General features: G+C 31.7%; 51 protein-coding genes, 9 pseudogenes and 4 riboswitches (1 of these 64 only partly in view). Of the genes and pseudogenes, 29 read left to right on the forward strand and 31 right to left on the reverse strand.

Going from position 1 to position 57,671, the window contains the following annotated elements; all coding sequences use genetic code 11:
* Positions 1 to 630 precede the first annotated feature (630 nt).
* Positions 631 to 692: riboswitch (Fluoride riboswitch) on the forward strand.
* A 365-nt stretch (positions 693 to 1,057) separates the two neighbouring features.
* On the reverse strand, positions 1,058 to 1,210 hold the full coding sequence (locus tag MKY00_RS27915) for a hypothetical protein (protein ID WP_001068485.1): 153 nt from the start codon (positions 1,208 to 1,210) through the stop codon (positions 1,058 to 1,060).
* Positions 1,211 to 1,271: 61 nt separating this feature from the next.
* Positions 1,272 to 1,331, reverse strand: a riboswitch (Fluoride riboswitch).
* Positions 1,332 to 1,600: 269 nt separating this feature from the next.
* A riboswitch (Fluoride riboswitch) is annotated at positions 1,601 to 1,663 on the forward strand.
* 94 nt (positions 1,664 to 1,757) lie between these two features.
* On the opposite strand from MKY00_RS27915, the gene eno reads away from it, so the two are divergent.
* Together eno and MKY00_RS27925 are read left to right on the forward strand one after the other, a co-directional pair.
* Complete coding sequence (gene eno, locus MKY00_RS27920; protein WP_000805121.1) at positions 1,758 to 3,023, forward strand: phosphopyruvate hydratase; 1,266 nt, start codon at positions 1,758 to 1,760, stop codon at positions 3,021 to 3,023.
* Between the two features lie 55 nt (positions 3,024 to 3,078).
* Positions 3,079 to 3,471 (forward strand): hypothetical protein, encoded by a 393-nt coding sequence (locus MKY00_RS27925; protein ID WP_000592587.1) that lies wholly within the window; start codon positions 3,079 to 3,081, stop codon positions 3,469 to 3,471.
* Positions 3,472 to 3,519: 48 nt separating this feature from the next.
* Here MKY00_RS27925 and crcB (MKY00_RS27930) read toward each other — a convergent pair whose 3' ends face one another.
* From crcB (MKY00_RS27930) to MKY00_RS27940, 3 genes are all read right to left on the reverse strand, one after another.
* Positions 3,520 to 3,882 carry a fluoride efflux transporter CrcB gene (gene crcB, locus MKY00_RS27930; RefSeq protein ID WP_000141444.1) on the reverse strand — a complete coding sequence of 121 codons (363 nt, stop codon included), beginning with the start codon at positions 3,880 to 3,882 and terminating at the stop codon, positions 3,520 to 3,522.
* On the reverse strand, positions 3,879 to 4,307 hold the full coding sequence (gene crcB, locus MKY00_RS27935; protein ID WP_000323413.1) for a fluoride efflux transporter CrcB: 429 nt from the start codon (positions 4,305 to 4,307) through the stop codon (positions 3,879 to 3,881). The genes crcB (MKY00_RS27930) and crcB (MKY00_RS27935) overlap by 4 nt, the downstream gene beginning before the upstream one ends.
* A 67-nt stretch (positions 4,308 to 4,374) precedes the next feature.
* Positions 4,375 to 4,438: riboswitch (Fluoride riboswitch) on the reverse strand.
* A 241-nt stretch (positions 4,439 to 4,679) separates the two neighbouring features.
* Positions 4,680 to 4,781: a gamma-type small acid-soluble spore protein gene (locus tag MKY00_RS27940; RefSeq protein ID WP_210737662.1), complete on the reverse strand. Its 102-nt coding sequence runs from the start codon at positions 4,779 to 4,781 to the stop codon at positions 4,680 to 4,682.
* Positions 4,782 to 4,802: 21 nt separating this feature from the next.
* Here MKY00_RS27940 and MKY00_RS27945 point away from each other — a divergent pair.
* Positions 4,803 to 4,943 (forward strand): annotated as a pseudogene (locus MKY00_RS27945) (chitooligosaccharide deacetylase); the annotation flags it as partial.
* A gap of 131 nt (positions 4,944 to 5,074) precedes the next feature.
* Here MKY00_RS27945 and MKY00_RS27950 read toward each other — a convergent pair.
* Both MKY00_RS27950 and MKY00_RS27955 read right to left on the reverse strand, forming a co-directional pair.
* Complete coding sequence (locus MKY00_RS27950) at positions 5,075 to 5,440, reverse strand: hypothetical protein (RefSeq protein ID WP_000505645.1); 366 nt, start codon at positions 5,438 to 5,440, stop codon at positions 5,075 to 5,077.
* Between the two features lie 1,153 nt (positions 5,441 to 6,593).
* A complete protein-coding gene (locus tag MKY00_RS27955) occupies positions 6,594 to 6,980 on the reverse strand; it encodes a hypothetical protein (protein WP_073519109.1) in 387 nt (128 codons plus the stop codon).
* Between the two features lie 991 nt (positions 6,981 to 7,971).
* Here MKY00_RS27955 and MKY00_RS27960 point away from each other — a divergent pair.
* Both MKY00_RS27960 and MKY00_RS27965 read left to right on the forward strand, forming a co-directional pair.
* On the forward strand, positions 7,972 to 8,205 hold the full coding sequence (locus MKY00_RS27960) for a hemolysin XhlA family protein (RefSeq protein ID WP_048519243.1): 234 nt from the start codon (positions 7,972 to 7,974) through the stop codon (positions 8,203 to 8,205).
* A 925-nt stretch (positions 8,206 to 9,130) separates the two neighbouring features.
* Positions 9,131 to 10,485, forward strand: a protein-coding gene (locus MKY00_RS27965; protein WP_088083120.1) for an IS3 family transposase whose coding sequence is annotated in 2 segments (ribosomal slippage) — positions 9,131 to 9,584 and positions 9,584 to 10,485 — 1,356 coding nt in all. Because the reading frame shifts where the segments join, the coding sequence is not laid out codon by codon here.
* A gap of 413 nt (positions 10,486 to 10,898) precedes the next feature.
* Here the strand turns inward: MKY00_RS27965 and MKY00_RS27970 are convergent.
* Positions 10,899 to 11,273 (reverse strand): hypothetical protein, encoded by a 375-nt coding sequence (locus tag MKY00_RS27970; protein ID WP_048548621.1) that lies wholly within the window; start codon positions 11,271 to 11,273, stop codon positions 10,899 to 10,901.
* A gap of 734 nt (positions 11,274 to 12,007) precedes the next feature.
* Between MKY00_RS27970 and MKY00_RS27975 the strand changes: the two genes are divergently transcribed.
* From MKY00_RS27975 to MKY00_RS27985, 3 genes and pseudogenes are all read left to right on the forward strand, one after another.
* Positions 12,008 to 13,444, forward strand: coding sequence for an IS4 family transposase (locus MKY00_RS27975; protein ID WP_001053964.1), 1,437 nt, complete (start codon positions 12,008 to 12,010; stop codon positions 13,442 to 13,444).
* A gap of 142 nt (positions 13,445 to 13,586) precedes the next feature.
* Positions 13,587 to 13,718: pseudogene (locus tag MKY00_RS27980) on the forward strand (DUF4352 domain-containing protein); the annotation flags it as partial.
* A gap of 643 nt (positions 13,719 to 14,361) precedes the next feature.
* Positions 14,362 to 14,928: a hypothetical protein gene (locus MKY00_RS27985; RefSeq protein ID WP_161484854.1), complete on the forward strand. Its 567-nt coding sequence runs from the start codon at positions 14,362 to 14,364 to the stop codon at positions 14,926 to 14,928.
* A gap of 227 nt (positions 14,929 to 15,155) precedes the next feature.
* On the opposite strand, the gene MKY00_RS27990 is transcribed toward MKY00_RS27985, so the two are convergent.
* A complete protein-coding gene (locus MKY00_RS27990) occupies positions 15,156 to 15,314 on the reverse strand; it encodes a hypothetical protein (RefSeq protein WP_000394434.1) in 159 nt (52 codons plus the stop codon).
* A gap of 118 nt (positions 15,315 to 15,432) precedes the next feature.
* Positions 15,433 to 15,960 (reverse strand): hypothetical protein, encoded by a 528-nt coding sequence (locus MKY00_RS27995; RefSeq protein WP_001209763.1) that lies wholly within the window; start codon positions 15,958 to 15,960, stop codon positions 15,433 to 15,435.
* Positions 15,961 to 16,287: 327 nt separating this feature from the next.
* Between MKY00_RS27995 and MKY00_RS28000 the strand changes: the two genes are divergently transcribed.
* The 3 genes and pseudogenes from MKY00_RS28000 to MKY00_RS28010 all read left to right on the forward strand — a co-directional run bounded on the left by MKY00_RS28000 (position 16,288) and on the right by MKY00_RS28010 (position 17,982).
* Positions 16,288 to 16,692 (forward strand): DUF3221 domain-containing protein, encoded by a 405-nt coding sequence (locus MKY00_RS28000; protein ID WP_000494395.1) that lies wholly within the window; start codon positions 16,288 to 16,290, stop codon positions 16,690 to 16,692.
* Positions 16,693 to 17,091: 399 nt separating this feature from the next.
* Positions 17,092 to 17,506: pseudogene (locus MKY00_RS28005) on the forward strand (hypothetical protein).
* A gap of 287 nt (positions 17,507 to 17,793) precedes the next feature.
* Complete coding sequence (locus MKY00_RS28010; protein WP_000626885.1) at positions 17,794 to 17,982, forward strand: hypothetical protein; 189 nt, start codon at positions 17,794 to 17,796, stop codon at positions 17,980 to 17,982.
* Positions 17,983 to 18,196: 214 nt separating this feature from the next.
* Here the strand turns inward: MKY00_RS28010 and MKY00_RS28015 are convergent, their stop codons facing one another.
* Positions 18,197 to 18,493, reverse strand: coding sequence for an ArsR/SmtB family transcription factor (locus tag MKY00_RS28015; protein WP_000097540.1), 297 nt, complete (start codon positions 18,491 to 18,493; stop codon positions 18,197 to 18,199).
* Positions 18,494 to 19,023: 530 nt separating this feature from the next.
* Between MKY00_RS28015 and MKY00_RS28020 the strand changes: the two are divergent.
* The 9 genes and pseudogenes from MKY00_RS28020 to MKY00_RS28060 form a co-directional block, all read left to right on the forward strand.
* Positions 19,024 to 19,164, forward strand: a pseudogene (locus tag MKY00_RS28020) (leukocidin family pore-forming toxin); the annotation flags it as partial.
* Positions 19,165 to 20,305: 1,141 nt separating this feature from the next.
* Positions 20,306 to 20,434 (forward strand): annotated as a pseudogene (locus tag MKY00_RS28025) (RNA chaperone Hfq); the annotation flags it as partial.
* 551 nt (positions 20,435 to 20,985) lie between these two features.
* Entirely contained in the window at positions 20,986 to 21,210 is a 225-nt protein-coding gene (locus tag MKY00_RS28030; RefSeq protein ID WP_000349979.1) for a DUF2187 family protein, read from the forward strand.
* Between the two features lie 321 nt (positions 21,211 to 21,531).
* Complete coding sequence (locus MKY00_RS28035) at positions 21,532 to 21,888, forward strand: hypothetical protein (protein ID WP_000163293.1); 357 nt, start codon at positions 21,532 to 21,534, stop codon at positions 21,886 to 21,888.
* A gap of 350 nt (positions 21,889 to 22,238) precedes the next feature.
* Complete coding sequence (locus MKY00_RS28040) at positions 22,239 to 22,745, forward strand: hypothetical protein (RefSeq protein WP_001097209.1); 507 nt, start codon at positions 22,239 to 22,241, stop codon at positions 22,743 to 22,745.
* 249 nt (positions 22,746 to 22,994) lie between these two features.
* Entirely contained in the window at positions 22,995 to 24,152 is a 1,158-nt protein-coding gene (locus MKY00_RS28045; protein WP_000409395.1) for a sensor histidine kinase, read from the forward strand.
* Positions 24,149 to 24,814 carry a response regulator gene (locus MKY00_RS28050; RefSeq protein ID WP_000136653.1) on the forward strand — a complete coding sequence of 222 codons (666 nt, stop codon included), beginning with the start codon at positions 24,149 to 24,151 and terminating at the stop codon, positions 24,812 to 24,814. Before MKY00_RS28045 ends, MKY00_RS28050 begins: the two co-directional genes overlap by 4 nt.
* Positions 24,815 to 24,911: 97 nt before the next feature.
* Positions 24,912 to 25,391 (forward strand): leucine-rich repeat domain-containing protein, encoded by a 480-nt coding sequence (locus MKY00_RS28055; protein WP_002198378.1) that lies wholly within the window; start codon positions 24,912 to 24,914, stop codon positions 25,389 to 25,391.
* Between the two features lie 2 nt (positions 25,392 to 25,393).
* Entirely contained in the window at positions 25,394 to 26,269 is an 876-nt protein-coding gene (locus MKY00_RS28060) for an S-layer homology domain-containing protein (protein ID WP_000937291.1), read from the forward strand.
* Positions 26,270 to 26,581: 312 nt separating this feature from the next.
* Here MKY00_RS28060 and MKY00_RS28065 read toward each other — a convergent pair whose 3' ends face one another.
* Positions 26,582 to 26,740 carry a DUF1540 domain-containing protein gene (locus MKY00_RS28065; protein ID WP_000090307.1) on the reverse strand — a complete coding sequence of 53 codons (159 nt, stop codon included), beginning with the start codon at positions 26,738 to 26,740 and terminating at the stop codon, positions 26,582 to 26,584.
* Positions 26,741 to 26,972: 232 nt separating this feature from the next.
* Between MKY00_RS28065 and MKY00_RS28070 the strand changes: the two genes are divergently transcribed.
* Positions 26,973 to 28,139: an FAD-dependent monooxygenase gene (locus MKY00_RS28070; RefSeq protein WP_000866095.1), complete on the forward strand. Its 1,167-nt coding sequence runs from the start codon at positions 26,973 to 26,975 to the stop codon at positions 28,137 to 28,139.
* 68 nt (positions 28,140 to 28,207) lie between these two features.
* On the opposite strand, the pseudogene MKY00_RS28075 reads toward MKY00_RS28070, so the two are convergent.
* A pseudogene (locus tag MKY00_RS28075) lies at positions 28,208 to 28,416 on the reverse strand (hypothetical protein); the annotation flags it as partial.
* Positions 28,417 to 30,881: 2,465 nt separating this feature from the next.
* Between MKY00_RS28075 and MKY00_RS28080 the strand changes: the two are divergent.
* The 3 genes from MKY00_RS28080 to MKY00_RS28090 all read left to right on the forward strand — a co-directional run bounded on the left by MKY00_RS28080 (position 30,882) and on the right by MKY00_RS28090 (position 33,645).
* Positions 30,882 to 31,067, forward strand: a complete 186-nt coding sequence (locus tag MKY00_RS28080) for a hypothetical protein (RefSeq protein WP_002198374.1) — start codon at positions 30,882 to 30,884, stop codon at positions 31,065 to 31,067.
* 520 nt (positions 31,068 to 31,587) lie between these two features.
* Positions 31,588 to 31,752 (forward strand): hypothetical protein, encoded by a 165-nt coding sequence (locus tag MKY00_RS28085; protein ID WP_000368107.1) that lies wholly within the window; start codon positions 31,588 to 31,590, stop codon positions 31,750 to 31,752.
* A 591-nt stretch (positions 31,753 to 32,343) separates the two neighbouring features.
* The gene (locus MKY00_RS28090; RefSeq protein WP_000287803.1) at positions 32,344 to 33,645 is read left to right on the forward strand and encodes a hypothetical protein; all 1,302 of its coding nucleotides are present in this window, start codon (positions 32,344 to 32,346) and stop codon (positions 33,643 to 33,645) included.
* Positions 33,646 to 33,956: 311 nt separating this feature from the next.
* Here the strand turns inward: MKY00_RS28090 and MKY00_RS28095 are convergent.
* The 6 genes and pseudogenes from MKY00_RS28095 to MKY00_RS28120 form a co-directional block, all read right to left on the reverse strand.
* A pseudogene (locus MKY00_RS28095) lies at positions 33,957 to 34,332 on the reverse strand (M15 family metallopeptidase); the annotation flags it as partial.
* A gap of 101 nt (positions 34,333 to 34,433) precedes the next feature.
* Positions 34,434 to 34,757 carry a hypothetical protein gene (locus MKY00_RS28100; RefSeq protein ID WP_033693727.1) on the reverse strand — a complete coding sequence of 108 codons (324 nt, stop codon included), beginning with the start codon at positions 34,755 to 34,757 and terminating at the stop codon, positions 34,434 to 34,436.
* A gap of 41 nt (positions 34,758 to 34,798) precedes the next feature.
* Positions 34,799 to 34,957 (reverse strand): hypothetical protein, encoded by a 159-nt coding sequence (locus tag MKY00_RS28105; RefSeq protein WP_227255898.1) that lies wholly within the window; start codon positions 34,955 to 34,957, stop codon positions 34,799 to 34,801.
* A 338-nt stretch (positions 34,958 to 35,295) separates the two neighbouring features.
* Positions 35,296 to 35,457, reverse strand: coding sequence for a hypothetical protein (locus tag MKY00_RS28110; RefSeq protein ID WP_154231620.1), 162 nt, complete (start codon positions 35,455 to 35,457; stop codon positions 35,296 to 35,298).
* A 2-nt stretch (positions 35,458 to 35,459) separates the two neighbouring features.
* Complete coding sequence (locus MKY00_RS28115; RefSeq protein WP_227572116.1) at positions 35,460 to 36,110, reverse strand: thermonuclease family protein; 651 nt, start codon at positions 36,108 to 36,110, stop codon at positions 35,460 to 35,462.
* A 271-nt stretch (positions 36,111 to 36,381) separates the two neighbouring features.
* Positions 36,382 to 36,786, reverse strand: a complete 405-nt coding sequence (locus tag MKY00_RS28120) for a PH domain-containing protein (protein WP_033693725.1) — start codon at positions 36,784 to 36,786, stop codon at positions 36,382 to 36,384.
* Between the two features lie 176 nt (positions 36,787 to 36,962).
* Here MKY00_RS28120 and MKY00_RS28125 point away from each other — a divergent pair, with 176 nt between their 5' ends.
* Positions 36,963 to 37,841, forward strand: coding sequence for a 3'-5' exonuclease (locus MKY00_RS28125; RefSeq protein ID WP_048548422.1), 879 nt, complete (start codon positions 36,963 to 36,965; stop codon positions 37,839 to 37,841).
* 278 nt (positions 37,842 to 38,119) lie between these two features.
* Here MKY00_RS28125 and MKY00_RS28130 read toward each other — a convergent pair.
* The 4 genes and pseudogenes from MKY00_RS28130 to MKY00_RS28145 all read right to left on the reverse strand — a co-directional run bounded on the left by MKY00_RS28130 (position 38,120) and on the right by MKY00_RS28145 (position 43,839).
* Positions 38,120 to 41,401, reverse strand: a pseudogene (locus tag MKY00_RS28130) (VaFE repeat-containing surface-anchored protein).
* A gap of 421 nt (positions 41,402 to 41,822) precedes the next feature.
* Positions 41,823 to 42,758: a DUF7018 domain-containing (lipo)protein gene (locus tag MKY00_RS28135; RefSeq protein WP_033693723.1), complete on the reverse strand. Its 936-nt coding sequence runs from the start codon at positions 42,756 to 42,758 to the stop codon at positions 41,823 to 41,825.
* Positions 42,759 to 42,939: 181 nt separating this feature from the next.
* Positions 42,940 to 43,416: a metal-dependent hydrolase gene (locus tag MKY00_RS28140; RefSeq protein ID WP_033693721.1), complete on the reverse strand. Its 477-nt coding sequence runs from the start codon at positions 43,414 to 43,416 to the stop codon at positions 42,940 to 42,942.
* A gap of 33 nt (positions 43,417 to 43,449) precedes the next feature.
* Positions 43,450 to 43,839 (reverse strand): hypothetical protein, encoded by a 390-nt coding sequence (locus MKY00_RS28145; RefSeq protein WP_033693719.1) that lies wholly within the window; start codon positions 43,837 to 43,839, stop codon positions 43,450 to 43,452.
* Between the two features lie 811 nt (positions 43,840 to 44,650).
* Here MKY00_RS28145 and MKY00_RS28150 point away from each other — a divergent pair.
* The 3 genes from MKY00_RS28150 to MKY00_RS28160 all read left to right on the forward strand — a co-directional run bounded on the left by MKY00_RS28150 (position 44,651) and on the right by MKY00_RS28160 (position 46,770).
* Positions 44,651 to 45,745, forward strand: a complete 1,095-nt coding sequence (locus tag MKY00_RS28150) for a Rap family tetratricopeptide repeat protein (RefSeq protein ID WP_033693717.1) — start codon at positions 44,651 to 44,653, stop codon at positions 45,743 to 45,745.
* The gene (locus MKY00_RS28155; RefSeq protein ID WP_000755959.1) at positions 45,745 to 45,918 is read left to right on the forward strand and encodes a hypothetical protein; all 174 of its coding nucleotides are present in this window, start codon (positions 45,745 to 45,747) and stop codon (positions 45,916 to 45,918) included. Before MKY00_RS28150 ends, MKY00_RS28155 begins: the two co-directional genes overlap by 1 nt.
* A 219-nt stretch (positions 45,919 to 46,137) precedes the next feature.
* Positions 46,138 to 46,770, forward strand: a complete 633-nt coding sequence (locus MKY00_RS28160) for a hypothetical protein (protein ID WP_000958314.1) — start codon at positions 46,138 to 46,140, stop codon at positions 46,768 to 46,770.
* A 104-nt stretch (positions 46,771 to 46,874) separates the two neighbouring features.
* Here MKY00_RS28160 and MKY00_RS28165 read toward each other — a convergent pair whose 3' ends face one another.
* From MKY00_RS28165 to MKY00_RS28185, 5 genes and pseudogenes are all read right to left on the reverse strand, one after another.
* Positions 46,875 to 47,453, reverse strand: a complete 579-nt coding sequence (locus MKY00_RS28165) for a hypothetical protein (protein ID WP_155005265.1) — start codon at positions 47,451 to 47,453, stop codon at positions 46,875 to 46,877.
* A gap of 114 nt (positions 47,454 to 47,567) precedes the next feature.
* Positions 47,568 to 48,928, reverse strand: a protein-coding gene (locus MKY00_RS28170) for an IS3-like element ISBce15 family transposase (protein WP_085962607.1) whose coding sequence is annotated in 2 segments (ribosomal slippage) — positions 47,568 to 48,472 and positions 48,472 to 48,928 — 1,362 coding nt in all. Because the reading frame shifts where the segments join, the coding sequence is not laid out codon by codon here.
* Positions 48,929 to 49,033: 105 nt separating this feature from the next.
* Positions 49,034 to 49,510, reverse strand: coding sequence for a DUF5680 domain-containing protein (locus MKY00_RS28175; protein ID WP_000062333.1), 477 nt, complete (start codon positions 49,508 to 49,510; stop codon positions 49,034 to 49,036).
* A 70-nt stretch (positions 49,511 to 49,580) separates the two neighbouring features.
* Positions 49,581 to 50,369, reverse strand: a pseudogene (locus MKY00_RS28180) (IS1595-like element ISBsp8 family transposase); the annotation flags it as partial.
* Between the two features lie 110 nt (positions 50,370 to 50,479).
* A complete protein-coding gene (locus MKY00_RS28185) occupies positions 50,480 to 51,298 on the reverse strand; it encodes a hypothetical protein (protein ID WP_001228679.1) in 819 nt (272 codons plus the stop codon).
* 813 nt (positions 51,299 to 52,111) lie between these two features.
* Here MKY00_RS28185 and MKY00_RS28190 point away from each other — a divergent pair.
* Complete coding sequence (locus MKY00_RS28190; RefSeq protein WP_000609759.1) at positions 52,112 to 52,642, forward strand: SMI1/KNR4 family protein; 531 nt, start codon at positions 52,112 to 52,114, stop codon at positions 52,640 to 52,642.
* 207 nt (positions 52,643 to 52,849) lie between these two features.
* Here MKY00_RS28190 and MKY00_RS28195 read toward each other — a convergent pair whose 3' ends face one another.
* The 4 genes from MKY00_RS28195 to MKY00_RS28210 all read right to left on the reverse strand — a co-directional run.
* Positions 52,850 to 53,128, reverse strand: coding sequence for an AbrB/MazE/SpoVT family DNA-binding domain-containing protein (locus MKY00_RS28195; protein WP_000648287.1), 279 nt, complete (start codon positions 53,126 to 53,128; stop codon positions 52,850 to 52,852).
* Between the two features lie 53 nt (positions 53,129 to 53,181).
* Complete coding sequence (locus tag MKY00_RS28200; RefSeq protein WP_000520403.1) at positions 53,182 to 54,540, reverse strand: VWA domain-containing protein; 1,359 nt, start codon at positions 54,538 to 54,540, stop codon at positions 53,182 to 53,184.
* A gap of 44 nt (positions 54,541 to 54,584) precedes the next feature.
* Entirely contained in the window at positions 54,585 to 56,864 is a 2,280-nt protein-coding gene (locus MKY00_RS28205; protein WP_341035503.1) for a type IA DNA topoisomerase, read from the reverse strand.
* A 193-nt stretch (positions 56,865 to 57,057) separates the two neighbouring features.
* A protein-coding gene (locus tag MKY00_RS28210) for a phosphoadenosine phosphosulfate reductase domain-containing protein (protein ID WP_033674515.1) crosses the window boundary here: on the reverse strand, positions 57,058 to 57,671 show its 3' portion. 1,120 nt of this gene lie beyond the right edge of the window; only the last 614 of its 1,734 coding nucleotides appear in the window; the start codon falls outside the window, past its right edge — the gene reads right to left on this strand; it ends in the stop codon at positions 57,058 to 57,060.

Genomic DNA, 57,671 nt, shown 5'->3' on the forward strand with positions numbered 1-57,671 from the left:
CATTTAGGAGAAACAGAGCCTTTTTTTAATAGCTTTTCCTATTTAGTTGAACATGAAGGGCACCTTAGGTGGAGATACAGCAGTCAAAGTTACAATTGTTATTGTTGGGTACGGATGAGTGTTGAATTAGCATTAGAACGAATTAAATTGTGGAAAACAAACAACATAGGCCGTGAACTACCTGAATGGTTGACAGAATTTTATCTAATAGAAGATCAATTGGGACTTATCTATCCACTTTCATTATGGGATAGATTCATTTTACATATAAAAAATTTCAAAATATTCATTGCAAGAAAATAGCATTTGTATGTCGGTCTAAAATTAATAATGCACTATTATTAACTTTAGAAGGCCCTGACTAGGGGAGCAGGACCTTCTAATAGGGAATGTTATATAGTTGATCAACAATGTTAGTTATAAATTTACATGTATATTACCATAATTAGGGTTAGAATTCCATAAATGGGGGTTGATAAATAAAAAACAATTTTTTATTTACATATTTATCGATATTCTGTAAAGTGTATTTAAAATCTATTCATTCTAACAGAAATAACCATATTTTACGAAAATTAATTATATGTAGAATAACATTTGAATAGGAATACATATAGTAAATGTACTTTTTTCATAATAGGCGATGGAGTTCGCCGTAATCGCTATATATAGCTAATGACTCCTACTGATAAACGAGGCTTTTTCATGTTTATCAGTAGGAGTCATTTTTTTGTATATCACACATAATTACATAAATAAGGAGTGAATATTTTAATGGAATTTAAAAAGAAAAAAACAACGTTCGGTAGATTTTTATATAAACATAAGATAGAGGAAGAATGGCTTATAAAAAAAACAGGAATCGGCAAGAAGATACTGGACGATTTAATAAGTAACCCGCACAAATGTCCCTCAAGAAATAATAAACGCAAGATCTTAAAGGTGTTACATAAATTCAATCCTCTAATTAAATTTAATGATTTTTGGAATTGATAAAAAGGGAAACTATATCGGAATGTACTTTATTTATTCTAAATAAGCTTATGCTTGCTAAAGCTTATTCCTGCAACTCCTTGTTACTTAATCGTTTATAAGTTTTATATGCCGCTCCCGCAGCTATGAAAAAACCAATCACAAAAAATGTTGAACCTCCTAGTGTAAACAAATTACCTATATAATTCTCGTGAGCTTCTTTTACTTTAGGATTCACCAGAAATCTACTCCTTTCTCCATTTTTCTTGACAAAAAAACAGACTCCTACCAGTAAATTTTTACTGGTAGGAGTCATTAGCTAAGTAGCGGTTATGGCGAACTCCATCGCCTATTCAATTAGGGATTCTTCATACATATAGCTAACTTACTATGTGCTAATTTGCACCCTATCATATATTTTGAAACCTTACAGCAGCATTCTCCCCTGGTATATACATATTCTGTATGTAAGTCCCATGTGCCCATTTTTTCATTTTGATAATTATTAAACACTTTAATATGTCAAATTAGACTTGTAAAATACAATCCTTAACATATTAGGTGGATAAAAAATTTGTATAAGCCTTTATCTTTTGTTATACTCTATCCATGTAAGACAATCCATATTTTTATAATAGGCGATGGAGTTCGCCATAATCGCTATTATATAGCTAATGACTCCTACCCATAGACAGGAATATTTCTGTCTATGGGTAGGAGTCATTTTTTTGTACATAAAAACATATACAAAATTGGACTTCACTTTATATGTAGGAGGAATTTCTATGAAACCAACGATTGAAACATTTATAGCTCGTGAAATATTTGATTCCAGAGGCAACCCCACTGTAGAAGTCGATTGTATCTTATCGAATGGAGTAATCGGCAGGGCAACTGTACCTTCAGGAGCTTCTACTGGAGAAAAAGAAGCAGTTGAACTAAGAGATCGAGACATAAAACGGCTAAATGGAAATGGGGTGTTAAATGCGTTAAAAAATGTTCAACATGTCATAGCCCCTAAACTCCGGGGAATGACTCCTACTCGTCAAAGAGAAATTGACGAATTGATGATTGAATTAGATGGTACAACAAATAAAAGTAAGTTAGGTGCTAATGCGATGTTAGGAGTTTCTATGGCGGTTTCTCGTGCCGCTGCTGCTTCTGAACAAGTTCCGCTATACCGTTATATTGGAGGGATGGATATTGGTGTACCATTACCATTCTTTAATGTGATTAATGGCGGAAGGCATGCGGATTCTGGTATTGATATTCAGGAGTTTATGATTACGCCCATAGGAGCGCCGACATTTAGATTAGGAATGGAATCTATTGTAAACGTTTATCATAAACTAAAAGAGCTTTTATCTAAAGAGGGCTATGTAACCTCTGTAGGAGATGAAGGTGGATTTGCTCCAAGACTATCTTCTAGTGAAGAAGCAATTGAATTTTTAATACGGGCTATGAACGACGCGGGGTATCAATCTGGAAAAGATATTGCAATTGCTTTAGATCCGGCCGCTAGTGAATTTTATAGAGAAGGGAAATATCACTTTGAGGGTAAGACTTTATCTAGTGTTGAGATGGTTTCTTATTATGAACAGCTCGTACAAAAATATCCTATCATTTCAATTGAAGATGGCCTGTCAGAAAACGATTGGGACTCCTGGAATGAACTCACAACAAAATTAGGATATACAATTCAAATCGTGGGGGACGATATTTTTGTAACAAATTCATCAATATTCAAACAAGGAATTGAAAAGAATATTGGTAATGCTATTCTCATTAAATTGAATCAAATTGGTACTGTTACGGAAACGATACAAACCATTCAAATAGCGAGAAAAGCTGGGTATCAAACTATGATTTCACATCGATCAGGCGAAACAGAAGATACATTTATTTCAGATTTCGCAGTGGGGATGATGGTAGGTCAAATTAAAACAGGAGCTGTTGCACGTACAGAACGTGTTTCTAAATATAATCAATTTTTACGTATTGAGGAAGAATTGGGATTAAACCATTTTCAACACCCTTTTCAAAATAAATAAAGAGAAATTTCTTTCAATGAAAGCCATGTACTTTGATTGAAGGAGAAGATGAAGCATGATAAAAAAACAAGTGTGTATTTTCGCTCTGGCGATATTGAGTATCTTTATAGCATGCACAGTAAGTATTGCAAAGAGTTCCTATGATTGGCATACAGGTGTAGACATCCCATTTACATACATTCCTAATATTTCAGTAGAAAATCAAGGAATTGGTATCAAAGGTTCTCAATCGCTTTATTCTGAAAAACATACAATTAAGTATGAACTAGTAAAAAAGAAGTTTTTATCCGATGAAGTATTTGATTCAGTTGAAGTAAAGGGGAGCCATAATCCGAATGAAAGCTTTTTTATAAAATTACGAGCACCTAAAGGAGAGGGCTATCACATACGAATATCAGGTTCTGGACATGGAAATATTGGTATCATACCTTATGAAGTCAAAAACTGAATTATAAATAAAACCAGCTGATTTTATCAGCTGGTTTTATTTATAGGTTTATAATTTTCCTACATACATTCCTACAAAAGCAAAAAATAGACCTATAGTATAAGTGGCTCCCAAATAGAGAACGAAATGAAACCACTTTTTATTTGTACCAAGCTGAATAGCTTCCAGCTTGAATGTAGAAAAAGTTGTATAGGCCCCCATAAATCCTGTCCCCACCAACAGTTGCCAACTTTTATCCAAACCTGTTCCTACTATATATCCTAATAAAAAAGCCCCTGTTATATTAATGATAAATGTAGCCATTGGAAAGGAGGTTTTATTTCTTTTCTTAAACCAATTGCTGATACCAAAACGAGTAATTGCTCCACAAAACCCACCAATGGCAACCAATAAAGCATGATACTCTGTCATGACTCTGTTCCTCCTTTGGCTTGTAAAACGTTTTGTTTCATCTCATACCTCATAAATTGAATTTCTCCTAGTTTATAGCCCATTCCAGACATAAGTAAACCACCTAACATACTGATGCATACATACAGCAGCGCTTGAATCCACTCCGAATGATTGACTAACTTTATCGTTTCTACGCTAAATGTAGAAAAAGTTGTGAATGCCCCTAAAAATCCTGTTCCAATGCCAGTAACAATCTCTTTTCTTAGAATTTTCAAACGGGAAATATAGGTTGTAAGCCATCCCAATAAACAACATCCAATCAAGTTAATTAATAATGTGGCTAAAGGGAATGATTGATGCCAATACCTATCAATTATTAAACCAAATTGATAGCGAGAGAGCGCACCTAATATTCCAAAAATCCCAACGATAATATATGCCATTTTTTCACCTCTTTTTATATTTTGTCCAAAAAAATAGACTCCTACCAATAGACAAGAGTGATCTTGTTCATTGGTAGGAGTCATTAGCTAATTAAATAGCGGTTATGGCGAACTCCATCGCCTTAGTCATACAATCGTAATTATACTAAATATTTTTCACATCGCCAATATAATTATTTAGTATTACACACAAAAAACAATTCCTCTATAAAGGAATCGTTTTCGTGTGTAATAATTGCATATTAACTTTTGCAAGGAGTTGTGTCTCTTTACATATAATGTTAACCCACAAAGAATAAAAACTCGAAATATTCAAACTGTATTGATTTGCATCTAAAAACACTTCTCTAATCATAAAGAAGTGTTTTTAAATTAATGTTGATTATTAGATCGGTTTAATTTATGAGCTGTAGATTGAGCATTTGCTTTTTTCACCGCGTTAACATCTGTTTCTGATGCGAATTCTGTACCCAAATCAGTAAATACATGAAAGGGGCTGTTCTTTTTAGACCACCTGGTGGTTATGTAAATGAAACTGTATTAACTCTGGCCAAGAAAAGTAAGTATTAAATTGTACTTTGGTCTTTGACACAAGATCCACGTGATTGGTCTAGTCCTGGAACACATGTAATTGTTAAATTAGCAACGTTAGTACCAATTTAAATGGAATGGAAAAGAAAAACACCTATTTTCATTAATAGGTGTTTTCTTACAAAAGTATCTTATAAATTAAAAGAAAGGTATTTCATTATTTTAATTTTATTCTTCTAAACTTCATAATCATGATCACAGTCTCTACAGTGTTTACGTTTGCAACAGAAATTATTACAATCAGGAGAATTTACAGAGACTACGTTAATTTTATTGATGGCAATACGTGCTAATCCAGGGAAACAATCAAAATCTGAAAGGATTATTACATTGTTACCTTGGAACCCTTGGAATGTTGCACTTGTAGGCGGCTGACAATCGTACTGAATAACAAGACAAGTTCCAGGAGTTAATGCTCTTAAAAATTGTAACAATTCTGGGTTACCGTTGTTGTTATTATTTTGATTTTCTTCTCTTCTAGGCTGATCTCTATGACTATTACATCTGTTAAAGTCACAACCTCCACCAAAACCAAACCCCATAATATGACCCCCTTTCGTTCGTTAATATATCCTATGCTCGTCTGAAAGGGATTGTGAGGGGATATAAGTCTAGTTTTATATGAATTTTTTATGTAGATCAAAAATTGGTCTAATATATTATATTTTTATTAATTCTAATGTGATTCCTCCTTGTCTCATAACTTTTGACCAGGGAAGGGAATAGATGAATGAATCGTAGAATGAAAAATACAGCATAAATAGTATTAAGAAAGAGAGGGATGTTTTTTAGGTTCTCTATTAATTAATTTTTGTAATGTATGAAACAGCTTGTATATTTTAAACATTAGTTCTGTTTTTTTATGTAAAAGGGGCCAAGAAATAGCTTGTAGTTTTATTTCTTGGCATGGGTGTTTGGAACATTTGGATGCTGTTCCTTACAGTATTATATGTTTGTACGAAGAAAAGGTTTGTTATTATTGTTTATTTTAATAAAGAAAAACACCTATTTTTAATCAATAAATAAATTTATAAATTTGTATTTTCTATTTTTTATGTTTATGGGAATGTGATCAAATTTCTCTTTTTATGGTAAATAAAAAAGAGCACACTTATTAGTGTGCTTTTAAATAGAAAGGTAGATTCCTATGAGCGGGGAATCTCCATACAATACTATATGCTTGTATAATTTAAAGGTGAATTTTTTGAAGTTAAAAAAATAAATGAATATTAATTAAGGTATGTTGTATGTAATTCAAGATTTCTCTGTCAGTCAAATGTATGAAGAAATAAAAAAGAAACAGACTGCTAAAATACAATTTGAAACAATATTTATAAAGAAGGATTGATAACATATCAAAAAATATATTTAGAGGTTACATGAAAGTAAATTATAGGTGTAGCTATTATCTTATGAATAGTTTGTAAATAAGCTTGTACAATTTGAAAAAATTATTTTAATTTTATATAAAAAGTGCCAAGAGATAGTTCGTAGTTTTATCTCTTGGCACGGGTGTTTGGAACGCTTGGATGCTGTCCCTTACATTATTGTATGTTTTAATTAATAATTGGTTTGTTATTATTGTTTATTTTAATAAAAAATACAAATGAAAAACACCTATTTTTATTAATAGGTGTTTTTCTTGCAAAAGTAAGCTTATAAATTAAAAGAATTTGTTTTCTGATTTTTTAATTTTTAGAATTCATATTCATCATCACAAAGACTGTGGTGATGATCGCAATCTCTACATTTTTTGCGTTTACAGCAGAAACGGCTGCAATCAGGAGAATTTACAGAAACTACGTTAATTTTATTGATGGCAATACGTGCTAATCCAGGGAAACAATCAAAATCTGAAAGGATTATTACATTGTTACCTTGGAACCCTTGGAATGTTGCACTTGTAGGCGGCTGACAATCGTACTGAATAACAAGACAAGTTCCAGGAGTTAATGTTCTTAAAAATTGTAATAATTCTGGGCTACCGTTATTGTTGTTATTTCGATTTTCTTCTCTTCTAGGCTGATCTCTATGACTATTACATCTGTTAAAGTCGCAGCCTCCACCAAAACCAAACCCCATAATATGACCCCCTTTCGTTCGTTAGTACATCTTATGCTCGTCTAGAAAGGATGGTGTGAGTATATGAGTCTAGTTTAGCGTGGATTTTTTATTCAAATTAAATAATATAAAATATAGGTTCTGACGAATGTGAAAACTCCCTTATTAAAATTAATAAGATTTTGAAAATGTTGATAAATAATTATTTTTGTTTTTAGGTATTAAAATGTATATTTAATGAAACAATGTTGTTTGTAAAAAATAAGGAGCCTATGAGGACTCCTTATTTTTTATTTACATCCAAAACCTTTATGTACATAACTTGGAATGTATATTTTATTATATAAAATGAGGATATAAAGGGGGGCAAACTAAAAATAATCTCCTATACAAAAATTTACTGTATAAGTTATAATTTGCCCCCTTCGGCTAAAACTACAAACTGACTAACATCAGTGGGATTCTTACTAATAAAGGCAAAGTCTATTTCTAGTATCATTGATGTGTAAAAATGCGGTGTACCATCATCACTCTGTATCCAGTGCATATAGCAGATATGGCACATGTTCTATTACCAAACAAGTCAGATTATGAGTTCTCAAATGTGTTTTAGCATCTTGTGCTTGACGGCTCAATACATTTTACGAAGTAGAAGAATTTGTTACACCAACCTTATATTCTGTTTTCAGAGAAAAAGGTTGTTTTAGGAAGTTTACTTGTCTATTATGAAAATTAAATCATTTCAAATGTTCGACATACAGAACATACCTTCTGTGTTTTAGTTGTATATCGCATTTGACCTCACTCCCGCCTTAAAGGGAGTGAGTGGGCTTTCCCATTCGGAAAATCTGTAAATCAAATATCCAATGCCTATGAGCATTAAAAATATAGTTTTGATTAAAAGTGGAAAGTAAGAAGAAAATCTATACTCAATAATTTAAGCAGCATATAAATATTAAGTAACTTTTTATTTACAGTGATATAAGACAAGCTTAGAGAAGGGGGACTATGTATAGAAGAACTTCGTGAATTAAATGATAAGATACAACAATTAAAATTAGATCAAAAAGAGATACAACATGATATAAGAGTTTTAGAATCAAGGGTATTGGTAAATGAAAAGGAGATTTTAACTATCAATAAACAACTAGAAAAAATAAGTGCTAATACTACGTGGGTGTTGCGTTTAATCATAGGTGGATTGTTAACTGTATTACTTAGTATATTAATGAAAAGCTTTTTATAAAATTAGATTAGTATTTAAATTTTGGTTCTGTCTGAAGGTAATAACCGTTTCTTACATGATCTGTCCAATTATTAAAGAATTGTTTCCATGAGACACTGTTAAAAATTGAATCTATGGATTGAGTTTCAGAATTCCAATTTAAAATTAAGAATGGAGCATTTCCTAATTGCCAAATACCTCTGTTATTATCAGTTCCTATCTCTCGTATCAATAATAAGGGAAGTCCATATTGATAACCCCTGGAAGGTTCGATTTGTGAAAAAGTAGTTCCTTCCCAAAATAGTTCTACAGGTTGAAATGCTCCTACGTTTGTTTTAACTCCTTGGACGAAAAATCTTTGGAAGTTTATTGCTATTAAACCATAGCTGGATAATATCATTTGTCGTATACTTATCAATGGGGATTCCGGGTATTGATCACTTCGTGGTATAGTACGAGGGAATAAAAGAGCTTGTTCAATTTCTAAGATGATCCGATCCAAAAATTGTTGTTGTAATTGATTTAAAGTATTTACTGTGCTTAAAAATACAGGTATTCAAAAAGTCTGATCAATAGCTTCTTGTAATTATATAGAATTAAATACTCCTTCGTTAGTATTTACATAAGATTTACCATTGGTAGTTTCCATTAGCATAACTCCTTTGTAACATTAAATGATTTTACCAATAATATATGCAAGTTTAGAACAAGCGATTGGATAAATATTCTATTCATTGTATATAAATATCGAGATTATATAAAAAATGGATCTAAAGGAGAAGTAAGAAATATATGTAGCTAGATTTATTTTGCTCTTAATATTGAGAGGAAGAATTATAGAAATTTTAAATTTAGAAAATTATAATATGAAAGTAAAACAGAGTGATATATTGAACTGCACCCCAATTGTTAGACACAATCTAACAATTGGAGGTGCAGTTTTTCTATGGCTAAATTTACAGCTGATGAAAAAATACAAATCGTTCTACGTTATTTGAACGGAAATGAAAGTTATCGAGAAGTGGGTAGATCGCTCGGTATAAGTGACACAATCATTTTGAATTGGGTAAACCAATATAAACAGAATGGTCTGGAAGCTTTTCTAAAACGATGTACAAATTACACACAACAATTTAAACTAGACGTACTAAACTTTATGATTGAAAACGGTATGTCCTTATTTGAGACGGCAGCTATCTTTAATATTCCTGCCCCTTCAACGATTTCTGTTTGGAAAAAACAGCTCGAAACACAAGGAATTGATGCCCTTCAATCTAAGAAAAAGGGGCGTCCATCCATGAAAAAAGATTCAAATAAACAAGTAAAACAACCTTTAGCTGAAGGATCTGTCGAAGCACTTGAAGCACGCATTAAACAGCTTGAGATGGAAAATGAGTACTTAAAAAAGTTAAATGCCTTAGTTCAAAACAAGGAAAAATCACAAAACAAGACAAAGCGCAAGTAGTCTATGAATTAAGGCATAAATATTCGGTGAAGGCACTCGTGGAGCTAGCTACTATTCCTCGAAGCACGTATTATGATTTAGTAAAGAAAATGAATCGTCCAGATGTAGATGCCGATTTAAAAGCTGAGATTAAAGCGATTTATGAGGAAAATGAAGGTCGTTATGGTTACCGTCGCATTCGTGATGAATTAACGAATCGTGGCCAGAAAGTGAACCACAAGAAGGTACAGCGCATTATGAAAGTGCTTGGGTTAAAGTGTGTTGTGCGTATGAAGAAATATAAATCCTATAAAGGAAAAGTCGGCAAAATTGCACCTAATATTTTAGAGCGTAATTTTCATACAGATGCACCGAATCAAAAGTGGGTAACAGACATCACAGAGTTTAAATTATTTGGAGAAAAACTGTATGTATCACCTGTATTAGATTTGTATAATGGTGAAATTATTACCTATACAATTGGTTCTAGACCGACGTATTCGCTTGTTTCAGACATGTTAGAGAAAGCATTGGAACGTTTACCTGAAACCCACCAGCTACTGATGTATTCGGATCAAGGATGGCATTATCAAATGAGACAGTACGTCCGGACACTTGAATCAAGAGCTATCGTCCAGAGTATGTCTCGAAAAGGCAACTGTTACGACAACGCAGTAATAGAAAATTTCTTTGGGATTATGAAGTCGGAGTTCCTCTACATAAAAGAATTTGAAAATGTAGAGCACTTTAAAATAGAATTAGAAAAATATATAGATTATTATAATACGAAACGGATTAAGGCAAAATTAAAAATGAGCCCGGTACAATACCGGACTCACTTTTATCAAGCTGCCTAATGAAATAACCGTGTCTAACTTTTAGGGGTCACTTCATATATCACTCTGTTTTACTTTCATGCCGCGGGTAAATTATAGGTGTAGCTATTGGTGGAGTTTAAGGATTAATAAATCCTTAATATTATCTTATGAATAGTGCGTAAATAAGCTTGTACATTTTGGAAAAAATTCATTTTATTTTTATGTAAAAGGGGCCAAGAAATAGTTTGTAGTTTTATTTCTTGGCATGGGTGTTTGGAACGCTTGGATGCTGTCCCTTACATTATTGTATGTTTTAATTAATAATTGGTTTGTTATTATTGTTTATTTTAATAAAAAATACAAATGAAAAACACCTATTTTTATTAATAGGTGTTTTTCTTGCAAAAGTAAGCTTATAAATTAAAAGAATTTGTTTTCTGATTTATTAACTTTTAGATTTCATATTCATCACAAGAACTGTGATGATGATCGCATTTTTTACGTTTACAGCAGAAACGGCTGCAATCAGGAGAATTTACAGAAACTACGTTAATTTTATTGATGGCAATACGTGCTAATCCAGGGAAACAATCAAAATCTGAAAGGATTATTACATTGTTACCTTGGAACCCTTGGAATGTTGCACTTGTAGGCGGCTGACAATCGTACTGAATAACAAGACAAGTTCCAGGAGTTAATGTTCTTAAAAATTGTAATAATTCTGGGCTACCGTTATTGTTGTTATTTCGATTTTCTTCTCTTCTAGGCTGTTCTCTATGACTATTACATCTGTTAAAGTCGCAGCCTCCACCAAAACCAAACCCCATAATATGGACCCCCTTTCGTTCGTTAGTACATCTTATGCTCGTCTAGAAAGGATGGTGTGAGTATATGAGTCTAGTTTAGCGTGGATTTTTTTATTAAAATTCACCGGAAATGGTATTATTTTTGATAATAAGACGAATTTTACGCTCTATACCACTTATACTTAATAAAGGTTTTAAATTAGAGGAAGGCACCTTAGGGTGTCTTTTTTATTCTGAGGTTCTATCTCTAATAATAAAAGAATCTATTTCTAGGGTTATTTGATATCATTAATTTTTATATAACATAAGGGTTTATTTATAAGAGGTCACCATATCAAAAAAAGAAAATTGTACGTTATGTCACAATTTAGACACATTTAAGGCGTTTTCTGTACGCTAAGACTATTTTTCAGTTAAATAAGGACTATTTGGCACTGGAAATTCGATGTTTTCTAAAATGTCAACTGGAATATTACTTTCACTAATGGGAAAAGTTCTCGTAGTTTGTAAAGGTATACCTTTAAGGACGAAACTTTAATCCTTATGAAATCAAGGCTTGTCATGTTTATAAACATGTAACGAAATATTTATAAACGTTTATAAAGTATCAACGACCTTTATAAATCTCTTAGCGTACAATTTTCTTAAAATGATATGGTGACCCCATGCCCATCAACTTAAGAATTTTCACTACCCCCAAGTGACAAAAAACGTTATTCTTTCTAAAAAGCTAGCTAGAAAGGGTGACATTTTTTATGAATCTTTCGATTCAAGATGAATTACAACTATTTTCTGAAGAACTGTATCGTCATTTAACCCCTTCTCTTTTGGAAGAACTCGCAAAAGAATTAGGTTTTGTAAAAAGAAAACGAAAGTTTTCTGGAAATGAATTAGCTACCATATGTATTTGGGTAAGTCAACGTACAGCGAGTGACTCGCTTGTTCGACTATGCAGTCAATTACATGCGGCCACAGGCACTCTTATGAGTCCAGAAGGACTCAATAAACGCTTTGATAAAAAAGCGGTTGAATTTTTGAAATATATTTTTTCGGCATTATGGAAAAGTAAAATCTGTGAAACATCGGCCATTTCAAGCGCGGCGCTCACGTATTTTCAACGAATTCGTATTTTAGATGCGACGATTTTCCAAGTACCAAAACATTTAGCCCATGTATATCCTGGATCAGGTGGTTGTGCACAAACAGCGGGTATCAAGATTCAATTAGAATATGACTTACATAGCGGACAGTTTCTAAACTTTCAGATAGGTCCAGGAAAAAATAATGATAAGACCTTTGGAACAGAATGCTTAGACACATTACGTCCAAGCGATTTATGTATCCGTGATTTAGGTTATTTTTCATTAGAAGACTTAGATCAAATGGATCAACGAGGTGCTTATTATATATCCAGATTAAAATTAAACCATACCGTGTATGTAAAAAATCCGTTTCCAGAATACTTTCGAAACGGAACCGTAAAAAAGCAATCACAGTATATCCAAGTTGATTTAGAACATATTATGAACAATTTAAAACCCGGTCAAACATACGAAATAAAAGAAGCTTACATTGGAAAGAATCAAAAACTATTCACACGTGTAATTATCTATCGTTTAACAGACAAACAGATACAGGAACGTAGAAAAAAACAAAGTTACACTGAAAGTAAAAAGGGTATTACATTTTCAGAAAAGAGTAAACGATTAACGGGTATCAACATATATGTCTCAAATACGCCTGAAGGAGTTGTTCCGATGGAACAAATACATGACTTTTACTCCCTTCGCTGGCAAATAGAAATTATTTTTAAAACGTGGAAATCCTTATTTCAAATTCATCATTGGCAAACTATCAAAAAAGAGCGATTAGAATGTCATGTGTATGGAAGACTTATTGCCATCTTTATCTGTTCTTCTACGATGTTTAAGATGCGTAAACTTCTTTTGCAAAAGAACAAAAGAGAATTAAGTGAATATAAAGCCATTGGGATGATTCAAGATCATGTATCGCTGTTATATCAAGCGATACAGAGAAACACCCAAAATCTAACAAAGATTTTAATCCGTTTGTTCGACCTCCTACAGAAGAATGGACGGAAATCTCATCGATATGAGAAGAAAACTATCTTTGATATTATGGGTGTTGTCTATGAGTATAATGGGTTTGGAAAACAAAAGAAAGCTGCATAATTTTTAAAATGAAACTCGTTAGAGTTTATTTGGTGTGTGTACTTTTCAATACCAAAAGTACATTACGTGTTTTTTAGTTTGTTTGAACGAAAGTTCATTTTGTTTTCGTTCTTAAGTTGATGGGCATGTATGGTGACCCCTATTAGAAAAATTAAATCCTGGTTTATCTCAAACTGGTAAAATAATATTCGATGTACCAAAAGACGTTCAAGGATTAGTGTTAAAAGCTCGTGGTGGCATGACAGGGAAAGAAATCACTTTGAAGCTGGAATAGTAATTGAGCACTCGAAAGAGTGCTTTTATTTTGTTGAATTTACTGAAAAATATGATAAAATTACATATGAAAGATTAAAGATATATTTGTGGTTTTAAAAGTGATGTTATTAAAATTAAAGTGGTTCAAGTCGAAGGAAGGCACCTTAGGGTGTCTTTTCTTTATTTTTTTGTTAACCAGGCTCACTATCCAATTTATTCACATAATGTTATAAATGGCTGTTTTTAGAGCCTTATATAAAAAAACGCTCGCTATCTATACGTTATTTTGCCCACACTTAAATAGTGGGCTTTTTGTGTTTTATTTGCCTATTTTTATATTAAATTAGCCTAAAATCAGTAGTACAAAACTACATTTCGATATTTTTTGATTAATATGCTCTTGACGTATAGTAAAAAAAGGGAGTGTTTACATGTCTAATAATTTAGAAATATAAAATATTCAAGAACAATACAGTCAAGAAAATGATGTAATTTCAACTAATGATGCTAGAGGGTGCTGTAATATAAATCCCACATTTTATCCTCAGTATGGAAATAATGCAAATTCACCATATAAAGAGAATAATGCTCCAGTAAGCAACCTTAATGGATGCCAAATAACCCTTCCCAAAAACCTATCTACACAAACTACAAATGACCCTATACAGTTTTGCTGCGATTTGAAACTACCTAAAAATTCAACAATTAACCCATCTACTTTAAAGTTCGTATATGACACTTCTTGCCTACATGTTGTCGCTAGTACACAAACTATCTGTTGTAACTCTGACTGCGGACCGGTTGATATAACATTAAACTCAATAAAAATTGTTGGGTGTATTCCCTATTACCTATCAGCAGAAATCACACCACATAAAGACAATTCTTTATGTGGTGGTAAAGTAGACTTAAAAGATAATACATGTGATGCATGCATAGAAATTGAAGATAAAATAGTAGCGGTATGCTGCCAAGGGAATCTTTGTGTAGATCATACAATAGGATGCAGCACACAACCTTTTGAATCCAAAGACATCCCTAATCTTAAAAAATGCGGTATCATTACATTAAGTAGCATGGGAGCTACTAAAAAAACTGTTATGGCAAACAATATAAACAACGGAAAAACATGTGAACCTCAAAGAGATTGTGATATTTATACAATTATAGGGACTCTACAAATTAAAAATGAATTTTCTAAAAAAAATTGTCCACCAAACTCAAATTAACCAACTAAAAAATAGATTTAAAACAAATAATTTAAGTCGGGGCCAAATTACTTTAGATGTCTTTTCTTTTGTCCATTATATCCATTACGTACGCATTGATTTTTTATGTGCATTTGATATAATTACTGTATTAGTATTAAAGTAATACAGTATGTATATAATAAAAGAAGAGATGCGCTAACATCTCTTCAAGTAACTGCTACCGCGAAGATGGTTAGTTAGTTAGATTAATTTTTCTTTTTAAAAATCCACCCAATCAACTTCCCACGGTCGAGGGTGGATTTTTCATTGTCTTCATTCAAAAATTGTTTCTTAAACAAATGTGCCGATATTTCACGCACAATTGCTTTTGCAATTTCCTTCAAAAGTTCTACAATGAATTCCATGGCTATCACCTCCTCCCATTCAAAAATGGAAAGAAGCTAATAACCAACCACCCTCACAATATACAGTTAACTATATTCTACCATACTAGTACAAACTCACCAATATAAATTAAGATGCTTATTTCCTTAGATGAATCTTCTCAAATTCTTCAACATCATGAAAACCTAAATCAAACGAATACAACATTTCTAATGTTTCTGGAGCTCCTATATATTTCAAAATACTCTCAATATCTTTGTATGATTGAAAATATAATGTTTTCGCTTTTGATATTTTCTTGTCAGTCTGTAACTTCTTCTTTTTTATCCCTAGTTCCTCAAACAAAAACTCATTTAAATGTTCCAAGATATCTGTAGATCCATGAATACGTAAACGAGGTCTAACATAAATCTTGTTGTTTTTTCGTTTCTCTTTCATTGTTCCAAGATCATGCCTCATTAAAATATAAGTCTTCACAAATATTTCTTTATTAAATTCGCCGTTAGGGAAAGGTCTGGATTTTTCTTTAATCGGATTCCAACCAAGTTCCTTAATTTTCAATACAAAATCATGATCACTTCTAAAAATACAGTACCATTCTGTATACCCTTTTTCCTTACGATATCTTGATCTCGTTTGCACACCAAAGAAACTAGCAAATCTCATAACAATATCTTTAGATTTATGTGTAAAGTAAAAATAGCCTAATTGGGGTCACCATATCAAAAAAAGAAGAGGGATATCTTCCCTCTTTACCAATAAAATCAAACATATTTACAATTAAGGAAGGGCATACATTCATCAAGTGATGAATGGAACAATAATAGTTCACCTAGTGAATTATAGCATAAAATAACTTCTGTTAATAGGTAATATTACCATTAATAGCAATATTGTTACAACTTTGTTAAATATCTCAATATTAAAAGACTTTATTTATATGTAAATAGAATGTGGGGAGTGTAGGGATAAAATAAAAGGGGGATTTATATTATGTTTACCAAAAAACAAAGATTAGTAACGAGTGTAACAGCTTTAACTTTAGGATGTGGATTTACTTTCGGATTATCACCAGTTTTTGCAGATTCTAATCAGAATTATGTAAGTAGCAAACCTGTTCATTCTATTCAAAAACAAGAACAAGAGCTTTTTACTGGATATGTTATCTCGCTAGACAACAATTATTTGGTAGTTGCTGCCACTTCTACAAAAGATGAAGCACTCGCTTACCAAAATGATTGGTGGGAGTTAGTTTCTCACAATAAGATCTTAAGAGTTCCTATTTCCAATGCCGAACAATACAAATTAGGTGAAAAATTAAATGTATATGCAGTTGGTTGGACTGCATCATTACCACCAATTGCTGTTATGCCTACAATTGAAAAATTAGCTGATTAGATAATTATAGAAAACAAAGGCGTATTTACCTTGAATCTTTTATTGATCCAAGGTTTGTATTACATTGAAAGTTGGTCGATGTATATTGAGTGCGGAATATTCTGTGTTTAAACCAGAAATTTACTATAGTTTACAATTATGTGAAGAAAGAACCGATTTAGTTTTTCTTTAAAACTCACAGCTAATAAAAATTTAAAGAGCGTTTTGTTGTAGCTGTTAACAAGAAGAAAGCCAATATTTAATCTAATTGGCTTCTTTTAAATCTATACTCTTTTTCATTTATTATTTTATCATATCATTAACATTTGTACAGAATTGAAAACAGAAAATTCTGTACAAATAACACAGAGGAATTCAAATACTGGTAGAATTCATTAAACGAAATGAGGTGAGATCAGCATGAGAGAAATTGCGAAAAAAGTACAAATGGTACGTTTACAGGAGGAGCGTTGTGAGCTTCAAGTAGAAGTAGAACAGTATAGTGCCGAACGGTGTAAAATAGAAAGACAGTATATCAAATCAGAAAAAAATATAGCTAAAAAACAAACTCAACAGTTTCAAACGACAGAAACAACATGGGATATAAAATGTAAAAAGGCAGTGCAATTATTTAATCAAGGAGAAGAATATCCAACTATTGCAAAAAAAACTGAGGTGCAATGTGAGTAGTTTGTATAGAGAGCTCAAGAAACGTGACGTATTGCAAATGCCAAAGCAAGTAGCAGCATCTAAATCATTAAAATCATCCGCAATATCAACACAAACCAAAAAATCGAATTTCGAACGATATAAAGAATTTTATATGTACAAATAGGAGAATCCATAGCTAGAATTCTATATCTGATTTTTTAGTATTAACAAGGTCAGATTATAAAGGGAACAATGAAAGCTTTTTTGTTATAGAAGATGAGGATTTTTGGAACATATATAAAACACTTCCTGAACATATTTTAACGGTTTAATGTTGGATTAGCCATATGATACACAGTGTTTTAATTAAGATTGTTCAGGTTGAAGCAAGACTGTCTTTTCTTTTTATAAACTCATTTCTCACACTTGTCTCTATTGTTTTTCATAGGATAATTTAGAGGAGGATTATACATGATTACAGCTGCTAAATTAGTAAATTGGAGAGAACATAGAGATATGATCATTCTAGAGTGTGAATTAAATGGGGAACACTTTGACATATCGACATATAAAGAACGTTTATACAATGTTCATCTTTTAAAAATGGAAGTATATGTTCGTTTAGATGTACACGGTAAATTAATTGGAATAAGTATTTAAACTAATAAATAAGAAAATAATTCATAATATCTAATCAATAATATGAATAGAACGGATTTACCGAAATAATTCTTCTTGCTCAACCGTATGAAGGTTGCAGTAAGAAAATAGAGTGTGAAAACTAAGCCATTCGGTCCCTGCGTACAAGATTACCCTTGCCAAAAGAGCTTCTCAGTGTTCCACTGCAAACTTTTTTAAAGCTCTCTAGTAAAAACTAACGGGATATTAGTAATAAGTTGATGATATCAATAACTTTTTGATCCCCTATTCTACAATAAATCCGTGTACCTTTACGTTCACTAGTGATAACCTTACCCTTAGTAAGTTTTTGCACGTGTTGTAAAATTTCATTTTCTGAAATATGTATTGCAGCACTTAAATGAGAAATTGTCAAAGTGCCACTTATAATCAATTCACCCACAATTAATAAACGAATGGAACTACTCAATAATTCTAAGATTTCAACACTCCTTTCGTAATAATTATAGTTCATATTGAAATTACTAGACATAACACGTAACCTCTTAAGACTCTTATAAATATGGGTTAAAACACCTTAACGTAAATACAAGTGGTACATTCCTAAAAATCCCTACAAAAATACAATAAATTAAAAATATAAGAACAAACTTAATGTATATTTACTTTTTATCAATATCACTTATGTATAAATATGTTAAAATGATATATAAAAGATTAAAGATATATTTGTGATGTTTAAAAGCGATATTATTAAAAGTATGGTGGTTCAAGTCGGAGAAAGGCACCCTAGAGTGCCTTTTCTTTATATAAGAAGCATGGAGAGAAATAATTCATAATATATATTTGCTAGTGTGGATTTGACATAAAGTTACGATACATATAAAAAAGATGAGCTGTTTAAAATAAAATCGAGATATTTCTAAAAAAGTTATGATTTTATCCCTTTAGATTTGTTCCTCCAAAGGGATATTTTTTATTCTAGGGCGTTTATTATTTTTAAAAGAACCATCTCAATTAATTCTTAAAAACATAAGGAAAAGAGAATACCTTAAATCAAATGATGCAAGTATCACAGGTATCTTTGCTTGAAAAGGAAGTGTGTCTTATGATTAAGCAAGGTATAATACCGTCTTAGAGATACTTACGGACAAAAAATTAAATTGGAAAGTAGGATTCCAATCCTTTATCTATCCAAGATGGGTATCTACAATCAAAATGCCCGTGCACTATATGATAGAGAGTCGATACAATTTAGGAAACATTGCAAAACTATGAGTCAAAAGGAACGCCAATAACAGTGCGATATTAAAAAGGTTCTTGACGTTTTCCATCACAGCAGGGCAAAAGCATTTTCAGAGAAGTTATTTTGTAAGCATAAAAATTGGAGTGCTTAACCAGAGCACTTCATATCTCTAATAAGAATACCTTTAAAAGTATATTAGACCTTTGGGTAAATATGTTTTAAAAATAATATCCGTATTCAAATAGTAAAGATAGCCTGGGAAAGCGATCTTTGACCAAAACGCATAGTAAAAAGTGAGTATCTGGTAGCAATATATCGTATGTATATTTGTAGTGCGTGTGCAATTCCAATATGAATTTTTATTATATATGCGAAAAAAGCATACACAATTTTTGTGCATGCATAATAAAAAGCTATGTCTTGTCTATGTAAATATATGCTTATTTTCTATAAAATGTGCATAGTATTTAACGATAAATATGTAGAGCGCCTTGAGAGGAAGACGCTCTACAGGTGAATCTACAGTAACGACTACTCACTTTAATATATGTAAATTATGACGAATTAGGAACAACTTACATACAATGGCTAGTTTCATGAAAAAGGGTAGTACCCGTAAAAAAATAAAGAGCCCCCCGAAGGGTGCCCTTTGGCTAATACTGAGGTGACTATAACTATTGTATGTATCTTAGCAGATAAAGTGAATAAAAGGAGCACTTCTTTTTAAGTACTCCTGAAAAACGAGATTACTCTTGCTGGTAAAGAGTACATTACATTATATGTAAGCTACTTGAGATACGAAACATGTTCTAAAAACTCATTTTAAAAAGGGCCTGTTGCGAGGGTAGGCCCTTTTAGGAAAAAATTAATAGTAAAGTTTACGTTGAGGTTACTTATATAATACTAAATGCAATTCATTAGTTCTATATGTTAGACGTTGAAAAAAATATAAGTACTAAAAGAGCACCATACACAAGTGCCCTTTTTAGGGAGGGTTATATGAGTGGAAAAGCTTTCACATACTTATTATATGTTTATACTTCTATTTGGTGACAAGCTAATGGAAAGGAAAAATGGGGGACTGTACCATCTGTTTAAATCCTTACAACAGATAAATTTACGGTTCTTATGATGGTTCAGGGTAAGCAACAACGGATTTACAAAACAGCGATTCCCACAATTAGTTGGGAAACCTTTTTCTTTTTTCGAGGACGAGAGACAAAATAAAAAAAAGAAGATTGAGATCAATCTTCTTTAAAAAAGGAATAGATGACAGAATACTACTCAGCTCGTAATCAATTATAATGAAGTATACAAAGATATTCAATTTGTTTTGAATTTTCTCAATATGAATTGTCTCATTACCAAATTATAATATAAGTAATTCTTTTTATTATTATATGTTTGTTCTTTCCTGTTGCAGCATCCTTGTTATAGGGATGCTCTTTTTTGTATAACAAATCCAAAATAAAAAAGATAAGACCGTAGAGGCTCTTATCTTTTTCATAAGGAGAAAAAGTCAAAGACTTTCTTAAGATTTATAATATTATATTTCTTCCTTAACTTCTATATAAAACCCATATTTACCATCTGTTTCTATATTGAGAAACAAATAAATTATAAAATATGTTATAAATTATTTGAAAATCCAATGCTGTAACAGGAGCTAGGAAAAATAAGATTAAGTGTTCTTTATTTTATATACTTGCCAACCAGTATGAAGAATTAAAATAGGGGGACACTATGGAATACGAAACGATAATTTAGGGGGACACAAAATGGATCATAACACAAAAGTAAAACTTGGAGATTACGTTCAATTCTTATATCGTAAAAATTCTAATTTACAATTAACAGGATTTGTAGTCAATATTCTGCAAAACACAATTGTTGTAGATATTACAGAAATGGTGGATATTGAAGTAGATGATGTTAGGCAAGTTGTAAAGCATGGTTATTATAATAAAGTGGTTCCTACGCAGATTAAAAATAATGCTTCATAAAAAGTTCTCCTAAAGTTATTTAGGAGAACTTTTTATGATAGAACTAATTTTCACTATACTTTCATGTCTCGGTAACAAGACATGAAAGTATAAACTACAACTTCTCTCTTTGGGTTAAATTTTACAATTGATAAATATAATAATCGTAAACATTTTGATTTTTCACATTTTAAGAAAGTGATTCTACACACCGGAAAATTGTTAGTATCTACTGCAGATAAATAAAAACCTACTTACTTATTACGGATTCTGTTACACTAATTAAATTGGAACTAGATTAACTATTTAGTTTGAAGAATCTTAGAAAGTAGGTATTTTGAAATGACAAAGAAAGTTGGACATGCACTAGAGTTAACAGGTGGAATAATGGGGATGGTTTTGGGAGGAATATTTGCTATCATGGGCCTTTTTTCTGGATATGGACCTGCATTATTTACAGGTATAATACTTCTAGCTCAAATAGGAACGATGGCTCTGATATTAAATAAATCTAAAATAAATAATAAGGTATTTGGAACATCTATAGTTTTTCTTGGGACAATTTCGCTTTTAATAACATCACTTATTATTGTAGCAGCAGGTTTTGTATTAATATCTATTTTATTAGTTCCGATAGCACTACAAATTATTTCTGGTATCTTAACATACAAAATAGAACATAAAATGCAGGAAGCATAAAAATTAAAACAGGTCAAAAAGTGAGCATTGGAATATAAACTTTTTGACCTGTTTTAATTATGATAAAATTTTCTATTCATGATTTATTTTATAGTTTCTTGTACGAATGGTGTGAATTTTAATGTCGCTATTCATTTAGTACCCACATTTCTGTCTCACTATGTGGGCAAGAATATGGGTATTTCTAAAAAAAACAAAGTTAATACTTTTTATTAAAAAAATTATTAATAACTCTACCTACAGATATAGGGCATTAAAAAAATCATCTTTCAGATAGAGGTTTTAAAATAATAGAGATGATACAATCCTCCAGTAAGTAAATAAACAATGAATTTATGGAGGTTTTTAAATTGAATACTCAAACTTGGATGATGATTGGTGCATTTTTAGCAATTGTATTATTAACACAAATCGGAAGGAAGGAATTCACAATTAGGAGAGCTACACTACCATTTATTCTTTGTGGTATTACTGTTTATTTATTCGTTGAGGAGATACCTACTTCTGGTTCAAATATAACTGCACTTATAATAATGACAGTGGTCGGCATGATTATGGGGGGATTAATGCTTTTTACAGTAAAAGTAGAATATGGTTCTGACAATAAAGCATACGTAACTGCGGGAATTCCTTATTTATGCTTGTGGGTTGTTGGACTTGGATGGCGTGTCGTATTAGCTTATATAGCGGAAGACTGGTATCCACAACAATTTATAGATTTCATGGTATCAAATCACTTAGATTTTAATGTTATAGCTCCTGCTTTCGTATTGTTTACGATTGCTATGGTAGTTATTCGTACTCTTGGAATAGTGATAAAAATACAAAGATATAGAACAAATCTAAAAGCAAATTAAAAAGTGAGTTAAGGGATACAACTAAAACTTCCTTTGTATAATGAAGTAGGAAAAATAAACACAATATAATAACTACTTCATTATTCTTTTGTTTCATATTTTAAATGATCTGCATTAAAGAAATCTTACTCAAATATGAACTATTATAATTAGAAGTTGTAAATTTACAGTCTATATATCAAAAAACGGATATCCATCTATAACCAGGGAATATTGAAACTAAAAATAAGGTTGCGAGGGAATAAGTACATGGAAAAAGCATTTTTAAAAATTATTGATAGTCATGCAGGAAATGCGATTGGAAGCATCTTAATATGCGTGTTTTTTTATAAAGGTTTTGCACCTTATGGTACGTTTGCAATATGGGTCTGTAGTGTTTTTGTTTCAATTTATCTATGGATGTTGTATTCTCCAAAATCTTGGTGGAATGCAGGGAGGTACGCTTTATTTGCGAGCATATTAATAAGCCTCTCATGTGTATTATATTTTTCTCATCCGAGTTTTCCAAATTATGCGTTATGGCCTCTCATAGGTTTTCTTGCTGCAGCAGAACCAAAGTGGACACGAGTAACGAAAATTTTAGCTGCTATAACAGGTATAGTTATTATTCTACTTTTACATGCGAATACGTTTCCTTATCAAGAAACATTAATTATTATCGGCCTCTATGTCTCAATCCGAAGTACATCTAAGCTAAAAGAAGCATATCAAAAAAATCAAAAACAACTAAAAGAATTAGATGAAGCACATGCTGAACTGCAGGAAACAACGGTACTTTCTATGCAATATGCAGCTTTTGCAGAAAGAACAAAATTAGCAAGAGAGATTCATGATGGGCTTGGACACCAAATGACCTCACTTATTATTCAATTACAGGCTCTTAAGATTATGTTAAGGAAAAATCCTGCTGCTGCTCAGGATCATGTTGAAGAACTTTTAAAGGTGGCACGAAAAGGAATGGAAGAAATCCGCGTAGCTGTTAAGGAATGGACAAGTGATGAAAAAGATCTCGGGCTTACTTCATTAAAAGGTTTGATTTCACAGGTTCAAGCGAATTCTTTATTACAAATTGAGTTCATTCAAGCTGGAAGTATAACAGAATGGTCGATGGAGGAAAGTACCATTCTGTATCGTATTCTACAAGAGTCTTTAACAAATGTCCTGCGACATTCTTATGCAGATTCTGTTATTGTAAACGTAACAGAAATAAATGGAGTAGTAAAACTCACAATTGATGATAATGGTATATATACAGGGGATAAGCCATTAAAATATGGCTTTGGGCTCAATGGTATGATAAAACGCTGTCAATCTGTTGGAGGCAATTGTTCCTTTTCTTTAAATGAACCAAAAGGCCTCCGGGTTGAAGCTATTATTCCAATTCAGAAAAATGGAGGAGAAGTATGACGGAAAAGATTCGTATTGTGCTAGCAGATGATGAGCCATTTGTTCGAAAAGGCCTCTGTTATATTATTGAAATGCAAGACGATATGGAGATAGTTGGGGAATGTAAAGACGGTAAGGAAGCAATTAAAATAGCTTTAGAAACTGTACCGGATATGGTAATTATGGACATTCAAATGCCTGACATATCAGGCATTATGGCTACTAAAAACATAATGAGTATATTACCGAACACAAAAGTAGTCTTATTGACCACTTTTGATGTACAACAATATGTCCTAGATGGTATTCGAGCTGGAGCGGTGGGGTATATATTAAAAGATACTGAAACGGAGGAAATGCTAGATAGTATACGTGCTATGAATCGAGGGGCAATGATTTATAACAGTACAACAGCAAATCAGGCTTTTACACATTTTATAAAGCAAGAGAATGATTATAATTTAGCTGATGAAGAACTTGAATATAAGGAAGCTTTAACTAAGCGCGAGATTGATGTTTTACAATTATTAGCTTACGGAAAACAAAACCATGAAATAGCTAAAATCCTTTTTGTATCTGATGGAACAGTGAAAACTCATATCCACAATATTCTTCAAAAATTAGATGTAACAGATCGAACACAAGCAGCTGTAATGGCAATTCGAAAAAAAATTGTAAAATGATATCTACTGTATGTGATGAAAATAAAATTTTAAACTAACACAGTGTACTTCTAATTGAAATTGAATAAATCATACTAAAAAAGAAAGAGAGTATAACATGGATAATACAACTGGTCTTATTATTTTAATTCTTATAATTCTTCTTCAACTAAAAGAAAGAGAATTGAAAGTTCAACGAATGTGGATTGCACCCGTATTAATCGCATACCTTACTGAATTAAAAAAAGTTGAAGAATTATATTTGAGAGAAACTAAGCTTTCGGACTATTCGCCATTAAACGAGATGAAAAGTATAACACGGTTGGATTTAATAGGAAATAATATAGAGGATATTCGGCCAATATGTACATTAACTTCTTTAAAATCGTTATTTTTATCAAGTAATAATATTAGTAATATAACTGGTATTAACCAATTAACTAATTTAGAAGAATTGTCGCTAGGATATAATACAATCCACAGTATTCAACCAATTAGCGAATTAAAGAATTTAAAAGAGTTAGATTTAAAATATAATGAGATAAATGATATTAGTCCTTTATCTAAATTGGAACAATTAAACACTCTTCAATATTAAGTATGTTACCGAATTTAAGTAATGTAAATTTAGATGCAAATGCTATTTCAGATATTCGACCATTAAAAAATATAAAGCGAGCAAATATCCAAAGGCAAAAAATCTTTTTGAATGAAGGAAATATAAATGAGGCTCAAAAAGTACAAATATTTGATCCAGCGGGGAATCTACCTAAGAGCATTAAATTGAAAGAAGAAGATGGAACAGTTACAAACGGGGTCATAAAATGGAAGACCGCAGGGGAAAAAGAATTTACATTTGAAACCAGCTTTGATGCAGGTGGCTATTATCCAATATTATTTAATGGAACAGTGATGCAAAATGTTGTAGTTAAGAAAGAAACTCCAGCAACCTCTTTTTCAGATGTACCTAATTGGGCCAAAGAATCCGTGGATTATTTAGTTAATAAGCATATTATAAATGGTTATCCAGATGGAAGATTTGCACCATATGATCAATTAACACGTGCACAGGCTGCCAAAATTATTGCAAAAACTGTAGATTTACCTGTAGATTCATCTGCTAAACCAACATTTTATGATTCACAAGATCACTGGGCTGCACCTTACATCGCTGCAGTTGAGAAAAAAGGGATTATTATAGGAGATGGAACAGGAAAATACAATCCAGAAGCAGCTATTACGAGAGCCGAAATGGCGACTATTTTAGTAAGAACATATAATCTTAATACCAAGGTGAATTCCAATAATAGCAAACTTATATTTTCAGACTTAAAAGGCCATTGGGGTGAGGACTATGTAAATATTCTCATTAATAAAGGGATTTCTATTGGTACAGGATCTGGATGGGAACCTGATAGATTCGTAACGCGTGCAGAAGCAGCTCAATTTGTTGCAAAAACAGATAAAATGAAATAGTAATATATGTATAAATTAAAAATACTGGCACATTGTTTTACCACCAGGTACATATCGTTCAGAAATGTGGGGGAAGAGTACTTATACGGTGACAAACATTAAATCCAAAAACTTCAAAATGTCTTCATGATTCTTTAATTAACTAGAATAAATAACCCACTCAATTCCAATTAAGTGGGTTATTTATTCTAGTCTTAATTTTCAAGATATTTTTTAAGTTCGTAAGCATTATATAAATTATTATCTATACAAGATTGTACTGTTATTTTCAACCCTAGGATTAGATGTTCTATTTCTTCATCCATCAAAAAATTACAATTCTTCTGGTACAAATGTTTTACAATCTGTTTCTTTACTATCTGATGCTTGTTTACCTGTATGACTAATTACATAAATAGCATCTGCATTGCACTTGTTTCCGGAATTCCAATATTTACAGTTATTTACCTCACAAAGAACATCTCTAGCCATTACACTACACCTCCTTTATTAATTATTATTTACAGCGTTAACCCAATTAATACTTTTTGTGTATGATAACCACTTGTACATGATTTGAAACTAAATGACGTTTTTTGTTTGACAGCATTGAAAATGTCTATGGAAGAAATACCGTAATTATATAGTTCCTTCTTGTTATAATCCATTTTTTGTAATACTATATTTATGAATGATAATGATTATCAATATCAGGAGGGGTTTTATGAAAGTATTAATTTCTGGTGGTGGTATTGCGGGACTAACTTTAGCAAATTGTCTTTTATCTAATGGTTTTTCTCCAACTATTATTGAAAAGGCTCACTCGTTTCGGTCGATTGGGTCCGTAATTAGTTTAAGAGGAGATGCGATATTTGTTCTTGATAAATTAGGATTATTAGAACAGGTTAAAAAAAACGGAGTCATAGTAGAAATGAGACAATTTGTTGATAAAGGGGGACAAGAACTGCGCAAAATCGATTTTAGAAAATTTCATATCCAACAGGGTGGTTCAATAAGTATTCACCGTTTTATATTGCATGAGATTCTTTATGAATCCATAAGAAATTCTATTGATGTGAATTTTAATACAACAATTCATTCCTTCCATCAAAATAGCGATCAGGTTGAGGTCACCTTCCATGATGGAAGGAAGGAGTCCTTTGATTTAGTCATTGGGGCAGACGGTATTCATTCAGTTACACGTAATTTATTAATGAAAGAACAATATATGAAACAGCTGGATATAGGTTTTTCTGTGTTTACTATACCAAGGCCTACTCTTATCCCTGAGAAATTGAAGCAAAATCAAACTTTAGAGACACTGTTACCAGGATGTTATATTCATTGCGGGATGGATGATACTTATATCTGGGGAATGTTTATATATAAGAATAAACATCGAGAACAGTTCCATAATAAAAATAATAAAGAATTCTTATTAGAGTTATGCAAAGACATTGAGTGGGGGATACGTGACGTTATTGAAAGTATAAATAACGAAAATCTTATTTTTCAAGATCAAATGACACTTGTCCAGTTACCACAATGGAGTGATGGACGTATAGTATTATTAGGCGATGCGGCTCATGCTATGACCTTTATGTCAGGAACTGGTGGTGGGAAATCTATGCTGGGGGCTTACAAATTGACTCAAGAGTTAATACATTGCCCTTCTCACAAAGAAGCCTTCTATAACTATGAATCTTACTTAAAATATGAAATTGAAAAAATACAAAAAAAATCTATCAAAGCGGCGAATTTTTCTTCATCTGACAGTCATATAATGAGATATTTCAAAGTTGCAATGTTAAAGTATTTTCCAACCGTACTTATGAATAGCATATTAAAAAAATTATTTATTGTAAAACCACAAAATTACTATAATTTATGACAGATCAAACAAATTACCGAATTATAGTTTAGTAACGTTTAGAGCACTTAATCAATACTATTTTTAATAGTGAGATATTTTACGTTCATTTTTCTGCTGTTTGAATGTAAGTAGTTATGGGTGTTCCTATAGGAAATGTTTCTGTGATATCTTTTGTTGTATATGTTCCATCTACCAATTGAGCTTTAGCTGCGATGAAATCAGTTTGATAGGTACATCCTGTTGAACATATTAAAAGAATTCCAGTAATAATACTTGCACAAGCTGTTTTTACCATTAACAAAATCCTTCTATAACTGTTCATATTGTCAACCCATTTAGGATAACAAATTGTATATAAGAAGTTTGTTGGTTTATACGAGTCGTAAATCAATAAAAATACAAATATTTTGGCAGTTTGTGTTTCAAACAAAAGAAAAGACACCCTAAGGTGCTTTCTGCGATTTGAACCATTAACAATATGGTACTGGATGCCAATCCGATTATTGTTTTACCACATTAAGTAACTTCAGTTATTGATAAATAAAGAAAAGCGATATTTTAATCGGAAATGGCAGGTGATTAGCCAAATCACCTGCCATTTTGCCCGAGAAGTAAAACTCCGTTTTGAAAGAGTATAGCTGACTCGTAGATAGTATGTGTAATGTGGAAAAGAATATTCGTAAAGTGGAATCAAAAAGAACCTGTTGTTTATAACAAACAGGTTCTGATCAGAGCCATAGACTCAATTACAGGAACTACAAATCTACTGGGGGGTAGTGTAATTCCTGATTAATATTAAGGTATGTTAATAAAATCTAAATATGATTAATCAAATGAAAACTAAACAAAATTCTTATTATACGAGTAAAAATAAAAGAACCCGTTTGTTATAAACGGATTCTTCCCTTAAGGTGTGCAAGGAATACAAGGTAACTGGCCTAGGGAAACCTGTAGAATTCCTTGTGATTGTAATGTATGCAAAGGAATCAATAAGGTGAATGAATTTCAAACAAAAGCATTTATTCGCAACAAACGAAAAAGAGCACACATATAAGTATGCTCTTTGACAAGAAAGGTAGATTTCTATGAGTGGATGCCTCCATATAATAATATATGCTTGTCCAGTTAAAAGGTGTAAAGTTTTAATAAAATCTTTATTTTGTACCTGTGAAAAAAGGAGCGCTTTATTCTGGTGCCTCCAATCACTAATGAATACCCGTTTTCATTAAAATATATGTGAATTTTAATTAGTAATGATTATAAAAAATTATAGAAAAGAATGCATAAGAAAAAGTGCCTTCGAACAGCGCTCTTTCCCGGAGTGAATAGTCGAATAAACTAATAAAGGAAGGTGCATCAAAAATACTCTTTATAAGTTATTCATCTTCACATAAAAGGTTACAAATTTAAAAGGACAGCTAACGAAAGTTAACTGTCCAACCCTTAAAGAAAGGGAGGAATTAATAGGTATATAAAAATTCCTCCACCTATATTGTTAACAAAATATTCAGTTTTTTCAGGAGGAAAATAAAAAGCTAGGATTTCTCCTAGCCTAAAAGGTATTCGCACACAGTCGAACAGCTTTTATTATAGTATTATTCAAAGTTTATGTACAGTAGTAAGTTAAGGAAGAATCTATATTTACTAATAAGTAAAAGAGCACATATAAAAACGTGCTCTCAATAAGGTAGGTAAAGGTCTCATAAAACAGAAAAATCCAAAAGTTGTAATCAGATTTTCATGAGTAAATTTTTAATATTGTATGTTTTGCTAAGATTCATGGAGCTGTCATTAGAAAAATAAAAAGCGCCTTGGGAGAAAGACGCTCGAAATTGAATGTACTGTAACGACTATTCCTTTTAGTATATGTAATTTATTAAAGGAATGGGACAGTGAAAACAAAATTGTTATTTGAAAGTAAATAAAAAATGAGCACACATATAAGTGTGCTCCTAGACTAAAAGGTTTGAACGTATGAACTGTGGAGTGCCATACACAATAATATATGCTTGGCTAATTAAAAGGTGAAAAGATTTATATAAAAATGCTATTTTGTACTTAGTAAATGATAAAGCAGCTAGCTCAATGAACTAACTGCTTTATCGTCCAACAGTGACGATACCCACAATACACTGTAACGTAATGTTACAACTATAGTATGAGTAGAATCGAAAATATTATGCAAAAAAAGAAAACAAAATAGAAACTTCATTTTTTTATAAATAAAAAGGCAGAGCAACTTTTTCAAAAATAAAATATGAATGATTTCTGAAAAAGTTATAGGATATAAGTCCATTTTTATAACGAAAATGACGAACTCACTTTATAAGAAAGGACTGACTACAATGTATGAATAATTTTTCAAATAGTTTCTTTTAAGTCTATAAATGTTACTGATTTTTAGACTTTGTTTTAGGGTCTTTCGCTGGAGGCACATAATATTCATCGGTTATAAATTGATAAATTAATATGCCCATAACCGTAGCATAGAATAAAGTACATAGGAAGATGAAGGTGGATTTAAATATCTTCTTCATATACACACCACCATAATAAAGATTAATATTTAAATTTTTATATAATGTGTAAAAAAAGCAGCTAGCAAAAGCTAACTGCTCGGCCCCTATATTAGAAAATGATGCTAAGTGTAAGGTTGATTCGTGACAAATGGAGCCTATGTCTTATTATTAACGAAACACTACATTTTATTCAAGGAGGATCGGATATGAAATACTTTGAGTTAATAAGCATGGATATTATGTGTTAATTGCAGTGCATAGAGATGCGGATAAAGCGATTGAAGTATATGTAGAATATGTTGCAGGTGATGGTGTAGAACCGGTTAAAGAAGAAGGACTCCCTTCAGAAATAACTAGAGAACAAGCTCTTGAGATATTTATAAACACACTAAATGCGATATGTTCAACTGCGAAAAAACATAAATGAGAAGAAGAATTTAATGAGTATAAAGATGCTCCGATTATAATTGGCGTTTCATTAATGTAAAAGAACAGCTAGCAAAAGCTAACTGCTCTCCGGCAAAGCATTAAGAAGGAAGTTCAGAACTCAAGTGTATTTATAGTATGTACATAGTTTGAAGATTTATTCAGAAAAAATTATAAAGAGCAACCGAGAAGGTTGCTCTACAGATAGGTTGATTTCATTATTAATTATTTAATATACAATTAAATAATTAATAATGATCTTATTTTAGACTTTCTTTTCTAATTAGTTTAGAGTTTCATGTCTTTGTACATTAAGATAGGAGGGGAGATTAACTCACACACTCTCAACTGTTCGTTAAATTCCGATTTAACGAACTCTTAGATGATTCTCATAGAATATAGTAAAGGAAAAGGGAGATATAGCTACAAGAACAGATAATGGAGCTATTCTTCAATTAATAACAAATGATTAAGGAGAAATAGTAATAGAAGAAACTTGTCAAATAGGGGCAAGTTTACAGTTGGATAACGATATCAAAAGTCTGTTTTTCTTTGTTTCGTCTCAAAATAAAAGAATACTCTTCATTTTGAAATATCCAATTATTTTTTATGTAGATGTTAATACAGCAGCGTCTGATAAATTACAAATAGCAACAAATATGCCATTTGCAACAGAAAACAAATAATTAACTAACTAATTTAATAAATGATACAATACAAAATTCCAAGACCATCTCAATAAAACGTCATAACTTAACTTTTTGAGATGATATTTTTTAAAAAAATAGAACTACCTATAATAAAGGTTATGTAAACTAATTAAAAATAAGTAATTGTATTTATCCTTATGTAAGTGGTTTTCAGAAACATCCCTCTCCTTACCAGGATATGATTCTACTTCAAACACGTAACATGCTATGTAGATAAAAGCCATGGTAAAACGCATTACATAACAGCTAATACAGCCCATGTATAAGTTTAATGATTCTTTATAAAAGAATCATTTTATGAACAAAAAACTACCCTGAGGAGTTTTTTAAGAACTGTAATACTATTTAGATAATCCATTTAGAAACATACAATATATCTTTGAATACTTAAATCATATATATTTATAAAATGATTGTAACATTTGTAAAAAATACTGATATTATTAATATGAGATGTAAATATTCCTGCTTTAGTAGAGTATTCTATTTTAATAGCTTTTATTTGAAACATATTGATCTTCTATAATTCTAAACAATTATAAATACTGATCAAAAGGAGAAAAAATTATGTACACAGACTCCATTGAATACTTAACAGAAAAAATTTACCACCATAATACTAAAGAATATTTTAAAGAAGTTATGAGCTCTTATACAAACGGGAATAATCGCTCTGCTATCGTTATGTTGTATTCTGTTGTGGTTTGCGACCTCGTTTATAAGTTGCAAGAATTAGAAGATAAATACTCAGATGATACTGCAAAAGAAATATTAGAAAAAATTAGGGAGCAACAACGCCAACACCCCAACAGCCCTAATTGGGAGAGTGATTTAATAGATGAAATTTATGCTAAAACTAACTTACTTGAGGTTCATGACAAAGAAAATCTAGATCATTTAAAAAAACATAGAAATTTATCCGCTCACCCTGTTTTAGATCAACTAGATATTCTTTTTAGACCCAACAAAGAAAATGTAAGATCTCATATGCGAAACATGTTAGATGGCGTGTTATGCAAATCACCATTATTATCTAACAAGTTGATTGTACCATTTGTATTAGATCTTGAATCCATAAAAAATGATTTGGTTAAAGATGAAGATTTAAGTAGATACCTGGAAAGTAAATACTTTAGTAAAATTAACGAAGCATTAAGTAAAAATTTATTTAAAGAATTATGGAAATTTGTATTCAGGCTGGAAGATGATAAGTGCGAAGAAAATAGATTTATTAATTTTCGTGCACTAAGACTATTACTTAATCGCAATCCAAATCAATTTTTAGCAGTAGTTCGAGAACAATCATCGTATTATAGTCAAATTACATTTGATAATTTAAACATTCTTTATCATTTACAAATACTCTTTTCAGAAAATCCAGACCTATATGTTTCAACGACAGATGATTTAAAAGTTGTTCTGACAGAAAAAGCAAATAATGATATAGCCATTCTTGTCATGAGTGCCTATTTATCAAGTAACATTGAAGAGCATTTCAGTAAAATATCATCTCGTATTTCAGATGAAGACTATTGTGAGCTTCCTATCTCTATAAGCAACATTGATTTTTTATATAATTTCTCAATAAACATGAACTATATACCTGAATTTATCGACTTTGTAATACAACTCTTTAAAGGTAGTTACGATTATGATTCAGCTGATAGCCGTTTTACAAACTACATAGAACCATACGTTGAAGAATTTACAAGAGAGCATTTTTTACAGGTTTTAGAAATAATAAATAACAATTCCCAAATTTATAGACGTAGACAGGCCAGGGTAGATAATAATTATTTAAAAACAGTAATCGAAGAACGATATGAAGGTACAATTGACTTTAGTACATATGAAAACTTTACGCTCTAAGTTTTAGTCCTCAAAGTATTTTAATTGGTGACTTTCTACAAAGAAGCCCTTACATTTTTGTCAAAATAACTTAAACAATTTAATGACACCTATGTGAGGACTTTTTTATTTATTTACTAAAAGTCTAATTCTTTTCACTCCACTTTGATAAGAGTATGCTTTACCTATGTATTAATTCATTCCAAAAATAAGTATACTTACTCATACTTGAAAGACTTATTAACAATGAGTCTTTCAAGCGCTATTTAATAAATGTGTACTAATTGTTCTCTTATCTATAACGCGCGGATTACTTCTATGTTCTATTAAAATCAAGTTTGATTCTTTCTTTTTCCTTGATGCATATATTCTTCTAAAGTTAATTTATCCTTATATATACTTTCGGCAATATCTCCTACGTAGCGTATATGCCAAGGCTCATATGCATATCCAGTAATATTCTCCTTACCTTTTGGGTAACGAATGATAAACCCTGCACGATGCACATTTTCTTTCAACCATTTTCCTTCCTTCGTATTCGCAAAGGCTAGCTCTAGTTCATTGTTTGCACTTTTAGAAGAAACATCCATTGTTAATCCTGTTTGATGTTCGCTATGCCCTGGCTTTGGCCGAAAAACGATCCGTATGCTCTTGTCCTTTCTTTTTAACATTGTTGGCAAACAGTTTTTTTTGATATTCAAATGAAGATAAACTGCTCAACATTTTTCTTTTTAAGTTAGTATGTCAAACCCTAACTACCTAAAGAACTTAAGTAAACGTATCTTAAATCCTTTTTATCTTATAGTTTTTTATAACTCCTGTATTTTTACTGAAAAATATGGTTTGAATTTTACTTCGATTTTTTTCTTTTCTTCTGTACCTAGAATGTATAGTGAATCATTACGAGTATATATTTCTTTCACCGATTCCATCTTGGTTTCTATGATTCGTTTATCTTCGTATAGCATTATTAATTCAACTGTTGCATCATAATAGAACATATTCATAACCAGTTCAAATCCAAATTTATCAATTTTACTATATCGATACGCACCCGCACCCGAAATATAGTAATCTTCCGGTTCACTTTCGAAAATCTCTAATAACTCATACTTATCAAGTTTAATATCCAATATTCCTCAACCTTTTTGTCATAGATTACTTACTATGTTATTCATTCTATTCTTTTTTTTGCGGGAACAACTGTGATAACATCACCTTTATCATTTATAACTACGTAGCCTTCGTCTCTAACTTTTTTCCAAGTAACAGGATTGTCTCCTGGTTTGAGAGTGCCCGTTTTTATAATATCTTCAACTACATTTTGAGTCATTCCCCGAGGATCAACTTTTTTAATTCTTCCACGTATTTATCTGATTCGAATGTATACACTTTTCTTTCAGCTCCTTCACGTGCAACAGAAAGCCAACTGAAACAGTAGAAACAGTTACCAATACATAATCATACGGCTCAAATTCTTTTTTAGTGAAAAATCCTCTTACATTAACGTACCGTTTATATGAAAAATAAGAGCACTCCCATTAGAGAATGCTCTTATTTTTCATATAAGTGAATCCGATTTTATGAATTGAATATAGCATGTTATACCCCTACAACATTACATTTCAATACCTATATATTATACTAAATTTCCCTTAATAGAAGTAGTATTTATTTGAAAATTTTTTGATAAAACAACTCAAATAAATCATTAGCATTATATGCGAAGATAACTAATATAGCTGCCAAAAGTGCTGAAATTGCCATTCGCGGAGCAACTTGAACCAACCTATCCCAAAACTTTTTCATATCCCCCACGTCTTGATTTTTCATTTTTAAATATCCCTCTTTTCTAAATTGTAATATGATTCACTTTCCTTCTGTTTTACATAATCAACGATTGCCCATACCCCTTTTCCCTGACTACGTGCCTCGCTCTCTGCCTTTTTAAATTCATCATATAATGCAGTATTTGGCTCTTTTACATATCTAATTATGGCTAAGCCTTCTCTTAACAATTCAGTCTGTATACACTTTCCATCTACGAATATATATGCTAATTCCCTATTAAATTTATCTTTTGGATCACCTTTGTCATATACAAGGATAATTTCTTTTCCCTTCAACTTATTTTTAAGAAACTCCCTCGCTTTATCTGCTAAAGGCATTGATGGAGATATAACTTTTCCATTATTAACTTTTTGTACCTCTGGGGTATCAATTAATAAAGCCCTTACCTTTTTCTTTATAACTTCTCCATTTTGTTTTGTAGATACCAGTATCGTATCTCCATCAAACTCTTGAATAAATTTACCTTTTACTTGTTTGAATCCATTTAACTTCTCATTATATTCTATTTCATCATTCCGGATTCCTTGGTAGCTATTTTCGTTTTTGCTAGCAGGCGCGTCTTTAACTTCACAACCTGCAATTATTCCTATTAAGAGAATGAAGAAGGAAATGATATATTTAACTCTAGTAAACACTTTATCCCTCCCTAATAATATTGAAATATTTATTACCAAATTGCTTTATAAAAAGATACTTTCATTATTAATTTTACTATGTATTTTGTATAACATTAAACCACTTATTGAATTGAATATTTTACTGATAATAAATAAATCCATACAAAATATTCGAATTTAAATTTCGAATATCAATACTTATCCCCTATAAAAGAAAAAAATCCATTCTAATAAGTCTTTTATCAAGATCTTAATCAAAATGGACTTTTAACTTTATAGAGACTGGTTTTTAACTATACATCTCTTCCAGTTTCACTAAGTTTTTTTTATGATTTGATAATCCAATAGTAAAACTATTTGGATTCATAACTATATCCCCTTTGTTACCTTTTAATGTAACAATAACTTTAGACTTTATTAGCCCTCTTTTCACTTTAATTCCCTCTACATCTTCAATATCAATTATTATCTTATTGCCATTTAACTTACCAGTTAGCGGATTCAATTCAAGCATCATAATCCTCTTATTAGTAAAACAAATCACTTGATGTTGATTTTCTAAAAATGCACCAGGACCAAATTTAATAAATTCTGATGTTGCCGCCATTTTCATAGTGTAAAAATAATAAAAATATGATTCATCTTCATATGCTACCTCATTAAATAGTTCATCTAATACATTATTGTTTAACATTTTTATTCCCCCGATATGCTAATAATCCATTACTATTTACCCTTTTTCTTCCTATCCGCAGTTTAATTTTACCATAAATTAGAATTAGGTTAGAATTTAGATAAGGTTAATAATAAATCAAAAAAATTCCCACATATTTATTTCAATAGCTAAATTAACCATTGGGGTGAAGATAAATGATAAGTTATAAAAATTGGAGCGAGGTTCCCATAGAACTTGCAAGCAAAACTAAACTCAGCAAAGAAGGTTTAAAGCCTTTAGAAGCTCCTGTAGCTAAGGTATTCCAGAGAGTAAATAATAGGTATATAGAGCTATATGAACGCTCAAAATCAGAAAAAAAACGGCAATTATCTGATAAGCAAAAACTAGCACTATCAAATGGTAGAAAATTAGGTATAGAGCAACGGACTTGTAAACAGTGTGGCTATATTGTTCAAAGTAAAGTCAAACTACGTTTAAGTCTCTGCTCTAGCTGCTACGAACACCAAGAAATTATGAATCAATTAAAAGAAACAAAATTAAAAATCAAAACATTTATTAACAAAATGTTTATAAACAAAATGTTTATAAACAAAGATCAGTTTGTTATTTTAGATACCGAAACAACTGGACTTACTCTAAGAGATCAAATTATCGAGATAAGTGTAATTGATTTAGCAGGAAAAATCCTATTAAACTCTTTAGTTAAGCCAACTATAAATATTCCAGCTGAAGCAGCCTCCATTCATGGTATTACAAATGAAATGGTACACGATGCACCATCATGGATAGAAATATATAAAGAATTATGTGAAGTTACTGCAGGAAAAACTCTGCTTATTTATAACGCTGAATTTGATTTAGGTATGATAGAAAGTACTTGTATTGCTAACAGTGTAGAATTTAAGAACTTTAAATCCACATGTATTATGAAAATATACGCCGATTATGTAGATTCAAAAAGATGGATTTCATTAAGTGATGCAACAGAATTAACCATTAAACACCGGGCAGCTGCTGACTGTTTTGCTGTCCTGGAATTATTACAACAACTCAAAAATAGTCAAATAGATTAAAATACTGTAAATAAGACTAAAATTGTTGGTTTGGAATAAAGTTTGATCAGAAATATCCCCCAAACCCGTATTTTAAGTTAAACGATAAGAACCCGTTTTGAAAAAAAGATTGATCAAAACGGGTTAAGCCTTTGTGAAATACTATGCAATTTTTATAATAAAGTTTGATCATTTACTACCGTTGATCTTAAACAATCGCGACTGTATTTCAAATCTACAAAAATACTAACATAAAAATAAGCACATCCTATAAAACAGATGTGCTTATTTTTTAATTTTTATGCGTTTTTACGTTTTAAGAAAATAACTCCACCAACAATTAACAGTAATGCACCCGCAGCCATAGAGATCCAACTTGTAAGGTCCGCACCTGTTTGCGGTAACCATCCAATTTTAGACTGAACTTCTTTCTTAGGTTGTGGTTGTTCTTTTACTTGCTCTTTTGGTTGTTCTGAAGTTGGAGTATTTTTATCTTGATGCGGCTGTTCTGGTTTTGGTTGCTCCGGTTTCACTTCTTTAAATTTCACCGTTTGCCCCTTATCTTCGATGTCAACGTGAATAGCTACCAAGACATTATCTTGATACAATTCTTCAAACACTACCACTTCTTTACCTTGTAATGCAGAAGCATTGAATGTGAAATCGAGTATGATAGAACCATTTTTCTCTTTTGCAGTAAACTTAGATTCTACTGTTACTTCTTTACCATCAACTAATAATGGTTTTTTTGTTGCTTTATCCATTAGTTTGCCTTTTACTACGTATTCTTTACCCACGATTAAGTCTTTGTATTCCACTTTATCTTGGATAGTTACTGTTTTAGAAGCGTCTAACTCTTTAGAACCATCAGCTTTATTTGTAGCTGTCGTTTTAATTGAAGGCTCTACAAATCGAACTGTTTGACCTACATCGTTAATATCAGCATGAGTTGCAATTACTTGACCTTCATGCAATAAGTCTTCAAACACGACTACTTCTCTTCCTTGCTGTTCAGCACCAACAAAAGTAAAGTCTAATGTTACAAAACCGTTCTTTTCTTTTGCAATAAACTTAGTCTCAGCTGTTACTTCTTTACCATCAATTAATAATGGTTCGTTAATAGCTTTGTTCATTAATTTTCCTTTTACAGTGTACTCTTTACCAACAACTAAGTTATTGTACTCCACTTTATCCTGGATTGTGATAGAATCCTTTGAATGAATCTCTTTTCCACCATCAGCTTTGTTTGTAGCAGTTGTTTTTACTGATGGCTTAACGAACTTAACTGTTTGACCTTTATCATTGATATCAGCATGTGTAGTAACAACTTTTCCGTCTTTCAGTAACTCTTCGAATACTACTACTTCTTTTTCTTCTAAACCAGTTGCATCAAAAGTGAAATCTAATGTGATAGATCCGTTTGCTTCTTTTGGTGTAAACTTCGTTTCAGCTGTTACTTCTTTACCATTTACAACGAATGGTTTATTAGTCTTTTTATCCATTAATTTACCTTTTAAAGTGTACTCTTTACCCACTTGTAGGTCTTTGTATTCCACTTTATCTTGGATTGTTACAGACTTAGAAGTGTGCATTTCTTTTGTACCATCTTTTTTTGTCAGTTGCTGTTGTTTTAATTGAAGGAATCTTCTCATCTTTGACGATATGTTTAATTATTTGACCATTCTCTTTGATTTCAAAAGAAAACGTCTCTTCATTTAAGATATAACCGTTTGGTGCAATAGTTTCTTTATATGTGTATTTTCCAAATGGTAGCTTTTCAAATTTAGCGATACCTTTATCATCTGTTTTACCTTTTACTACTTCTTTTCCTGCTTCGTTATAAATCGTAAATTCTGCATTTGGAAGCTTATTGTTTCCATCCGCAACATCTACCTTTGTAATTTCCAGATCACCTTTGATTAGATGATTAACTGCTAATAGCTCAATAATTTTTCCATGTTCCTTTATTTCGAACACAATTGGTTCTGTAACAAGAACGTAACCGTTTGGTGAAGTTTTTTCTACAAATGAATACTTACCATACGCTAGATCTTTAACGTTAATCTCACCGTTTTTATCTGTCTTATATTCACCAATTACTTTTCCACTTGCATCTTTTAACTCGAATACTGCACCTTCTAACTTTTTACTAATATCTTCGGTATCAACTTTTAATAGTTTTACACTACCTTTTACTTCGGTATTTTCCACTGTAAAAGTAAGTGTTTTATTGTGCTCTTTAATTTCAAAAGGATACTTTGTTTTATTTCCGATATATCCATTAGGTGTTTTTGTCTCTAAGAAATAATACTTACCAAATGTAAGGCCTTCAACCTTTGCAATTCCATTTTCATTTGTTACTGCCTTTTTCACTTCTTTTCCATCTTCAGTAAAAACAGTGAATTCAACATTAGATAGCACTTTACCTGAATCACTAAGTTTTTTTATTTCAATGTTTCCCTTTGCCTTGTTGTTTACTATTTGAACAGCCCCAGTTTCTCCTGTCTTAACCTCAATAGTTTGTGGTTTATCACCTAAAACATAGCCTGTTGGCGCTTTTATTTCTTTTACAGTATACGTACCAATTGGTAGGTTATTTAATTCTGCAGTACCATCAGCGCCAGTCGTAATTTTTCCAACTGATTCATTATCGCATTAAAAACCTCGAATACCGCACCAGCTAATACTTCTCCACTTTCTCCGACTTTTTTAATTTTTAAGGAACCAGCTGCTTCCCAATTTACTGCAAGGTCACTACTAAGCTTTTCTTCATTTCTTTCTAGTAATACTGTAGCATTCTGAACAGTATCCGTACCGCGATAAGCAATTGCTTGAACTTTTGTTAAGTTTGCAGCAACACTTAAATTAAATTCACCTGTTTTTGTATTTTTAGGAATTTGGATACGGAATTTCTCTCCAACTGAAAGTTGATCTTTCACTTCACCATTTTCACTAACAATTTTTACTCCATTAGGTGCATTTTTCGCTACTACTTTATAAGAACCACTCTTAGCATTTGTTTGTACTGTATATAGATTCGTTTCGAAGAACTCACCTTTTAATTCTGCTTTTTGCTTTTCAGCTGGGATAACATTCATATAGATATCTTGTGTATCGCCGCTATTGTTAGCAGCATTGATAATTGCCTTAGCTGCTTTTTCAACATTTTTATTTTCATGTTTCAGTTCATTTACATCAAGTTGACCTAATGCATTCCAAACTGCAAGCTGAGTTGCGTAATGCGCTTCATTCTGATTAGCTACTCCTAACTGCTGAACACTTTTTTGCGGGAAACCGTTTAATAGGACCCTATATACTACATTATCTGTTTTCCCCATTTCAGGAAGATCTTCACCATTTGGTGATTTTAGTCCAAGAGTTAAGCAATAAGCAATTTGACCGCTTGAATTTTTAATCATTTCAGTTCGAATGTACTTGCCTAAACTATTACTATAACTCCAGTTCATTGAATATTTCTCGTGCGTCATTACCTCTGCACTAACCCTTGGTAAAAAAACATTTAGGAATAGCGCAAGTACAGAAAGTACTGCTAGAACTCTTACAACAACTCTTTTCCCCAATCTAAAAACCTCCCAAACAATATTTGTTTTGCATGATTATTTAAATATTAAAAATAATCACAATAAACCTAAGAACTATTATAAGACAAAAAATTACAAACATTAAATCATTTTTCCAAATTTTTTTATTTTTTACAATTATTACAAATCATTTTCATATTCACACATTTTGATTTTGTAATTTAACCACTAAATTTTTAAATCTATTGAATTTCTCTCCGATACATATTAGTTATATTGTTGATTGGAAATAAACTTTATTTTAAATCAACACCTCTTTCATCTTTTTCCTCATTACCTGTAACAAAAGTATTAATTTATAAGAATATCGAAATGAAAAATAAGCACAAAAAAGATTCCTTTTATACAAAGGAATCTAGTGGTTCAGCTTTTTTATAAACAGTTCGACTTTATTCCAATTTTACTTCTGTCTCTCTACTTCTAATTTTTTACCTTTACTATCTACCATTCTTAAAGAACCTGCTCTCAAGAACTCGACAGTATAATCTACTACCGCATTCATTTGTCTAGCATCTATCTTCTTACCGTCTTTAACAAATTCAGTAGGAATCAACGTTACTTTATTACTGTCTTTATTGTATAACCATGTTCCTGTCATATGGTTGTCTTCATAAGAAGAGTTACCAGTGTCATCATAAGCCGTGAATGACTTATCTTGTCTAAAGTCTAAACCCTTACGAAACTCAGAACCTTTGTAACTACCCCAAGAACCGATTAACTCGTTACCGTCTGCGGATATTTGTACGTTACCATTATCAGAAGTAGTTGACGACTTAGAGTCGGTCTTCGTATCTACATCGAAACCTAAGGCTTTTGCTTCCTTTTCATTATGGGATTCAATAGGTTCGAATCCTTTATGCCAGTACTTGTTACCCTCATTAATCAAGTCCATTGACTTTTTAGACTTTTCTCTATCTTCGTCTGTTACTTTTCCTTTCCCCTTCAAAATTTCTACTTGAAGTGCATAGGCTTCACTATAACAGTCTACTGCTTTTAAAATCTCTTTATGAGCGTCTTCAAACTCTTTTGGTGGGTCTATCTTCTTAAACTTAGCGATAATCTTTTGCAACTCAGACTCTTCTTTTAGAATTTCTTTCTTTAAGTCAGTTTCCTTTTTAGTTTTATCCATAGCTATCTCAGTTATTACTGTAATTTTCTGCACTAACTCAGAGGATAAACCAGTCATTCGAGTTGGATACTTCTCTTTTGACAGCTTTTCTTTCGTTTCTGATTTAGATTCTACTTTTTCTTTTGGCTTTGCGTCTGTTTTATCGGTACCACAACCTGCCAATAGCATGAACGGTATCGCAAACGTTACTAGTTTCTTTGCTTTCACTATGCCCCATCCCCTTAGAAAAAATTGCATTTAATTAACATATTGTACCATATCATAATTTGTATAAATAAGATAGAAAGTTTACCCATAATTAATTAAAATGTAGACTCTACATAAAAAAGCACTTGAACATTAAATAGCTGTTCGAGTGCCTTATTTCTACTCTATTTTTCATGTGAATTTAAAAAGAGCCTCCAATTAAAGTTATATCAATTACAATAAGTGAAAAGAAAAATATATATTCAATCATACTTCCTGTTCTTGTATATATCGGAAATCTTATTTTCATTTTCAAAGGGTAAAGCAATTGAATCCCACTTGGTGTAAGGGCATCTAACACTAGATGACTTAATACCCCAATAAACATTCCTATATATATTATGGGGTACTGGGGAACTAGGTACTTAAGAAGTGCCGTTATACCAAACAAAAAGATTAGACTGTGTGTTATTGTACGATGACCAAAAGTTTTATTGACCCCCCAAGATAATAAAGGTATTTTTCTTCCTAAAGTAGATCCTTGATGACAAATATCTGGTATTAATGCTCCAATTATTGATGTGGCCGTTAATAAATATGGGTCATCCCCAATTCCCGCATAATTATGTGCAATTAAAGCGAAAGCTGCTCCTGCTGCTACATGAGTTGGGCCTCTCAATTGTATCCTCCTTTCTAGTATTCAAGTCTTATCTTAACAGTTGGCGAAAACATAATATCCTTTCACCCAGCGCTCTTTTAACCATCTCAGTTTATATTCCATGCTTGGTGTATAAGCTGCTGCAGAATCCATTAAGTTATACCTATCTAAAATTTCCAAACATCTATTAGGGTTCGTTAAAGTATTTAGAAATTCCAAGTCCTCGCTTTCGAGAGAATTCCATACAATGCCTTTAAAATTAATTGGCAGCAGTTCTAAAACCATATCTCTATCCAAACCTGATGTTTCCAGGAAATTTTGAAGATGAGAGAGGGATAAGTAACTCCAATTGGTACTTTGGTATTCTTCCCCTAAAAAAGTAAAACGATCTAAACCATTACAATTTAATTCATAACTTTTTATTGCTTCTATTCCCCATTTCATCTTTTTCCCCCACAATTATTATTCTCAGAATTGACTACTAAGTATGTTCACAAATTTCTACCAGTTACTTTTAAATAACATAATGGACTTCACTATTCCTTCTTTTCACATAATGAATATATAGATAACATGAACAAACCATATTTATTATCATTGTAGAAAAACTAAAAAACACATTAATTCCTAAAACATCACAGAATAATAAAGCAACCATGCTTAAAACATAAAAAAATAATAATCTATCAAAAATAGACAAATGTCATTTCTCCCTTTTCTTAAGATTAGTATTATGCAAATGTTGCTTTTTGTAATTTCTCCTTACTCTTTCACAAAACAGAATTCCTAGATTAAAAATTATTGCTATAACTATCATAAGAATCGCATACAAAACTAAATTCACTTTTCTACAGATCCCCCCTTTAATTATAAATATAAAAACAACTCTTTATCTAACAGGTTACTATCGGTAACTTGTCCTTCACTTTAAATATATACAAATAATTCTACGAAACTAAGTAACCGTAAAACAATATTAACCTACTCTCAATTCTTAAAAAGAACCACGCATAAGTTTCAAAGTTAGATTACATTTAATTATCTCGCTCTTTATTCTGCTTAGTAGCCCAATTATCTTTATAAAAAAATTTCCAAGTTCATTTATGGATATTGCAATCTGGGAAACTCGAAAATATTAATTTTTTCTGTAGAAGTCAATAGAATATTGTTGAGAAATATTTTTCTAGATACCTAAATATTAACAAATTTGATACAATAATGAGAAATCGCACAATATATAATAGGAGGGGTTTATATGGGAGCTGCAACAGTAACATTAAGTGAAATTACAGAGCTTTTAAGTAACTGGCATGACTCTATTCGTGAACTAGATCATGAAAAATCAACTAATTTATTTGGAGAAATAAAAAATAAGATTGATAAAATTGAAGAAAATCAAAACATACTTTTATATTACTCTTTATTAGAGTTTAGACATAATATGTTAAACAAAGATTATGAAGGCTCTAAAAAATCGCTTGAAAAAATTGAAGATTTTAATAAACCTAGTGAAGAACTTTTAAATTATTATTACAACTTCTTTAAGGCAATTCATAACACAGAAATTGGAGAATATAAAAAAGCTGGTGAGTATTTCGATAAGGCAAAACAATTAATCGCAAATATCCCTGATGAGATTGAGAAAGCTGAATTCTATTATAAAGTAGCTGCTTTTTACTATCAGGTAAGACAACCATTGGAAGCAGTGAAATATGCAAACCGTGCTTTAAAATTCTTCGAACCTGAAACAGGATATGAACTTAATATAGCAGCTTGTAATAATATCCTTGGATTAACATGCACATCACTTAAACAATATGAATATGCGGAAGAATATTTTATTAAGGCTTTAGATATCGTTACAAAAAAACACAACACCATGTTAGGGCTTAAAATTAGACATAACTTAGGTTTTCTATATGCTGAGCAAGATCTTTCAGAAGCAGCTATACGAAACCTAACAACAGCTATCGATACTCCAGAAAAGAGTTATAAAGCAATTTTCCTTATTGCAAGAGAAAACTACAAACTCGGAAATACAGAAGAGTCATTAAAATTTATTGAAACTGGGTTAGAAGCATGCAATCGTATCAATAACACGGAATATAAACACCACTTCTCAATATTAAGCGCACTAAACTCGAAAGAATCTACAGAAAAGTCCGAAAATACAATTGCAGAAGGAATTGAGTACTTTGAACAAGAAGGTTTATTAGGGTTCGTTCATGACTACTCGAAACAATTGGCTTTAAAATTTTACTCAGCTAACCAGCAAGATAAAGCAAACCAATATTTCTTTAAGTCACACGAAGCCGAAGAAAAACTACGTAAAAAGGAGGCACTAAAATAATGAAGAAAGTAATTCAAGTTTTAGGTATCACTCTAGGATTAGTAGCCGTTTTCGGATTTAGCTTCACTTCAAACAACATTACTCAAAATGCTGAGCATGGAGAAACATTTGCACCAAAAGTACAGGATAGCTCTATCCATTACGTAATGAGGGAACATGGAGAAACATTTTAATACTTAAAAGGAGCCATACCATCATATATGGCTCTTTTTTTATTACATTAAGTTGGACTCATGTGTCCTTAAGTTTATATATTCAGCTGAATCCGTCAGACTTTTGCTAGCAGTTGATCTCCCGCCTACCTTCTTTGCCTCGCCCAATTTTATACTGGGAGTTTCATTAATCAAAAATCGCAGGATTAACTATTATGTAGAAAGGGTGTAATTTATTCTATGTTGACTACACTTCCAATCATAATGACTACTAATGGTCAAAAATTAAAATGTTCATTTACTAGTATTAGTGAACGATGTGAGTTTCAGTATATTTCCTTCGACATGCAATTTCACGACCTTGTTAATAACTCAAGGGTCGGAACTGCTTCATGTCGTATTCAAAAAGATCAATCAGCAAACAAAATTGAAATTACTATTACCAGTTTAGATGCAAATCATATTGGAAATGGGGTTGGAACTGCTATGGTATATTCCATATACAGATGGGCATATTTTAGCTATCCTGGTTATGGACTCCTCTTCAATGGAATGATTAGCATGGCCTTTGATGAAGAATATTTAATAGGTTTTTACACAAAAGTTGGGTTTAACGTAAAAAATGGTTTCTTTAATCTAAAAGTAGAAAGTAATGAATTTCATGAGTTCTGTACAAACACTGAAAATAAAATATCTGAAATGTATTTCACATTTCTAAGTAAACAAAATGAAAGCTATAACAATGAAATAGATACTTATCTAGGTATCCTGTCCGATATTGAAAATAAATATAATTCAATGTCATTAATTACATTTATTAAACAACGTTATTTTAGACGTAAACAGTCCTATAACGAAAATACCCTCATGTAGTTTTAAAATAGAGTTTGATAGAATTATTACAAGTAACCTTCAAAAAAAAGAATAGAGGAGAAGTTTTGAAAAAGTATAATCAAAACTTCCCCTCTATTCTTATGTTATCTTACTTCTTTTTCTACACCATGATTGTATAGATGGATGGTATCCGCAGTAAAATTCTGAACGACTGTTGCAAGTTCTTGTAATTTCTCCTGCGTTACCCCATTAATATACCAAACAAAATTACTATTGGATTCTGAATCAGTTGGAATGGTACCAATGGTTATTTTATATTCTGTAGTTTCTGTTACTGTTTCTTCATATGATTTCTTTACCTCATGCTGATATTTTTCAAGTCGAATAAACATATCTCGCCAGAATAAATCAGCAATTTCCACTTGATGATACCAGACTTTACGAATATAATCCGGAATACTTCTTGTGTTTTCTAACAAGTACCCCTCTGCCTTTGTGGGGTGATGGATCATTGCATGAATCGCGTCCGCAATATAATGCGCTGTTGGATGCTTACGAACCAAGATACGACGTGTTTCCTGACGCACTTGTAAAAGAACGTCGTAATAAAAATACATCATGTCACGAGTCGTAGCAGCAAGCTCCCCCTTTTGAAATGGAACTATAGTACCGTTTTGAAATGTAAGTGATGCATCACCAAGATTCCATGTATATGTTTGCAAATTATAATCCCCTTTCGTTTCTTTATTTATAGGCTCTGTTAAAGTAAATTATTGATAAACGATATCTAAAAACCACCCAAGCTATGAACTGGACCCGAAAAGTTAGACATATATTTAAGCAGCTAATAAGGATTGAATTCTGTATTTTACAGGAGGCAATCCTTTTAATTTTGCCTTAATCCTTTTATTATTGTAATAATAAATATAATTCTCTAGTTCTTCCCTAAAGTGTTCCATACTTTCAAAATCTTTAAGATAAAGTAATTCAGATTTTAATAAGCCAAAGAAATTTTCAATGACTGCATTATCTAAGCAATTTCCCTTACGGGACATACTTTGAGTTATATTATTTTCTCTTAAAATATATTGATATCTATCCATTTGATAGTGCCAACCTTGATCTGAATGAAGGATAGGAGTATCTTCTTTATCCAAGCATTTTAAAGCCTTATCTAACATCCTTTCGACTAGAAGGAATGTAGGGCGTTTCTCAATATTATAGGAAATAATCTCACCATTAAACAAGTCTAGAATAGGAGATAGGTAGAGTTTTTCACCAAACAAATGAACTTCAGTAACATCTGTAACCCACTTTTCATTAGGCTTAGAGGCCTTGAAATCACGCTTCAAGACATTTGGCGCTACCTTCCCAACCTTCCCACGATAAGAGCGGTATTTAGTGATTCTTACCAACGATTTTAACCCTAATTGATTCATTAAGCGAAGGACGGTTTTGTGGTTAATGGTATAGCCCTGATTACGTAATTCAAGTGTGATACGCCTATAGCCATATCGCCCTTGGTGTTCCTGAAAAATCTGCTTAATACTTTCTTTAACCTCGTTATATTTATCTTCACGACTCATTTGTTTCACCCAGTAATAATATGTACTACGAGCCATTTCAGCCGCTTTAATCAAGTCGATAATTTTATATTCATGCCTTAACTCATATATTATGTGTGCTTTGTCTTTTTCAGAGATTGTTGTTTTTGTTGAATTAAGGCATGTAACTTTTTTAAATAAGCATTTTCCATGCGTAAGTATTCAATTTCTTTTTGTAAATCATTTTGAGAGTTAATATTTTGTTTTTTCTTAGGTGCAATAGCCTGTTTCTTCTTCACAGTGGAGTACCCCTTACTTGTTTTACGAAGAGCATCTATCCCCTGCGATTCTAGCATTGATCGCCACTTCCTAACGGTACGAGGAGATGGAACGTTGAACATAGCGGCCGCTTGTAGGGGCGAAGCTCCTGTATTGTTCATAAAATTCAATACTTCCATTTTAAACTGAATGTCATACCTTGTACATTTAGAGTTTAAGGACTCTATTCCTTGTTCTCTAGTACGTGCCACCCACTCTTTTAATAACGATGTACTGACTTGATATTTTTGGGCAGTCACTTTAAAAGAATCATTTGTATTTAAATAATGTTCAACGGCATTTCTTTTTAATTCGAATTTATATTTTCTAGACATAATAAAACCGCACCTCCAATTGTTAGTTATTTGTCTAACAAATTGGGTGCGGTTCAGCTATTAGGTGGTTTTTCTTTGGCTCTTTTTGTTGTTTCATCAGAATAATTATCGTACTATTCCTCCGTTGTATCTCAATTCATACACCTTTTCATCACCTATGAGAATGATTTCTTTACCGTGAAAACAATCAAGAGTTCCTTCATACTCATTCTTGAAAATATATGTACCTGACTCGTAGTAATTTGGACCACGATAGATAGAATTTGTATCAACTAACCTTAATGCTTGGCGAAGGAAGCTATAAATTGGACCCATGATATCCCAATCTGCGTTTGGAATGGTGACACCACCTGAATAGACCATTGACCAAATTGGACGATTCTCAAACTCTACTGTTTCTTGTCCGGTAAAAAAAGCTGAACCATAATAAATATCTCGATAAGAATAATTACCACTAGAGTATTCAAGTTGTTTTGAACCGTTTAATAAAGGCTGAACCGATGCATCATCTCCCTGGGATGCATATGTCTTTCTTTTGGCTTCTACTAGAAATTTGGCGAGCAATTCATGATTCATTGACATAATAATCCTCCATTACGATGCAATTCTGATAACTTGTAAAAAAGGTTTTTTTTACAAGTTATAAAACCATTTATATGGTTAAAGGTGAGAGACGAATTTGTTCATTCGTCATGTGTTGTTCACACAAACTCATACTCACAAACACTTCTTTTATATTCGCTGTTGTTGCGTCAAACCCCTTCATTTCAAGAAATTGAAACCATATCAAATAGTTATCAAGGTATTTTGTCGCCACACCTTTAAATCGGTCAATCCAATGACTTAAACGAGCGTGATAACCGTTCACATTTTGAATGTGATAAATACCTTTAATGACATGACCTGTTTTTGATGTATTAATACGATAATGTTCCAAGCCTTTTTCTTTTGCATACGTCATGTACGCTCTCCAAGCATCTGTACAAAGAATAGTATCCACATCTAATAAATGTCCAATGGTTTCTTCTACTTTTAATTTCACAATTCGTCCCATACAAGTTACTTTTGATACCGTTTGTTTGTTGCGGTCACGAGCTACCAATATACAAACTTGTTCACGACTAATGCCACGATATTTTGATACTCCACCACGTTTACGAGCTTTACGACCAACGATACCTTTCTTTCCCTTTTCAGAGTACAGGAAATAGGTCTCGTCCACTTCAACGATACCTTCAAACCCTTCAATCTCGATTTCTTTTAGTGCATTTAATATTTTGTGTCGCCAATAAAAGAGTGTAACCCATTTGATTCCTAATATTTGTTCGCATTTACGAAGAGAGAACCCTTCAAACATCAATTTAATGAACTCTGCCCAGAATTTTGGGTAACGTGTGCCGTGCATAGGAGTGTTAGTTAAATCATTGAATGTTTTACAGCAAGCTGTTCATAAGTCGGTTTCACTTTTTAAACCATGAGGACTTTTTCAGTGCCTCCTCTTCCTTGTGGGAAGTCGACCCTTTTTTAAAACACAACAATTGGCATATTTTATCAAGAATCTACAGTTGTGTTTAATATTTCGAATTTCCCTTGTCCATCCACGGTAAACATGACATTATTATTACGACGATCATCCATTGTTTCCCCTATTTTATTAGGGCTGGAATAGATGGTCTTAACTGCTATGTTATAAATACCCTCTGTTAACACGTGGCTCTTTTCGAAATCATCCATAATATCTTGAGCATTTGGAATAGTTTCACTGTTTTTGTAGGTATTGTAATAGTAACTAAAATTGATAACTCCTTTATAATTGGCATGATCTCTAGATGTACTATCTTTTAACGTTTTCATTATGTTGTCAGTGTTTATTTTTTGATCACGTTTGAAATTTTCAACTAATTCCTTTTCTTGTTGTTTATCTATATTTATATGTAAATAGTAATAGAAATTTTGTTTTCCTTTGCCATATTCGGTAGGAGATTCACTTAATAAGTTATACTTTTTTATCATCTTATCGGATTGTTTCAAAACATCAGGATGCTGTTCAACATAAGCCCCTTTAAATATTTCTAGAAAAACATCATCGCTTTCATTTTCAACTACTTCATAATGGGAGTCACTGTTTACAATAAAATAAGCAACAGTGTAGTATGGTTTTTTTATTTCCACGTAAGTGTTATGATCAGAAACTCCAAGCGCACTATCAGCAGAAAGAATTTTAAAGTCCCCATTCTTTATCCCGTAGTTTTCGGACAAATAATCTCCTATTGGTTTTTCAAATAGTTTTGTGTCTGTAAAGCAACCATTTAATAGGAATAGTGGTATGCTCAGTAATAAGATAAAAACAGTTATTTTTAGTTTCCTCATTCTTCCCCCTCCTAAAACTACATTTTACCATTTTTAAAGATGAAAAAGGGACTCTCTTGTGAGAAGTCGTTCCATTGTACTTCGCTCTTCCGTTGACTTTGGGAGTAGAGGATGGTTCGTCGTGTGGGGGGCGAAACCCCACGTATTACGTATCTATCCATGTGGTAAGTGAAATTATGATTCAAATGCACTAGCGGTTTGGCTCGTATAATAGCAAATTCAAGCCAATGAACCTAAATAGTTGCTTTTGGATGTATCGGCTTGGTGCCGCCAAAACTCGAGCCGAAAAAAGTTCCGCAAGGATGTAGCAACGCGAAAAGGGTGGAGATTTTCTGTAACAAAGCGAAAGAATACAGAAGAAAAAGATAATATATTAGATTTGTTTTCTATTTAATGTATTATAAAACTATTAAATTTTAAAACTTAAAATAAGCATAACCCCGTTCTAAATTTAGGACGGGGTTAAAAATATAGTTGTTTAATTTTCGATATAAGTTACATAACTGCACTCAAAAATATAACACTAAAGTCGTTTCTGTAGTGTTTAAAGAAATGTAAGTACTTTTTCAATAAACTACATGTATTTTTAGTCAATTCCAATTAAGTAATTCAACCTAAAAGTTCTATTTTATATTTTATTTGCCGCGTAATCACCATAAAAATTACACAACTTTATTATCCCTATATAAAAATAATAATATCCAGATATAACTCAATCAAATTATACATATATTGGATAAAATATGTTAAAATACCCTTGAACATTATAAAAATACTAATTATTCAAACATCAAAAAGGGGCATATAAATAGCATGATAAATCAAGCTGAATGGTTGTGGCAACGTATTATCGAAAGAGGATCAAATTCTGAAAGTAACTTTAAAGAATCGTTAAATCTTCAGCCAGGTGCAAGTGATGAAAATTTTCAACTTATTGAGGATACACTGGGGCTTACACTCCCTGAAGAAATGAAGAGCTTTTACAGAGTGTATAACGGACAAATTTGGGAACCTAGGGTGAATCCATTTGTAAGAAATTTGACTCTGTCGCCCATTTCTGAAATTATAGCTAATTGGGAATTTTTACAGGAAGAATTCGACCCTGATGATGATTTAGAGCCAGATATTGAAAAAGAGCTTAAACCAGCTCTTTGGAATTCTAAGTGGATTCCAATTGCAGAAAATGGTGGCGGAGATTACCTTTGCATTGATACAGATCCCTCTGAAGCTGGGTTTAAAGGACAGGTTTTATACTATTACCATGACTGGGGAAAGCGTGCTATCGAGGCAAAGAATATTTTTGCATTCATCGAACTTTGTTTAAAAGAAGAGAACTATGAATAAATGTACCTAAAGTAGTGTGTGCTTTAGATACATAAGAAAGGACATTACTTATTAAATATGTAATGTCCTTTAATTTATCTAAGCCTATTCATTTTTGGTCTTGATTATTAGAAATTCACACAATCTTTTTAAATACCATTCTATCCTAGTAAACATCCATTTTTACAGATTGTACTTGCTGCAAATGAAATGTTTTGGATATTAAGCCTATTTCACCAAAAATTTTTCTAGTTCTTCAGCTAAATGTTTAGCTCCATTAGGACTTAAAGTAATTTTGCCATCTGCTAAAGTTATATTTTTTTCAGATACCTCTCCAGTGATTTGGCAAGCATTATATGGCGAGTATCTTTTTAAAATTATATTTTCATTATCAACAAAAATTTCTAACGGTGATTTAATCCCTATACCTAGTGTATCTCTCAATTCTTTAGGTATTACAACTCTTCCTAATTCATCAACCTTTCGAACAATTCCAGTTGCTTTCATAATAATATTCCCCCTAATAAATTATAAATCATTTATATACTAACACCTTTTCATTATGGTTTAGATTGCTCCAAGTGTTGTTTCATTTTCTTTTCATTTTCAGTTATAAGATTTATTAACTCTTTTTCTCTATCATTATAATAACTAGTTAATGTATCAAAACGAAGTTTAATAAGTTTTTCAAGACTGAGCTTTTTATTATTATCAATAATTTCTTTCTCACTTAAGTAAGAAATATTATTCTTTAAGTTATAATGCTCTTTATTAATTACATCATTAATCTCCATATGAGCCTTTTTAATATTCATAAATAAATCTGCCCACTGCGTATTCAGACTAAAGTATTGATCAATCTTCCAATTTTCCCATTCTTTATATAGTTTTTCATACTCTTTATTAAGAGTTTGATATAATTCGTCAGCATTACTTACTGTCGCATAATTCCCTTTTCCTGCTTCTGCTGTATTCTTTAATTGCTGTTGTTCACTATTTTTCACATCAAATCCAATAATATTTACAACTGCATGAGTACTAGATTGGTTGAGATTTTTGGCAGCATTGACTGGATCTCCCCCACAAGTCTCTTCTCCATCACTCACAATATATACTACATTTAGGTTTTCCTCACCGGTATACTCTTTAAAATCATCATTTACAGACTCAATAGCGGATGCTAACGGCGTCCACCCCTTCGGACCAAAATTAGATAACGCAGCATTAAATTGCTCCTTTTTATAAGGCTGTAATGGATACATTACCTCCGAAGATCCACAGGATAAACTTTTATCATTTTCATTATTACTTCCTTTATGTCCATAAACTCTTAACATTACATTTGCATTATCCGGAATCTTATCAAGATAGTTGTAAATGGCTTTCTTAGCTGCTTCCATTTTAACTTGACCATTAACTTTACCAGCCATACTCCCGCTTGCATCAAGTAAAATCTCCACATTCAGGGATTTTTCTTTTGGTTTTATAGAATGTACATTGTCATTATTTTGTTCTTTAATCGCTAATTCAGGGATAATTCTCTCCAGTTTACTTACAGCTTCTTTATAACTTTGCGCTTGTAAATTTAGTAATTGTACATATATTTGTTCTGCACTTAAATCCTTTGGTAATTTTATCAATTCTTGATTAAGTTCATTCATTTCGTCTGATGAGAGTGCCCTTTCCTTTGCATATTTACCTGGACCTTCTTGTGTCATTAACGGGGCATTTGTAGCAAATAACGATTCATATGTCTTGATATCTTCTTTTTCAAGTTCTTTTTTGCTGCTTTCCTTTTCAACTACTTCACTTTTTGGCTCATTAGATTTAGAAGACGTAGTATCTAATTTTGAACACGCAGTAATAAATACACAGACCCCCAGTGTTATTCCAATCACATTAAATAATGATTTCCCCACTTTAAAACCTCATTTCTTCCTGCAATGAAAACAGATTCAATGTTTTACTGTTGATTAAAAATTGAAATTTGAATGGTTCTTTCCTTCTTTTCCACCTTTTCTTTAATTTCAGGCTTTTTAAACTCTAACTTATTAGCTGCTACGTTATATGACAACACAGCATCGAAAAGATCCTCCCCTTTCTTGAATCCTTTAATCGTGTTTGTTTTCCCATCTTTTAATAGTTTTTTCACTTGTGCACTAGATATTTTCTTTCCTAATATCTTCTCCTTAATTTGAAAATCACAGCCTGTCGTACTATATGCTGTGCAGCCATAAAATCCTTTTTTTAGAACCACTTGACTACCGCACTTTAAACATGAACCTAGTAACTTCTCCTCCTCTTTCCTTTTAGCCTCTTCAATTTTTTTTATTGAGGAATCTAAATTCCAAGATTTAGAGATTTGTTCAATATCATTTAATAGCTTCATAACTAATTTTTCAGCCTTACCTATAAATTGCTTATAATCAATTCGGCCATCTGAGATTGCCTCTAAAACATTTTCCCATTTTGCTGTTAATTCTGGTGAACACATAATCATCTTGTCACCAAGTGCATCCATTAACATCCGGCCCTTCTCTAATAAAAGTACTTTATTATTCTTATTAACTAAATATCCACGATCATATAGTGTATGGATAATACCATCACGCGTAGCGACTGTACCTATTCCACTTGTTTTTTTAAGGATTTTTTGCATTTCTTTTTCTTCCATAAGAGAACCGCAATTTTCCATTAATTCAACTAATGTACCAGGTGTTAAATAAGGAGGGGCCTTTGTCATTCCCTTGTTGATTTCTGTATCAACAATCGTCCCTTTATCTCCTTCTTTTACATCCGGTAAATGGGCTACTTCTTCATTTTCCTCTTCTTGCTCATCTTTCTCATCAGATACTTGTTCTTTCTGGTATAACATCTTCCAGCCCAAACTCACTTCTTGTTTCCCTTTAGTTAAAAACGTTTCTGTTTCATCTACAACTGTGATAATTGAAGTAAAATCATACAATGCATCTTCGTGATGCGCGGCAATTACTCGTTTCACTACCAAGTCATATATTGCTTTTTCACCAGGATTTAATTTAGAAAAATCTTTAGGAACGTCTAATACTATAATTCCGTGATGATCTGAGACCTTTTTCTCGTTTATATACCGCGAGGACAAATCAGAACTACGTATTGGAGCAGGTAAATATTTAGAATATGACTCGGTATACTTTAACTTTTCTAAAACCGCTGAAAGGATTGGCGCTTCAGCTGCCGTAATATACGGGTTATCTGCGCGGGGATAGGACAACAAACCAGCTAGATACAAGTTTTCTGCATGATGAAGAGTTTCCTTAGGATCCATTTTAAATAATTTATTAGCAGTAGATTGAAGTCTGGTTAAATCAAAAAACTGTGGTGGCTTAAATGCCTTACGTTCCTTTTTTACTTCCTTTATAACAGCTGGTTCTTCAACTAATCGAATTGAAAGTTCCTCTATTTCTTCTTCACTATCAAAGCGATTCTTGTCTTCTTTAAACCATCTTCCTGTATATTCTTTACCGTCCACTTCAAAAGTCCCAGATAAAGTCCAAAAAGGTTCTGGTACATGTGCTTCTATTTGTTTAATACGATCGTAAACAAGACGTAGCGTTGGAGATTGACACCTTCCAATCGAAAATACTTCCCTTTTCAAACCACTTAAATCCCCATTTTCAGAATTCCTACTTGCAAATTCTGATTGCATTCTTAAAGATACAGACCTTGATAAATTTATACCTACTAAGAAATCAGCTATTGCTCGCGCATAAGCACTATGATATAAATTCTCTTTGGTTTTATAAGGGACTAATTCTTGCATTCCTTTTTTAATTGATGCTGGCGTTAATGAAGAAATCCACAAGCATTTTGTTGGAAGGTTTCTATTTGTTACGTATTTTATTATTTCAGTAAATATTTTCATACCTTCTCTAGCTGAATCACAACAATTAATAAACATTGTAACTTTAGGATCATTAGCCAGTTTTTTTATTGTTCTAACATGTTTTTCTCTTCCTTTAATTGGTTTATAAATATAATTTTTAGGCATTATAGGTAATCCTGACAAACTCCATGGAGTGTTAGTCCCCATTTTTTCTTCATCAAAAGTCAAAAGGTGACCCATACAATAGGCTACATATGCACCATTAGGAAATTCATTGCAGGGCATTATCTCGTAATATAAATCATGTTTTTTATATTTTGGAAAAGCAGCTACAATTTTCTTTGCTACATCCGGTTTTTCTGCCAAACATAAATACACTCTTAACCCTCCTTATAAGCATAATAGACTTTTACTATCCAGTTACTATTTCTATAAATACCCCAACTGATATCAGCTTATAGAAATAGTCTCCCTCATATGGATTATGAGATTTTCTATCCAGAAATCTAAGAAAATAAAAAAATCGATAAACACATTTGGTTTATCGATGATAAAAAAGTATTGTTGTTTTCTAAATGAACAGAGATATTTGACCGCATTCCTCTTCTTGTATCTGTACATCTGCAACGGGACAACTAAAGATTTGTTTATTTCTTTGATTTGTACTAATTCCTTCACGAATTGCACTAAGCAACAACTGATTTATGCCTAGATTATAATACTTTTTATTCATAGTACCAGGTTCTTCAGTCCAGCCTAACCAATTAAATATAACTTTCTGTGCCTCTTCCATTGTTCTTATATCCGAAGAACATATTATAAATTTCAATTTATTCCAAACGATTTTAAAATCACTATTGTCATAGCAAGACGGGAAACAAAAGTAACTTTTTCTTGTTATACGCTGCCTTTCTTTTAAAAAGGAGAATAATTCTCCTTCTTCAAAAGGATAATCTACATCCACACAAAAAATAGGGTTTGTATTTCTTGTTTTTTGCTTATTCACTTTCATATCAGGTAAGAGCACTAACTCCCCATCATAATTAAAGTCTTTGGGGACAATTTCATTTCTTGATACGCGAATACCTTCTGTTTCGTACCAGGCATCTAGAATGGCTTCTATCTCTTCTTCCTCAATCAATATATATTGTGATTTCTCTTGTGCATAAAGTAAATATTCAAGTA

Origin of the sequence: Bacillus sp. FSL R9-9834, from assembly GCF_038006905.1 — a bacterium.
In the GTDB taxonomy this organism is placed as follows: Bacteria; Bacillota; Bacilli; order Bacillales; family Bacillaceae_G; genus Bacillus_A; species Bacillus_A pacificus.

Bases quoted from the DNA above. Each gene is read 5' to 3' on its own strand.
- MKY00_RS28125 (WP_048548422.1), top strand. From the start codon at position 36,963: ATGATAAGTTATAAAAATTGGAGCGAGGTTCCCATAGAACTTGCAAGC.
- MKY00_RS28150 (WP_033693717.1), top strand. From the start codon at position 44,651: ATGGGAGCTGCAACAGTAACATTAAGTGAAATTACAGAGCTTTTAAGT.
- MKY00_RS28035 (WP_000163293.1), top strand. From the start codon at position 21,532: ATGACAAAGAAAGTTGGACATGCACTAGAGTTAACAGGTGGAATAATG.
- MKY00_RS28160 (WP_000958314.1), top strand. From the start codon at position 46,138: ATGTTGACTACACTTCCAATCATAATGACTACTAATGGTCAAAAATTA.
- crcB (WP_000141444.1), bottom strand. From the start codon at position 3,882: ATGACAGAGTATCATGCTTTATTGGTTGCCATTGGTGGGTTTTGTGGA.
- MKY00_RS28045 (WP_000409395.1), top strand. From the start codon at position 22,995: ATGGAAAAAGCATTTTTAAAAATTATTGATAGTCATGCAGGAAATGCG.
- MKY00_RS27995 (WP_001209763.1), bottom strand. From the start codon at position 15,960: ATGAGATTTGCTAGTTTCTTTGGTGTGCAAACGAGATCAAGATATCGT.
- MKY00_RS28015 (WP_000097540.1), bottom strand. From the start codon at position 18,493: ATGTCTAGTAATTTCAATATGAACTATAATTATTACGAAAGGAGTGTT.
- MKY00_RS27975 (WP_001053964.1), top strand. From the start codon at position 12,008: ATGAATCTTTCGATTCAAGATGAATTACAACTATTTTCTGAAGAACTG.
- MKY00_RS28175 (WP_000062333.1), bottom strand. From the start codon at position 49,510: ATGTCAATGAATCATGAATTGCTCGCCAAATTTCTAGTAGAAGCCAAA.
- MKY00_RS28120 (WP_033693725.1), bottom strand. From the start codon at position 36,786: ATGTTAAACAATAATGTATTAGATGAACTATTTAATGAGGTAGCATAT.
- crcB (WP_000323413.1), bottom strand. From the start codon at position 4,307: ATGGCATATATTATCGTTGGGATTTTTGGAATATTAGGTGCGCTCTCT.
- MKY00_RS28195 (WP_000648287.1), bottom strand. From the start codon at position 53,128: ATGAAAGCAACTGGAATTGTTCGAAAGGTTGATGAATTAGGAAGAGTT.
- MKY00_RS28155 (WP_000755959.1), top strand. From the start codon at position 45,745: ATGAAGAAAGTAATTCAAGTTTTAGGTATCACTCTAGGATTAGTAGCC.
- MKY00_RS27925 (WP_000592587.1), top strand. From the start codon at position 3,079: ATGATAAAAAAACAAGTGTGTATTTTCGCTCTGGCGATATTGAGTATC.
- MKY00_RS28190 (WP_000609759.1), top strand. From the start codon at position 52,112: ATGATAAATCAAGCTGAATGGTTGTGGCAACGTATTATCGAAAGAGGA.
- MKY00_RS27970 (WP_048548621.1), bottom strand. From the start codon at position 11,273: ATGGGGTTTGGTTTTGGTGGAGGCTGCGACTTTAACAGATGTAATAGT.
- eno (WP_000805121.1), top strand. From the start codon at position 1,758: ATGAAACCAACGATTGAAACATTTATAGCTCGTGAAATATTTGATTCC.
- MKY00_RS28065 (WP_000090307.1), bottom strand. From the start codon at position 26,740: ATGGCTAGAGATGTTCTTTGTGAGGTAAATAACTGTAAATATTGGAAT.
- MKY00_RS28110 (WP_154231620.1), bottom strand. From the start codon at position 35,457: ATGAAAAATCAAGACGTGGGGGATATGAAAAAGTTTTGGGATAGGTTG.
- MKY00_RS28090 (WP_000287803.1), top strand. From the start codon at position 32,344: ATGTACACAGACTCCATTGAATACTTAACAGAAAAAATTTACCACCAT.
- MKY00_RS28145 (WP_033693719.1), bottom strand. From the start codon at position 43,839: ATGAAATGGGGAATAGAAGCAATAAAAAGTTATGAATTAAATTGTAAT.
- MKY00_RS28050 (WP_000136653.1), top strand. From the start codon at position 24,149: ATGACGGAAAAGATTCGTATTGTGCTAGCAGATGATGAGCCATTTGTT.
- MKY00_RS28060 (WP_000937291.1), top strand. From the start codon at position 25,394: ATGTTACCGAATTTAAGTAATGTAAATTTAGATGCAAATGCTATTTCA.
- MKY00_RS27990 (WP_000394434.1), bottom strand. From the start codon at position 15,314: ATGGAATTCATTGTAGAACTTTTGAAGGAAATTGCAAAAGCAATTGTG.
- MKY00_RS28030 (WP_000349979.1), top strand. From the start codon at position 20,986: ATGGATCATAACACAAAAGTAAAACTTGGAGATTACGTTCAATTCTTA.
- MKY00_RS28055 (WP_002198378.1), top strand. From the start codon at position 24,912: ATGGATAATACAACTGGTCTTATTATTTTAATTCTTATAATTCTTCTT.
- MKY00_RS28000 (WP_000494395.1), top strand. From the start codon at position 16,288: ATGTTTACCAAAAAACAAAGATTAGTAACGAGTGTAACAGCTTTAACT.
- MKY00_RS27955 (WP_073519109.1), bottom strand. From the start codon at position 6,980: ATGGGGTTTGGTTTTGGTGGAGGCTGCGACTTTAACAGATGTAATAGT.
- MKY00_RS28010 (WP_000626885.1), top strand. From the start codon at position 17,794: ATGATTACAGCTGCTAAATTAGTAAATTGGAGAGAACATAGAGATATG.
- MKY00_RS28105 (WP_227255898.1), bottom strand. From the start codon at position 34,957: ATGACTCAAAATGTAGTTGAAGATATTATAAAAACGGGCACTCTCAAA.
- MKY00_RS28070 (WP_000866095.1), top strand. From the start codon at position 26,973: ATGAAAGTATTAATTTCTGGTGGTGGTATTGCGGGACTAACTTTAGCA.
- MKY00_RS28185 (WP_001228679.1), bottom strand. From the start codon at position 51,298: ATGAGGAAACTAAAAATAACTGTTTTTATCTTATTACTGAGCATACCA.
- MKY00_RS27950 (WP_000505645.1), bottom strand. From the start codon at position 5,440: ATGGGGTTTGGTTTTGGTGGAGGTTGTGACTTTAACAGATGTAATAGT.